Origin of the sequence: Pseudomonas citronellolis (genome assembly GCF_001586155.1) — a bacterium.
In the GTDB taxonomy this organism is placed as follows: domain Bacteria; phylum Pseudomonadota; class Gammaproteobacteria; order Pseudomonadales; family Pseudomonadaceae; genus Pseudomonas; species Pseudomonas citronellolis.
Window position 1 is genome coordinate 1297562 of sequence record NZ_CP014158.1, and the last position, 56359, is coordinate 1353920.

Sequence of the window (56359 nt, forward strand, 5' to 3'; positions counted from 1 at the left end):
AGGCCGCCGTTCTCCAGCGGCTGCGCCTGGCCATTGCGGAATTCCGCCCAGGGCAGCTGGCGCTGGATGCGCTGGTTGGGCGCCAGGCTCAGGTTGCCGGTGAAGCCGTCGAGCTGCATGCTCGGCAGCGCCTTGAGTTCCGGCAGGCGCGGCGCCAGGCGATAGGCGTCGGCGCCCATGGCGTAGAGCCGGCCGAGGCTGCTGGCGGCCTGCGGCCACTGGGCCACGACCTGCTGGCGCAGCGGGTTGCCGGTCTGCAGCAGCCAGGGCGTCTCGCAGAAGCGAATGCCGTTGAGGTCCTGGTCCTGCGCCGGGTTGTTCTGCCCGGTGTAGAGGTTGGAGGTGGCGTAGACCGGCAGGTCGCCGGCGTACTGGAAGGCCAGGGTCGGCTTGATCTGGCGCGCCTGCTGCGGGGTCGAGGCGAGGAAGATGAAGTCGATGTCCTGGCGCCGCGAGGGCTGGGTGTCGACGTTGCTGTCGAGCACGCCCTGCAGGCGCTTGGCGCGGCCTTCGCTCTGGCGCAGCTGGAGCAGGTCGGCGATCTGCTGGGCCAGCTCCACCGGCTGGTCGACGTGCTCGGCGGCGATCAGGGTGCCGCCGCGGGCCTGCCAGTCACGGCTGAAGGCGGCCAGCACGCGGTCGCCCCAGTCGCCGCGCGGCACCAGCGCCACGGCGCGGCGCATGCCGTCGTCCCAGGCCTTGCGGGCCACTTCGCGGGCCTCGTCCTCGGCCGACAGGCCGAACTGGAACAGCTGGGCCGGGCCGGCCTGGGCACTGTCGGTGTAGTTCAGCGCCAGGGTGGTGATGGGCAACTGCGGGCGGTCGCCGAGCTGCTTGACCAGCGGCTTCTCCAGCGGGCCGACCACCAGTTGCACGCCGTCGGCCTGGGCCTGGCGGTAGAAGTCGTCCAGCGAGCGCACCTGGCTGCTGTCGTAGAGCTGGATGGACGGTTGCTGGCTGCCGCTCTGCTGGGCCTGGTAATAGGCGGCCATGAAGCCGTCCTGCAGGGCTCGGGCGACGCCGGCCAACTGGCCCTGCTGGGGCAGCAGCAGGCCGATCTTGTTCAGCGGCTGGGCGGCCAGCGACTTGAGCTTCTCCAGGGCGTCCGGCAGTTGCTTGGCCGCCGGGTGCTGCGGGTTCTGCTGGCGCCAGGTGTCGATGTTGGCCTGCTGCTCCTGCAGGGTCGAGGCGCTCTTCACCACGCGGGCCAGCTCCATCCAGCCGTTCAGGTCGCCTTCGTTGGCCACGGGTTGCAGCTGCTCCACCGGCAGGCTGGAGACCAGGCCCCAGATGGCCTCGTGGTTGGCCTTGCTGGCCTCGGCGTTGAGCAGTGGGTCGACGAACACGCGTTCGCGGGCGGCGGCCAGGGTCTGGCCGTCGGCGGCCAGGGCCTGGGCCTTGACCAGGCTGCTGCGCGCCTGCTGTTCCACCGGCAGTTCGCCCAGGTGGGTGAAGCTGGGGTGGTCGAAGGCCTTGAGGGCGGCCTTGGGCTTGTTGCGGGCCAGGGCGATCTGCGCGTCCAGGGTGCTGGCGAAGATCTGCTGCGCCGGCTTCAGGCTGTCCATCGGGATCTGCTCGAGAATCTGCGCGGCGCGGCCGACGTCCTTCTGCTGGTAGGCCAGGTCGGCGGCCGACAGCTTGAGCAGCACGGCTTCCTCGGGCTTGGCGGTGGCGGCCTGCTGCAGCAGTTGCTCGATGCTGGCGTTCGGGGTGCGCGGCAACTCGCCGAGGTTGGAAGAGGGCGAACTGGCGCAGGCGGCCAGCAGGGTGGCCAGGCACAGGGCGGAAAGCGGACGCAGTCGAGCGATCATCATCGGGCTTCTCGTGGCGCATTCAAAAAGAGTCGGCAATTGTACCCAAGGCGGCTGGCCGAGGCGATGGCGGGTGCCGGAAACGGGATACAATGGGGAATTTTCCGGTTCGGGTTTAAGGAGTGCTGCGTGTCCCTCGGTACCTTGTATGTGGTGGCTACGCCCATCGGCAACCTCGACGACATCAGCGCCCGCGCCCAGCGCACCCTGCGCGAGGTGGCCCTCATCGCCGCCGAGGACACCCGCCATTCGATCCGCCTGCTGCAACACTTCGGCATCGAGACGCCGCTGGCCGCCTGCCACGAGCACAACGAGCGCGAACAGGGCGGGCGCTTCATCACCCGCCTGCTGGCGGGGGACGACGTGGCGCTGGTCTCCGACGCCGGCACGCCGCTGATTTCCGATCCCGGCTACCACCTGGTGCGCCAGGCGCGCGCGGCGGGCATCCGGGTGGTCCCGGTGCCGGGGGCCTGCGCGCTGATCGCCGGGCTGTCGGCGGCGGGCCTGCCGTCGGACCGCTTCGTCTTCGAAGGGTTCCTGCCGGCCAAGACGGCCGGCCGCAAGGCGCGCCTGGAGGCGCTGCGCGAGGAGCCGCGCACGCTGATCTTCTACGAGGCGCCGCACCGCATCCTGGAGTGCATCCAGGACATGGCCGAGGTGTTCGGCGAGGCGCGCCAGGCGGTGCTGGCCCGCGAGCTGACCAAGACCTTCGAGACCCTCAAGGGCCTGCCCCTGGGCGAGCTGCGCGAGTGGGTGGCGGCGGACGCCAACCAGCAGCGCGGCGAGTGCGTGCTGCTGCTGGCCGGCTGGGAAGCGCCGGAGGAAGAGGGCATCGACGCCGAATCGCTGCGGGTGCTCGACCTGCTGCTGGCGGAGTTGCCGGTCAAGCGTGCGGCGGCGCTGGCGGCGGAGATCACCGGGGTGCGCAAGAACCTGCTGTACCAGGCGGCGCTGGAGCGCAAGGCGGACTGAAGCATCGGTTGGCGATTTTAAGACCTTCGTACCAGGCTGGCGGATTGCCCTTGCGGCTGGCCGCCGCTGTCGCTAACCTTGGCGGCGGAGAGTCGATTGGACAGTCGCTGCTTCGTGGTTCGCCACGGGGGGGAGGAAAGTCCGGGCTCCATAGGGCAGAGTGCCAGGTAACGCCTGGGAGGCGCGAGCCTACGGAAAGTGCCACAGAAAATAACCGCCTAAGCGCTACAGCGCCGGTAAGGGTGAAAAGGTGCGGTAAGAGCGCACCGCACGGCTGGCAACAGTGCGTGGCTAGGTAAACCCCACTCGGAGCAAGACCAAATAGGAATCCGTTGCGTGGCCCGCGCTGGATTCGGGTAGGTCGCTTGAGGCGTTCAGTGATGGATGTCCCAGAGGAATGGCTGTCCTCGACAGAACCCGGCTTACAGATCGACTCTCTCCTCTTTTCCCACTTCTTCCCACAACGACCATTTGTCGCGCGATGGAAGAAACATAAATCTTAAGAAGTTGCTTTAAGTAGAAAAGCCCAGTGTTTTGAAAACACTGGGCTTTTTGCCTTTCAAGGTGGCGTCAAAAACGCTGCGAAACCTCTTAAAAGCACGCTAAATCTCCGTCCTATAAGGATTTTTCCCTCCAGCCTCGCCTTGACGGTGGGGAGCGCGCATTTCTATAGTGTGCGCAAGTGGTATGAAGTGGGTAAAAGTGGGATCAACTGGCAAGGAAAGCCAACCACCGGGGGAAACGCTGACGTGTTTCGCGGAGCTAACGCCATCAGTCTCGACGCCAAAGGGCGCCTCGCGATGCCGAGTCGGTATCGTGACGAGCTCGTTTCGCGTTGCAATGGCCAGCTCATCGTCACCATCGATGCCGTCGACCCCTGCCTGACCGTCTACCCCTTGCCCGAATGGGAAATCATCGAAGCCAAGCTCCGCGAGCTGCCCTCGCTGCGTGAAGAGACGCGGCGCCTGCAGCGTTTGCTGATCGGCAACGCGGTGGACCTGGAACTGGATGGCAACGGGCGTTTCCTGGTGCCGCCGCGGCTGCGCGAGTACGCCAGGCTGGACAAGCGGGCGATGCTCGTCGGCCAGTTGAACAAGTTCCAGTTGTGGGACGAAGACAAGTGGAATGCGGTGGCCGAGGCCGACCTCGCCGCCATCAAGGAACCCGGCGGACTGCCGGACGAACTACGCGACCTTATTCTGTGAGCCTGCCTGTGAACGCCACCTACCAACACATCACCGTACTGCTCGAGGAGGCCGTCGAAGCGCTGGCCCCAAGGGCGGGCGGCTGCTATGTGGACGGTACCTTCGGCAGGGGAGGGCACAGCCGGGCCTTGCTTGGCAGGCTGGACCCGGGCGGGCGGTTGCTCGGGTTCGACAAGGACCCCCAGGCGATAGCCACGGGTCAAGCACTGGCGGCCGAAGATGGCCGCTTCGTCGTTGTACAAAGGTCGTTCGCCGAGATGGGCGAAGAGCTGGCCGCGCGCGGCCTGACCGGCCATGTCGACGGCGTTCTGCTGGACCTGGGCGTGTCCTCGCCGCAGCTGGACGACCCCGAGCGCGGCTTCAGCTTCCTCAACGACGGCCCGCTGGACATGCGCATGGACCCCAGCCGCGGCGTCAGCGCCGCCCAGTGGATCGCCAGCGCCGCCGAGGACGAGATCGCCCGGGTGTTCAAGGAGTACGGCGAGGAGCGTTTCGCCAAGCGCATGGCCCGCGCCATCGTGCAGCGCCGGGCGGAGAAACCCTTCGAGCGCACCGCCGACCTGGCCGCCGTGATCACCGAGGCCAACCCGGCCTGGGAAAAGGGCAAGAACCCGGCCACCCGGGCCTTCCAGGGCCTGCGTATCCACGTCAACAACGAACTGGGCGACCTCGAGCGCGGCCTGGACGCCGCCCTGGAGGCCCTGGCCGTGGGCGGCCGCCTGGTGGTGATCAGCTTCCACTCCCTGGAAGACCGCATCGTCAAGCAGTTCATGCGCAAGCACGCCAAGGGCGAGGCGGACAACCTGCCGCGCGACCTGCCGATCCGCGCCAAGGTCTTCGAACCGCGCCTGAAGCTGCTGGGCAAGCCGCAGTACGCTTCCGAGGCCGAGCTCAAGGCCAACCCGCGCTCGCGCAGCGCGGTGATGCGCGTGGCGGAGAAGCTGCGATGAGCCGCCTGTTCGCCAAGCGCCTGCCCACCGGCAGCTTCATCATGCTGCTGCTGTTCATCGGCGTGCTGCTGTCGGCGATTTCCGTGGCCTACAGCGCCTACTGGAACCGCCAGCTGCTGAACACCCTGTACACCGAGCTGAGCGTGCGCGACAAGGCGCAGGCCGAATACGGCCGGCTGGTCCTGGAGCAGAGCACCTGGACCGCCTACAACCGCATCGAGACCCTGGCCACCGGCCAGTTGAAGATGCGCGTGCCGGACCCGGCGGAAATCATCATGGTGGCGCCATGAAGAACCTCAACGGCGCGCTCTACCCCTGGCGTTTCCGCGTCGCCGTCGGCCTGTTGCTGGCGATGGTGTCGGCCATCGTCTGGCGCATCGTCGACCTGCACGTGATCGACCATGACTTCCTCCAGGAGCAGGGTGACGCGCGCAGCGTGCGGCACATCTCCATTCCGGCCCACCGCGGGCAGATCACCGACCGCAACGGCGAGCCGCTGGCGGTGAGCACCCCGGTCGCCACCCTCTGGGCCAACCCCAAGGAGCTGGTCCTCGAACGCGACAAGTGGCCGATCCTGGCCCATGCCCTGGGGATCAACCGCGACGCGTTGAGCGCGCGGCTGGAGCAGATGGCCGACAAGGAATTCATCTACCTGGTCCGCGGGCTGACGCCCGAGCAGGGTGAGGCGGTGATGGCCGAGGTCAAGGCCAACAGGATTCCCGGCGTCTACTCCATCGAGGAGTTTCGTCGTTTCTACCCGGCCGGCGACGTCACCGCCCAGGTGGTCGGCTTCACCGACGTGGACGACCGCGGCCGCGAGGGCGTCGAGCTGTCCTACGACAGCTGGCTGGCCGGCGTGCCGGGCAAGCGCCAGGTGCTCAAGGACCGCCGCGGCCACCTGATCCGCGACCTGCAGGTCACGCGCAACGCCAAGGCCGGCAAGACCCTGGCGCTGTCCATCGACCTGCGCCTGCAGTACCTGGCCAACCGCGAGCTGCGCAACGCCATCGTCGAGAACGGCGCCAAGGCCGGCAGCCTGGTGATCCTCGACGTGAAGACCGGCGAGGTCCTGGCCATGGCCAACCAGCCGACCTACAACCCGAACAACCGCCGCGACATGCAGCCGGAGATGATGCGCAACCGCGCCATGATCGACGTCTTCGAGCCGGGCTCGACCATGAAGCCGTTCTCCATGAGCGCGGCGCTGGAAACCGGGCGCTGGAAGCCCAGCGACACCGTCGAGGTCTACCCCGGCACCCTGCAGATCGGCCGCTACACCATCCGCGACGTGTCGCGCACCGAAGGCCCGGTGCTGGACCTCACCGGCATCCTCATCCGCTCCAGTAACGTGGGCATGAGCAAGGTCGCCTTCGACATCGGCGGCGAAGCCATCTACCAACTGATGCAGAAGGTCGGCCTCGGCCAGGACACCGGCCTTGGCTTCCCCGGCGAGCGCGTCGGCAACCTGCCCAACTACCGCGAGTGGCGCAAGGCCGAGACCGCGACCCTGTCCTACGGCTACGGCCTGTCGGTCACCGCCATCCAACTGGCCCATGCCTACGCGGCCCTGGCCAACAACGGCCAGACGGTGCCGCTGACCATGGTCCGCGCCGACCGCCTGCCGACCGCCACCCAGGTGATCCCGGAGCCGGTCGCCAAGACCATGCAGGGCATGCTGCAGCAGGTGGTCGAGGCGCCGAACGGCGTCTACCGCGCCCAGGTCCCCGGCTATCACGTGGCCGGCAAGTCCGGTACCGCGCGCAAGACCCAGACCGGCGCCAAGGGCTACGCCGAGAATTCCTACCGCTCGCTGTTCGCCGGCTTCGGGCCGATGAGCAATCCGCGTTTCGTGGTCGTCGTGGTGATCGATGAACCCAGCAAGGCCGGCTACTTCGGTGGTCTGGTCTCGGCCCCGGTGTTCAGCAAGGTGATGTCCGGCACGCTGCGCTTGATGAACATTCCGCCAGACAACCTGCAGACGACCCCGCAGCAGCAAGCCGATGCTGCGCCCACGAAAGGAGGGCGTGGCTGATGCCGATGAGCCTCAACCAACTGCTGCCGCAGGCCGAAGCCGGCGTGCTGATCCGCGAGCTGACCCTGGACAGCCGCGCGGTCAAGCCGGGCGACCTGTTCCTGGCCATTCCCGGCGCCCAGCATGACGGTCGCGCGCACATCGCCGATGCCGTCGCCCGTGGCGCCGCCGCCATCGCCTACGAAGCCGAGGGCGCGTCCGTCGCGCCCATCGGCGATACGCCGCTGGTCGCCATCAAGGGCCTGGCCGCCCAGCTCTCGGCCATCGCCGGGCGCTTCTACGGCGAGCCCAGCCGCGGCATCGAGCTGATCGGCGTGACCGGCACCAACGGCAAGACCAGCGTCAGCCAGCTGCTGGCCCAGGCCCTGGACCTGCTCGGCCAGCGCTGCGGCATCGTCGGCACCCTCGGCAACGGTTTCCACGACGCCCTGGAAAGCGGCAAGCACACCACGCCCGACGCCCTGGCGCTGCAGGCCACCCTGGCGCGGCTGAAACAGGCCGGCGCGCGCGCCGTGGCCATGGAGGTTTCCTCCCATGGCCTGGAGCAGGGCCGCGTGGCCGCCCTCGAATTCGACGTCGCGGTGTTCACCAACCTGTCCCGCGACCACCTCGACTACCACGGCACCATGGAAGCCTATGGCGCCGCCAAGGCCCGGCTGTTCGCCTGGCCGGGCCTGAAGTGCCGGGTGATCAACCTGGACGACGCCTTCGGCCGCCAACTGGCCGGCGAAACCCATCCCTCGCGCCTGATGGGCTACAGCCTGGAAGACGCCAGCGCCTTCCTCTATTGCCGCGAGGCGCGCTTCAGCGACGCCGGCGTCGAAGCCCTGCTGGTCACGCCCAAGGGCGAAGGCGTGCTGCGCAGTTCGCTGCTCGGCCGCTTCAACCTGAGCAACCTGCTGGCGGTGGTCGGCGCGCTGCTCGGCCTGGACTACCCGCTGGGCGACATCCTCAAGCTGCTGCCGCAACTGCAGGGCCCGGTGGGCCGCGTGCAGCGCCTGGGCGGTGGCGACAAGCCGCTGGTGGTGGTGGACTACGCCCACACCCCCGACGCCCTGGAGAAAGTCCTGCTGGCGCTGCGTCCGCACGCCCACGGCAAGCTGCTGTGCCTGTTCGGCTGCGGCGGCGACCGCGACCGCGGCAAGCGCCCGATCATGGCCCAGGTGGCCGAACAGCATGCCGACGGCGTGCTGGTGACCGACGACAACCCGCGTAGCGAAGACAGCGCGCGGATCATCGACGACATCCGCGCCGGTTTCGCCAGGCCCGAGGCCGTGCGCTTCGTGCCGGGCCGCGGCCAGGCCATCGCCGAGCTGATCGCTAGCGCCAGCGCCGACGACGTGGTGCTGCTGGCCGGCAAGGGCCATGAGGATTACCAGGAGATCGCCGGCGTCCGCCATTCGTTCTCCGATCTGCAAGAAGCCGCCAAGGCGCTGGCTGCCTGGGAGGTGAAGAAAGATGCTTAAGCCGCTGCTGCTTAGTGAAGTCGCCGCCGCCCTCGAGGGCCGCGTGCTCGGCGCCGACGTCGCCTTCGACGCGGTGAGCACCGACAGCCGCGCCATCGAGGCCGGCCAGCTGTTCGTCGCCCTCGCCGGGCCGCGCTTCGATGGGCACGACTACCTCGCCGAGGTCGCCGCCAAGGGCGCCGTCGCCGCCCTGGTGCAGCGCGAAGTGGCGGATGCGCCGCTGCCGCAACTGCTGGTGGCCGATACCCGCGAGGCCCTTGGCCGCCTGGGCGCGCTGAACCGCGCCGGTTTCACCGGCAAGGTGGCGGCGGTCACCGGCTCCAGCGGCAAGACCACGGTCAAGGAGATGCTCGCCAGCATCCTGCGCACCCAGGGCGAAGTCCTGGCCACCCGCGGCAACCTGAACAACGACCTGGGCGCGCCCCTGACCCTGCTGCAGATCGGCCCGCAACACGCCAGCGCGGTGATCGAGCTGGGCGCCTCGCGCGTCGGCGAGATCGCCTACACCGTCGGCCTGACGCGCCCGCAGGTGGCCATCATCACCAACGCCGGCACCGCCCACGTCGGCGAGTTCGGCGGCCAGGACAAGATCGTCCAGGCCAAGGGCGAGATCCTCGAAGGGCTCGACGATACCGGCACCGCCGTGCTCAACCTCGACGACCGCGCCTTCGACACCTGGAAGAAGCGCAATGGCGAACGCCGCGTGCTGAGTTTCGCGCTGAACAAGACCAGCGCCGACTTCCACGCCCGCGACCTGCAGCGCGACGCCCGCGGCTGCGTCGGCTTCACCCTGCTGGGGCTGGCCGGCGAGGCGCGCATCCAGCTCAACCTGCTGGGCGAGCACAACGTCGCCAACGCCCTGGCCGCCGCCGCCGCCGCCCACGCCCTTGGCGTGCCGCTGGTCGGGATCGTCCAGGGCCTTGCGCAACTGCAGCCGGTCAAGGGCCGCGCGGTAGCCCAGCTGGCGACCAACGGCATGCGGGTGATCGACGACAGCTACAACGCCAACCCGGCGTCAATCTGCGCGGCCATTGATATACTCGCCGGCTTTTCCGGCCGGACCGTCCTGGTCCTCGGGGACATGGGCGAACTGGGCGCCTGGGCCGAGGCCGCGCACCGCGAGGTGGGCGCCTACGCCGCGGGCAAGGTCGGTGCGCTCTATGCCGTGGGGCCGCTGATGCGCAACGCCGTCGAGGCGTTCGGCGCGGCGGGCCGGCACTTCGCCGACCAGGCCAGCCTGATCCAGGCCCTGGCCGGCGAACCCTCCACCACCACCATTCTGATCAAGGGCTCGCGCAGCGCGGCGATGGACAAGGTCGTCGCGGCGCTGTGCGCGTCCCCCGAGGAGAAACATTAATGCTGCTGCTGCTCGCCGAGTACCTGCAACAGTTCTACAAGGGCTTCGGCGTCTTCCAGTACCTGACCCTGCGCGGCATCCTCAGCGTGCTGACCGCGCTCGCCCTGTCGCTGTGGCTGGGCCCGTGGATGATCCGCACCCTGCAGATCCGCCAGATCGGCCAGGCCGTGCGCAACGACGGGCCGCAGTCGCACCTGTCGAAGAAGGGCACCCCGACCATGGGCGGTGCCCTGATCCTCACCGCCATCGCCATCAGCACCCTGCTCTGGGCCGACTGGTCGAACCGCTACGTCTGGGTGGTGCTGGCCGTGACCCTGCTGTTCGGCGCCATCGGCTGGGTCGACGACTACCGCAAGGTGATCGAGAAGAACTCCCGCGGCCTGCCGAGCCGCTGGAAGTATTTCTGGCAGTCGGTGTTCGGCCTGGGCGCCGCGGTCTTCCTCTACCTGACCGCCGAGACGCCGGTGGAGACCACGCTGATCCTGCCGCTGCTGAAGAACATCGAGATTCCCCTGGGCATCTTCTTCGTGGTGCTGACCTACTTCGTCATCGTCGGCTCCAGCAACGCGGTGAACCTGACCGACGGCCTGGACGGCCTGGCGATCATGCCGACGGTGATGGTCGGCGGCGCCCTGGGCATCTTCTGCTACCTGTCGGGCAACGTGAAATTCGCCGAATACCTGCTGATCCCCAACGTGCCGGGGGCCGGCGAGCTGATCATCTTCTGCGCCGCCATCGTCGGCGCCGGGCTGGGCTTCCTGTGGTTCAACACCTACCCGGCGCAGGTCTTCATGGGCGACGTCGGCGCGCTGGCCCTGGGCGCCGCGCTGGGCACCATCGCGGTGATCGTCCGCCAGGAAATCGTGCTGTTCATCATGGGCGGGGTGTTCGTCATGGAAACCCTGTCGGTGGTCATCCAGGTCGCCAGCTTCAAGCTGACCGGGAAACGGGTGTTCCGCATGGCGCCCATCCACCACCACTTCGAACTCAAGGGCTGGCCGGAGCCGCGCGTGATCGTGCGCTTCTGGATCATCACGGTGATTCTCGTGCTGATCGGCCTGGCCACGTTGAAACTGCGTTGAGGGCAGAGCGAGCATGAGCCTGATCGCTTCGGACAATTTCCGCATCGTTGTCGGCCTCGGCAAGAGCGGCATGTCGCTGGTGCGCTTCCTGACGCGCCAGGGCGTGCCTTTCGCCGTGGCCGACACCCGCGAGAATCCGCCGGAGCTGGCCACCCTGCGCGCCCAGTACCCGCAGGTGGAAGTACGCTGCGGCGAGCTGGACGCCGGCTTCCTCTGCCGCGCCAGCGAGCTGTACGTCAGCCCCGGCCTGTCGCTGCGCACGCCGGCGCTGGTCGAGGCCGCCGCCCGTGGCGTGCGCATGTCCGGCGACATCGACCTGTTCGCCCGCCATGCCAAGGCGCCGATCGTCGCCATCACCGGCTCCAACGCCAAGAGCACCGTGACCACCCTGGTCGGCGAGATGGCCGCGGCGGCCGGCAAGCGCGTGGCCGTGGGCGGCAACCTGGGCACCCCGGCCCTGGACCTGCTGGCCGACGACGTCGAGCTGTACGTGCTGGAGCTGTCCAGCTTCCAGCTGGAGACCTGCGAGCGCCTGGGCGCCGAGGTCGCCACCTGCCTGAACGTCAGCGAAGACCACATGGACCGCTACGACGGCATGGCCGACTACCACCTGGCCAAGCACCGCATCTTCCGCGGCGCCCGCCAGGTCGTGGTGAACCGCGCCGACGCCCTGAGCCGGCCGCTGATTGCCGATAGCGTGCCGTGCTGGACCTTCGGCACCAACAAGCCCGACTTCAAGGCCTTCGGCCTGGTGGAAGAGGGTGGCGAGAAGTACCTGGCCTTCCAGTTCGAGGCGCTGATGCCGGTGCGCGAGCTGAAGATCCGCGGCGCTCACAACCAATCCAACGCCCTGGCCGCCCTGGCCCTGGGCCACGCCGTGGGCCTGCCGTTCGAGCCCATGCTGCGGACCCTGCGTGAATTCGCCGGCCTGGCCCACCGTTGCCAGTGGGTCGGCGAGCGCGCCGGGGTGAGCTTCTATGACGACTCCAAGGCCACCAACGTCGGCGCCGCGCTGGCCGCCATCGAAGGCCTGGGCGCCGACATCGACGGCAAGCTGGTGCTGCTCGCCGGCGGCGACGGCAAGGGTGCGGACTTCAGCGCCCTGCGCGAGCCGGTGGCGAAGTTCTGCCGCGCCGTGGTGCTGCTCGGCCGTGATGCCGAGCTGGTCGGCGCCGCGTTGAGCGACGAGACGCCGAAGGTGCGCGTGCAGACCCTGGACGAAGCCGTGCGCAAGGCCGCCGAGCTGGCCAGGCCGGGCGATGCCGTGCTGCTGTCGCCGGCCTGCGCCAGCCTGGACATGTTCAAGAACTTCGAAGAGCGCGGCCGCCTGTTCGCCAGGGCCGTGGAGGAGATCGCCTGATGTTCTCCTTCCTGCGCCCATACCCGTCCCCGCTGATCAGCCGCAACGGCATCGATCTGGACTTCCCGCTGCTCGCCGGTTGCCTGGCGCTGCTCGGCCTGGGTCTGGTGATGGTGACCTCGGCGTCCTCGGAAGTGGCGGCGGCGCAGTCGGGCAACCCGCTGTACTTCTCGGTGCGCCACCTGATCTACCTGGCCATCGGCTTCGTCGCCTGCGGCGTGACCATGCTGACGCCGATGGAGACCTGGCAGCGCCACAGCTGGAAGCTGCTGGGCGTGGCCTTCCTGCTGCTGGTGGCGGTGATCACCCCCGGCGTCGGCCGCGAGGTCAACGGCTCCATGCGCTGGATCGGCTTCGGCCTGTTCAACATCCAGCCCTCGGAGATCGCCAAGGTCTTCGTGGTGGTGTTCATGGCCGGCTACCTGGTGCGCCGCCAGCACGAGGTGCGCGAGAGCTGGATCGGCTTCTTCAAGCCCTTCGCCGTGCTGCTGCCGTTCGCCGGCCTGCTGCTGCGCGAGCCGGACTTCGGCGCCACCGTGGTGATGATGGGCGCCGCGGCGGCCATGCTGTTCCTCGGCGGCGTCGGCCTGTTCCGCTTCGGCCTGATGGTGGCCCTGGCGGTGGGCGCGGTGGCCCTGCTGATCTGGACCCAGCCCTACCGGATGGCGCGCCTGACCAACTTCAGCGACCCCTGGGCCGACCAGTTCGGCGCCGGCTACCAGCTCAGCCAGGCGCTGATCGCCTTCGGCCGCGGCGGCTGGACCGGCATGGGCCTGGGCAACAGCATCCAGAAGCAGTTCTACCTGCCCGAGGCGCACACCGACTTCGTGTTCGCCGTGCTGGCCGAGGAGCTGGGCATCGTCGGCGCCCTGGCCACCGTCGGCCTGTTCGTCTTCGTCGGCCTGCGCGCGCTCTACATCGGCATCTGGGCCGAGCAGGCCAAGCAGTACTTCTCCGCCTACGTGGCCTACGGCCTGGCGTTCCTGTGGATCGGCCAGTTCCTGATCAACGTCGGGGTGAACGTCGGCCTGCTGCCGACCAAGGGCCTGACCCTGCCGTTCCTCAGCTACGGCGGTTCCTCGCTGGTCATCTGCTGCGGCTGCCTGGGCATGCTGCTGCGCATCGAATGGGAGCGGCGCACCGCGGTGGGCAGCGAAGAGTACGAATTCACCGAGGAGGACTTCGCCGATGAAAGGTAACGTCCTCATCATGGCCGGCGGCACCGGCGGCCACGTGTTCCCGGCCCTGGCCTGCGCCCGCGAGTTCCAGGCCCGCGGCTACGCCGTGCACTGGCTCGGCACCCCGCGTGGCATCGAGAACGACCTGGTGCCCAAGGCCGGCCTGCCGCTGCACCTGATCAACGTCAGCGGCCTGCGCGGCAAGGGCCGCCTGGCCCTGCTGCGCGCGCCCTTCGACCTGCTCAAGTCGCTGTTCCAGGCCCTGGGCGTGGTGCGCAAGCTCAAGCCGGTCTGCGTGCTCGGCCTGGGCGGCTATGTCACCGGCCCCGGCGGCGTGGCGGCGAAGCTGAGCGGCGCGCCGCTGGTCATCCACGAACAGAATGCCGTCGCCGGCACCGCCAACCGTGGCCTGGCGCCGCTGGCCAAGCGCGTCTGCGAGGCCTTCCCGGACACCTTCCCGGCCAGCGCCAAGCGCCTGACCACCGGCAACCCGGTGCGCGCCGAGCTGTTCCTCGAGGCCGATGCCCGCGCCGATCTGGCCGGCCGCAAGGTCAACCTGCTGGTGCTGGGCGGCAGCCTGGGCGCCGAGCCGCTGAACAAGTTGCTGCCCGAGGCGCTGCGGCTGATCCCCGCCGAGCAGCGCCCGGCCATTCGCCACCAGGCCGGTCGTCAGCATGCCGAGGTCACCGCGGAGCGTTACGCCCAGGCCGGTGTCCAAGCCGACGTCGCTGCGTTCATCGGCGACATGGCCGCGGCCTACGCCTGGGCCGACCTGGTGATCTGCCGCGCCGGCGCCCTGACCGTCAGCGAGCTGACCGCCGCCGGCCTGCCGTCCTTCCTGGTGCCGCTGCCCCACGCGATCGACGACCACCAGACGCGCAATGCCGAATTCCTGGTACGGGAGGGCGCCGCCCGCCTGCTGCCGCAAAAGTCTACCGGCGCCGCCGACCTGGCCGCGCAGCTGTCCGAGGTATTGATGCATCCCGAATCCCTGAAGCAGATGGCCGCCAGCGCCCGGCGCCTGGCCATGCCCGAGGCTACCCGCACGGTAGTCGATGCCTGCCTGGAGGTGGCCCGTGGTTAAGGAACCCAACGGCATCACCCGCACCATGCGGCGCATCCGCCGCATCCACTTCGTCGGCATCGGCGGCGCGGGCATGTGCGGTATCGCCGAAGTGCTGCTGAACCTCGGCTACGAAGTGTCCGGTTCCGACCTCAAGGCCTCGGCTGTGACCGAGCGCCTGGAGAAGTTCGGCGCCCAGGTATTCATCGGCCACCGCGCGGAAAACGCCGACGGCGCCGACGTGCTGGTGGTTTCCAGCGCGGTGAACAAGGCCAACCCGGAAGTCGCCGCCGCCCTGGAGCGCCGCGTGCCGGTGGTGCCGCGTGCGGAAATGCTCGCCGAGCTGATGCGCTACCGCCACGGCATCGCCGTTGCCGGCACCCACGGCAAGACCACCACCACCAGCCTGATCGCCTCGGTGTTCGCCGCCGGTGGGCTGGACCCGACCTTCGTCATCGGCGGCCGGCTGAACGCCGCCGGCACCAACGCGCAGCTGGGCACCAGCCGCTACCTGGTGGCCGAGGCCGACGAGAGCGACGCCAGCTTCCTGCACCTGCAACCGATGGTCGCTGTGGTCACCAACATCGACGCCGACCACATGGCCACCTACGGCGGCGACTTCAACAAGCTGAAGAAGACCTTCGTCGACTTCCTGCACAACCTGCCGTTCTACGGCCTGGCGGTGATGTGCGTGGATGACCCGGTGGTCCGCGAAATCCTCCCGCAGGTGGCGCGCCCGACCGTCACCTACGGCCTGAGCGAGGATGCCGACGTCCGCGCCATCAACATCCGCCAGGAAGGCATGCGCACCTGGTTCACCGTGCTGCGCCCGGAGCGCGAGCCGCTGGACGTCTCGGTGAACATGCCCGGCCTGCACAACGTGCTGAACTCCCTGGCGACCATCGTCATCGCCACCGACGAGGGCATCTCCGACGAAGCCATCGTCCAGGGCCTGTCCGGCTTCCAGGGCGTGGGCCGGCGCTTCCAGGTCTATGGCGAGCTGCAGGTCGACGGCGGCAGCGTGATGCTGGTCGACGACTACGGCCACCACCCGCGCGAAGTCGCGGCGGTGATCAAGGCCGTGCGCGGCGGCTGGCCGGAGCGCCGCCTGGTGATGGTCTACCAGCCGCACCGCTATACCCGCACCCGAGACCTCTACGAAGACTTCGTGCAGGTGCTCGGCGAGGCCAACGTGCTGCTGCTGATGGAGGTCTACCCGGCCGGCGAGGAGCCGATCCCCGGCGCCGACAGCCGCCAGCTGTGCCACAGCATCCGCCAGCGCGGCCAGCTCGACCCGATCTACCTGGAGCGCGACGGCGACCTCGCCGCGCTGCTCAAGCCGCTGCTGCGCGCCGGCGACATCCTGCTCTGCCAGGGCGCTGGCGACATCGGCGGCCTGGCCCCGGCGCTGATCAAGAACCCGATGTTCGGCGGCGACGCCCCGAGGAAGGCGTGATGAACGACGCACTCAAATCCACCCTCGAGCCCCGCGCCTTCGGCCGCGTCGCCGTGCTCTACGGCGGCAGGAGCGCCGAGCGCGAGGTCTCGCTGAAGTCCGGCGGCATGGTCCTCAAGGCCCTGCAGGATGCCGGGGTGGACGCCTTCGGCATCGACGTGGGCGACGACCTGCTGCAGCGCCTGCTGAGCGAGAAGATCGACCGCGCCTTCATCATCCTCCACGGCCGTGGCGGCGAGGACGGCAGCATGCAGGGCCTGCTGGAAGTCGCCGGCATTCCCTACACCGGCAGCGGCGTGCTGGCTTCGGCCCTGGCCATGGACAAGCTGCGCACCAAGCGGGTGTGGCTGAGCCTGGGCCTGCCGACGCCGGCCTATGCCGTGCTGGCCAGCGGGGACGACTGCCGCCGCGCCGCGACGGAACTGGGCTTCCCGTTGATCGTCAAGCCGGCCCATGAAGGCTCCAGCATCGGCATGGCCAAGGTCGACGGCGTGGACGCGCTGATCGCCGCCTGGCGCAGCGCCGCCGAATACGACTCGCAAGTGCTGGTCGAGCAGTGGATCAGCGGCCCCGAGTTCACCGTGGCCACCCTGCGCGGCCAGGTGCTGCCGGCCATCGGCCTGGGCACTCCGCACAGCTTCTACGACTACGACGCCAAGTACCTGGCCAGCGACACCCAGTACCGCATCCCCTGCGGCCTGAGCCCCGAGAAGGAGCGCGAGCTGCAGGACCTGTGCGCCCGCGCCTGCGAGGCCCTGGGCATCCAGGGCTGGGGGCGGACCGACGTGATGCAGGACGCCGAGGGGCGTTTCTGGCTGCTCGAAGTCAACACCGCACCGGGCATGACCGACCACAGCCTGGTGCCCATGGCCGCGCGCGCGGCCGGCCTGGATTTCCAGCAACTGGTGCTGGCGATCCTCGCCGACAGCGTCGAGGCAAGGGGGTAAGACCATGAACGGCGCGATGCTCCGCCACTCGCAACCCGGTATCGGCCGCGTGCCCGCACGCAAGCCGGTGCCGCGCGGCGCCAGCCGCCTGGTGGCGAAGGAGCCGATCAGCGCTCGCCTGCCCAGGCCCAGCTTCGGCTTCCTGCGCATGCTGATGTGGCCGGTGCTGCTGGCCGTGCTGGGCTTCGGCGCCTACCAGGGCGCGCAGTACGTGCTGCCCTACGCCGACCGCCCGATCGCCAAGATCAGCGTCGAAGGCGACCTCAGCTACATCAGCCAGCAGGCGGTGCAGCAGCGCATCGCACCGTTCGTCTCGGCCAGCTTCTTCAGCATCGACCTGGCCGGCATGCGCCAGGAGCTGGAGCAGATGCCCTGGATCGCCCACGCCGAAGTCCGCCGCGTCTGGCCGGACCAGGTGGTGATCCACCTGGAGGAACAACTGCCGGTGGCCCGCTGGGGCGACGAAGCGCTGCTGAACAACCAGGGCCAGGCCTTCGCGCCCCACGAGGTGTCGCACTACGAACACCTGCCGCGCCTGTCCGGCCCGCAGTTCGCCCAGCAGAAGGTGATGCAGCAGTACCAGATCCTCAGCCAACTGCTGCGGCCCCTGGGCTTCACCATCGCCAGCCTGGAGATGAGCTCGCGCGGCGCCTGGACGCTGGACACCGCCCAGGGCGTGCAGATCGTCCTGGGCCGCGACCACACGGTCGAACAGATCCGCCGTTTCGTGACCATCTACGAAAAGGCCCTGAAAGAACAGATATCGAAGATTGCGCGCATCGACATGCGCTACCCCAACGGCCTGGCCGTGGCGTGGCGCGACCCGCTGCCGCAGACGGACGTGGCCCAGGCCGCGCCCGCGCAGTGATTTGAGGAGACAGCAATAAACATGGCAAGCGTGCAGAGCGGCAAGATGGTCGTCGGCCTGGACATCGGCACCTCCAAGGTGGTGGCGCTGGTGGGCGAGGTAGCGGCCGACGGCAAGCTGGAGATCGTCGGGATCGGCACCCATCCGTCGCGCGGCCTGAAGAAGGGCGTGGTGGTGAACATCGAGTCCACCGTGCAGTCCATCCAGCGCGCCATCGACGAGGCGCAGCAGATGGCCGGCTGCCGGATCCACTCGGCCTTCGTCGGCATCGCCGGCAACCACATCCGCAGCCTGAATTCCCACGGCATCGTGGCGATCCGCGACCGCGAGGTGAGCCCGGCCGACATCGACCGCGTGCTCGACGCCGCCCAGGCCGTGGCGATCCCGGCCGACCAGCGGGTGCTGCACACCCTGGCGCAGGACTACGTGATCGACAACCAGGAAGGCGTGCGCGAGCCGCTGGGCATGTCCGGCGTGCGCCTGGAAGCCAAGGTGCACGTGGTGACCTGCGCGGTGAACGCTGCGCAGAACATCGAGAAATGCGTGCGCCGCTGCGGCCTGGAAGTCGACGACATCATCCTCGAGCAACTGGCTTCGGCCTACTCGGTGATCACCGAGGACGAGAAGGAACTGGGCGTGTGCCTGGTGGACATCGGCGGCGGCACCACCGACATCGCCATCTTCACCGAGGGCGCCATCCGCCATACGGCGGTGATCCCGATCGCCGGCGACCAGGTCACCAACGACATCGCCATGGCCCTGCGCACGCCCACGCAGTACGCCGAGGAAATCAAGATCCGCTACGCCTGCGCACTGGCCAAGCTGGCCGGCGCGGGCGAAACCATCAAGGTGCCCAGCGTCGGCGACCGGCCGCCGCGGGAGCTGTCGCGCCAGGCCCTGGCCGAGGTGGTGGAGCCGCGTTACGACGAGCTCTTCACCCTGGTCCAGGCCGAGCTGCGCCGCAGCGGCTACGAAGACCTGATCCCGGCCGGGATCGTCCTGACCGGCGGCACCTCCAAGATGGAAGGCGCCGTGGAGCTGGCCGAAGAGATCTTCCACATGCCGGTGCGCCTGGGCGTGCCGCATGGCGTCAAGGGGCTGACCGACGTCGTGCGCAATCCTATCTATTCCACTGGCGTGGGCCTGCTCATGTATGGCCTGCAGAAGCAATCCGACGGCATCTCCATGTCCGGCGGCAGCTTCAGCGATGAACCCAAGACACCTGTTCTGGAACGGCTCAAACGCTGGGTCCAGGGCAATTTCTGATTTACCGGCGCGGTAAAACGTAGGCGACACAACTAGAAAGGAAGGAGAGGGGAAAATGTTTGAACTCGTCGATAACGTCCCACAAACGGCAGTAATCAAAGTCATCGGTGTCGGTGGCGGCGGCGGCAACGCCGTGAACCACATGGCCAAGAACAACGTCGACGGCGTGGAGTTCATCTGCGCCAACACCGACGCCCAGGCGCTGAAGAACATCGCGGCGCGCACCGTGCTGCAGCTCGGCCCGGGCGTGACCAAGGGCCTGGGCGCCGGCGCCAACCCTGAAGTCGGCCGCCAGGCCGCGATCGAGGATCGCGAGCGCATCGCCGAGGTGCTGGAAGGCGCCGACATGGTCTTCATCACCACCGGCATGGGTGGCGGCACCGGTACCGGTGCGGCGCCGATCATCGCCGAAGTGGCCAAGGAAATGGGCATCCTGACCGTTGCAGTGGTCACCCGTCCGTTCCCGTTCGAAGGCCGCAAGCGCATGCAGATCGCCGACGAGGGCATCCGCTCCCTGGCGGAAAGCGTCGACTCGCTGATCACCATCCCCAACGAGAAGCTGCTGACCATCCTCGGCAAGGACGCAAGCCTCTTGGCAGCCTTCGCCAAGGCGGACGACGTGCTGGCCGGCGCCGTGCGCGGCATCTCCGACATCATCAAGCGTCCGGGCATGATCAACGTCGACTTCGCCGACGTGAAGACCGTGATGAGCGAGATGGGCATGGCCATGATGGGCACCGGCGCCGCCAGCGGCCCGAACCGCGCCCGCGAGGCCACCGAGGCGGCGATCCGCAACCCGCTGCTGGAGGACGTCAACCTGCAGGGCGCGCGCGGCATCCTGGTGAACATCACTGCCGGTCCCGACCTGTCCCTGGGCGAGTACTCCGACGTGGGCAACATCATCGAGCAGTTCGCCTCCGAGCACGCCACCGTCAAGGTGGGCACCGTGATCGATCCGGACATGCGCGACGAACTGCACGTCACCGTGGTCGCCACCGGCCTGGGCGCACGCCTGGAAAAACCGGTCAAGGTGGTCGACAACACCGTGCAGACCCAGGCGGTCAGCAGCCAGGCTCCGGTACAGCGCGAGCAGCAATCGGTGAACTACCGCGACCTGGACCGCCCGACCGTGATGCGCAATCAGGCGCACGGCAGCGCGGCCACCGCGGCCAAGCTCAACCCGCAGGACGACCTGGACTACCTGGACATCCCGGCATTCCTGCGTCGCCAGGCCGATTGAGGCAATTTATCAGGAGTATGAATGTGATTGGTGTTCAGCAAAGGGCGGTTCTGCTATCATCGCCGCCCATTGTTGACAACAGTTCGCAACTTGCGCGAAAGCGGCCAAAGCCATGATCAGACAACGCACCTTGAAGAACATCATCCGGGCCACCGGCGTCGGTCTGCACTCGGGGGAGAAGGTCTACCTCACCCTGAAGCCGGCTCCGGTGGACAGCGGTATCGTGTTCGTCCGTACCGACCTCGACCCGGTGGTGGAAATCCCGGCTCGGGCCTCGAACGTCGGCGAGACCACCATGTCGACCACCCTGGTCAAGGGTGACGTCAAAGTGGATACGGTGGAGCATCTGCTCTCGGCCATGGCTGGCCTGGGCATCGACAACGCCTATGTCGAGCTGTCCGCCTCGGAAGTGCCGATCATGGACGGCAGCGCGGGGCCCTTCGTATTCCTGATCCAATCCGCCGGCCTGCAGGAGCAGGAGGCGGCCAAGAAGTTCATCCGCATCAAGCGTGAAGTGACCGTGGAAGAGGGCGACAAGCGCGCCACTTTCGTTCCCTTCGACGGCTTCAAGGTGAGCTTCGAGATCGATTTCGATCACCCGGTCTTCCGTGGTCGCACCCAGAAGGCGACGGTGGACTTCTCCAGCACTTCCTTCGTCAAGGAAGTCAGCCGCGCGCGGACCTTCGGGTTCATGCGCGACATCGAGTACCTGCGTTCGCAGAACCTGGCGCTCGGTGGCAGCGTGGAGAACGCCATCGTGGTCGACGAGTATCGCGTGCTCAACGAAGACGGCCTTCGTTACGAGGACGAGTTCGTCAAGCACAAGATCCTGGACGCCATCGGTGACCTGTACCTGCTTGGTAACAGCCTTATCGGCGAGTTCCGCGGCTTCAAGTCCGGCCATGCCCTGAACAACCGCCTGCTCCGCGCACTCATCGCGGACAAGGAGGCCTGGGAAGTGGTCACCTTCGAAGACGCGAGCACCGCGCCGATTTCCTACATGCGGCCCGCTGCGGCCGTTTGAGGAAACCTCCTCCTTTCAAGCTGTACATATTGAAGGCCACCCTCGGGTGGCCTTTTTTTATGCGCGCGAAATGGCGCGGGCAGGAGGCTTGGAGTTTGGAGGGGGAAAGTTCTCACGAGTTCATCGGCAAGCGCCGACGAGGGGCGTTATGAGACCGGCGGTAGGCGAGGGGGTCAGTCTTCGCGCGGGCGGCTGCGGCTGGCCAGGCGTTCCAGGGCCGCGCGCAGGCGCGGGTTGGCGATGCCCTCGGCGGCCTCCTGCAGGGCCTCGGCGGCGGCGGGGGAGAGCTGGTGGGTGCGCACCGGCGCCTGGCGCTCGACCTGGGGCTGGACCTTGAACAGGATGTGCTGCAGCCCGGCGAACTCGTCGAACATCTGCAACTGGCGCAGCAGGCGCTTCTGCTGGTAGCGCAGGCGCGTGGCCCAGTGCGCGTCGGTGAGCACCAGCAGCAGGTTGCCGCCGCGCCAGGAGGCGACCCGGCAGTGCGGGCGCGCGGCCGGCTGCAGCTGGCTGTCGAGCAGCTGTTGCAGCTGGGCGAGGCGCTGGGCCTCGTTGAACAGCGACTGCAGCGGCTTGGCTTCGCGCAGCAGCTTGGTGGTGGCCTGTGCGGGCAGCGGGCGGAACGCCATGGTGAAAATTCCGGGGTTGTTGAGCGCCGATGGTATCAGAATGCGGTCATCGCCGGCCGTCGCGCCGACGCCCGCCGGCGCCGAGCCTTGAACTTTGCCTGCGCGACACAATATAAAGCAGGCGGACTGCCAGTCCTCCCCCGAGTTCCTGCCGGGCAATGTGCGCGCATGGAAAGTCCCCGGCATGACCTGGGCACTTCTTTCGTTCACGTTTCCGAGTAGAATGCCCCCTTTGCCGTCGATGCAAGCCGCGGCCAGCCAGTCGGGCAGCCCTCCATTCCCCAAGTTCGGATGACCCAGTCGATATGTTTGCGCCTTTGTTGAAAAAACTCTTTGGAAGCAAGAACGAGCGTGAAGTGAAGCGCATGGCCAAGCAGGTCCAGGCCATCAATGCGCTCGAACCACAGATGGTGGCGCTTTCCGATGAGCAACTGAAGGCCAAGACCGAGGAATTCAAGCAGCGCCTGGCCAAGGGCGAGACCCTCGACCAGATCCTCCCGGAAGCCTTCGCCGTGTGCCGCGAGGCGGGCAAGCGGGTGATGGGCATGCGCCACTTCGACGTCCAGTTGATCGGCGGCATGACCTTGCACGAGGGCAAGATCGCCGAGATGCGCACCGGCGAGGGCAAGACCCTGGTGGGCACCCTGGCGGTGTACCTGAACGCGCTGTCCGGCAAGGGCGTGCACGTGGTCACCGTGAACGACTACCTGGCCCGCCGCGACGCCAACTGGATGCGTCCGCTGTACGAGTTCCTCGGCCTCTCGGTGGGCATCGTCACGCCCTTCCAGCCGCCGGAAGAGAAGCGCGCGGCCTACGCCTCGGACATCACCTACGGCACCAACAACGAATTCGGCTTCGACTACCTGCGCGACAACATGGCCTTCAGCCTGCAGGACAAGTTCCAGCGCGAGCTGAACTTCGCCGTGGTCGACGAAGTGGACTCCATCCTCATCGACGAGGCGCGGACCCCGCTGATCATCTCCGGCCAGGCCGAAGACAGCTCCGAGCTGTACATCAAGATCAACAAGCTGATCCCGCGCCTGAAGCGCCACATCGAGGAAGTCGAGGGCCAGGTGACCCAGCAGGGCCACTACAGCATCGACGAGAAGACCCGCCAGGTCGAACTCAACGAGCAGGGCCACGCCTACGTCGAGGAACTGCTGAGCCAGGCCGGCCTGCTCGGCGAGGGCGAGAGCCTCTACTCGGCGCACAACCTCAGCCTGCTGACCCACGTCTACGCCGCGCTGCGCGCCCACACCCTGTTCCACCGCAACGTCGAGTACATCGTCCAGGGCGACCAGGTCCTGCTGATCGACGAGCACACCGGCCGCACCATGCCCGGCCGCCGCCTCTCCGAGGGCCTGCACCAGGCCATCGAGGCCAAGGAAAACCTGCCGATCCAGGCCGAGAGCCAGACCCTGGCCTCCACCACCTTCCAGAACTACTTCCGCCTCTACACCAAGCTGTCCGGCATGACCGGCACCGCCGACACCGAGGCCTTCGAGTTCCGCCAGATCTACGGCCTGGACGTGGTGGTGATCCCGACCCACCGGCCGGTCGCCCGTAAGGACTTCAACGACCTGGTCTACCTGACCCAGGAAGAGAAGTACGCGGCGATCATCACCGACATCCAGCAGAGCCAGGCCCTGGGCCGGCCGATCCTGGTCGGTACCGCCTCCATCGAAACCTCCGAGTACGTGTCCAAGCTGCTGGAGCAGGCCGGCATCGAGCACAAGGTGCTCAACGCCAAGTACCACGAGAAGGAAGCCGAGATCATCGCGCAGGCCGGCGCGCCGGGCTCGGTGACCATCGCCACCAACATGGCCGGCCGTGGTACCGACATCCTCCTGGGCGGCAACTGGGAAGCCGAGATCGCCAGCCTGGAGAACCCCAGCGACGAGCAGATCGCCCAGATCAAGGCCGAGTGGCAGAAGCGCCACCAGCAGGTGATCGAGGCCGGCGGCCTGCATGTGATCGCCTCCGAGCGCCACGAATCCCGCCGTATCGACAACCAGCTGCGGGGCCGTTCCGGCCGCCAGGGCGACCCGGGCTCCAGCCGCTTCTACCTGTCGCTGGAAGACAACCTGATGCGCATCTTCGCCTCCGACCGGGTGAAGAACTTCATGAAGGCCCTGGGCATGCAGCCGGGCGAGGCCATCGAGCACCGCATGGTCAGCAACGCCATCGAGAAGGCGCAGCGCAAGGTCGAAGGCCGCAACTTCGACATCCGCAAGCAACTGCTCGAATTCGACGACGTGGCCAACGAGCAGCGCAAGGTGATCTACCACATGCGCAACAGCCTGCTGGCCGCGGAGAACATCGGCGACACCATCGCCGAGTTCCGCGAGGAAGTGCTGAACAACACCATCAGCCAGCACATCCCGCCGCAGTCGCTGCCCGAGCAGTGGGACATCGCCGGCCTGGAAGCCGCGCTGTACAGCGACTTCGGCCTGAAGCTGCCGGTCCAGCAGTGGCTGGACGACGACGAGAAGCTCTACGAGGAGACCCTGCGCGAGAAGATCCTCGCCGAGCTGGTCGCCGCCTACAACGAGAAGGAAGACCTGGCCGGCGCCGAGGCCCTGCGCACCTTCGAGAAGCAGATGCTGCTGCGCGTGCTGGACGACCTGTGGAAGGACCACCTGTCCACCATGGACCACCTGCGCCACGGCATCCACCTGCGCGGCTACGCGCAGAAGAACCCGAAGCAGGAGTACAAGCGCGAGTCCTTCAACCTGTTCCAGGAACTGCTGGACTCGATCAAGCGCGACACCATCCGCGTGCTGTCCTTCGTCCAGGTCCGCCGCGAGGACCCGGCCGAGGAAGAGGCGCGCCTGCGCCGCGAAGCCGAGGAAATGGCCAAGCGCATGCAGTTCCAGCATGCCGAGGCGCCGTCCATCGACCAGGCCCCCGATGCCGAGGAAGGCGAAGAAGGCGAGCAGGGCCCGGGCCAGGTCGTGCCGCTGGAGCCGGTGCGCGCCGAGCCGAAGATCGGCCGCAACGAGCTGTGCCCCTGCGGTTCCGGCAAGAAGTACAAGCATTGCCACGGCCAGGTGAACTGATCCGCCTGCCGTCGTAACCCCCGACGCCGCGACCGGCCCTGCCGCTCGCGGCGTTTTTCACATTCGATCCACCCTTTTTCGTAAGGAGCACATCCATGGCTGTCGGTCTCGGCCCCATCTCCACCCTGCACCCGGTCCCCGGCTTCGAACTCGGCATCGCTTCCGCCGGCATCAAGCGCCCCGGTCGCAAGGACGTCGTGGTGATGCGATGCGCCGAAGGCTCCAGCGTGGCGGGTGTGTTCACCACCAACGCCTTCTGCGCCGCCCCCGTGCTGCTGTGCAAGCAGCGCTTCCTCGGGCCGGTGCGCTACCTGGTGACCAACACCGGCAACGCCAACGCCGGCACCGGCGAGCCGGGCCTGGCCAACGCCTCGGCGGTGTGCGCCAAGCTGGCCGAGCTGGCCGGCGTGGACGAAAGCCAGGTGCTGCCGTTCTCCACCGGGGTGATCGGCGAGCCGCTGCCGGTGGCCAAGATCGAAGCCGCGCTGCCGGCCGCCCTGGCCGCCCTGGGCCCGGACAACTGGGCCGAGGCCGCCGCCGGCATCATGACCACCGACACCCTGCCCAAGGGCGCCAGCCGCCAGTTCGTGCACGACGGCGTCACCGTCACCGTCACCGGCATCAGCAAGGGCGCCGGCATGATCAAGCCGAACATGGCCACCATGCTCGGCTACATCGCCACCGACGCCAAGGTCGCCCAGGGCGTGCTGCAGGACCTGCTCCGCGACGCGGCGAACAAGTCGTTCAACCGCATCACCATCGACGGCGATACCTCCACCAACGACAGCTGCATCCTGGTCGCCACCGGCCAGGCCACGCTGCCGGAGATCACCCAGGCCAGCGGCGCGCTGTTCAGCGCCCTGAAGCAGGCGGTGATCGAGGTGTCCATGGAGCTGGCCCAGGCCATCGTCCGCGACGGCGAGGGCGCCACCAAGTTCGTCACCGTGCAGGTCAACGGCGGCGGCACCCACCAGGAGTGCCTGGACGTCGGCTACGCCGTGGCCCACTCGCCGCTGATCAAGACCGCGCTGTTCGCCTCCGACCCGAACTGGGGCCGCATCCTGGCCGCGGTCGGCTACGCCGGCGTGCCGAACCTGGACGTCAGCAGGATCGACGTCTTCCTCGACGAAGTCTGCATCGCCAGCCGCGGCTGCCGCGCCGCCAGCTACACCGAGGACCAGGGCGCGCGGGTGATGGCCCAGGAAGAGATCACCATCCGCATCGAACTGGGCCGCGGCGACTGCAGCGAGACCATCTGGACCACCGACCTGTCCCATGAGTACGTGAAGATCAACGCGGAATACAGGACTTGATGGGAGCTGGAAGCGGGAAGCTGGAAGCTTGAAGCCGGAAGTGAAAGGCGCCACGCTCTCTAGCTTCTAGCTTCTAGCTTCTAGCTTCTAGCTTCTAGCTTCTAGCTTCTAGCTTCTAGCTTCTAGCTTCTAGCTTCTAGCTTCTAGCTTCTAGCTTCTAGCTTCTAGCTTCTAGCTTCTAGCTTCTAGCTTCTAGCTTCTAGCTTCTAGCTTCTAGCTTCTAGCTTCTAGCTTCTAGCTTCTAGCTTCTAGCTTCTAGCTTCGTAGCGGAGAAACGAGCGATGAAACTGGTCATTGGCAGCAAGAACCTGTCGTCCTGGTCGTTGCGTGGCTGGCTGGCCATGCAACTGACCGGTGCGGAATTCGAAGAAGTGCTGATCCCGCTGGGCGGCGTCGACACCGCGCGGCGCATCCGCGAGCACTCGCCCACCGGCAAGGTGCCGGTGCTCAAGTGCGAGGACGGGGTGATCTGGGATTCCCTGGCGATCGCCGAATACCTGGCCGAACGCTTCCCCGAGGCGCACCTGTGGCCGCGCGGCGAGGCGGCCCGGGCGCTGGCGCGGTCGATCTGCGCGGAGATGCACAGCGGCTTCCTCGCCCTGCGCTCGCACATGCCCATGGACCTGCAGCGGCACAAGCCGCTGGCCAAGGTGCCGCCCGAAGTGGAAACCGACATCGCCCGCGTCATCGAGCTATGGACCCTGTGCCGCCAGGGCTTCGGCCAGGACGGGCCGTTCCTGTTCGGCCACGCCAGCATCGCCGACGCCTTCTACGCGCCGGTGGCCACGCGCCTGCGCAGCTACGCCGTGGAGCTGCCGCCGCTGGCCAAGGCCTACGTGGACACCATCTACCAGTGGGCGGCCTTCCAGCCCTGGCTGCAGGCCGCGCTGGCCGAGCGCCCCTGAGCGCCGGCAACCGACGAGGAGTAATGCTGTGAAACGAGTACATGTCGCCGCCGCCGTGATCCGTGGCGTCGATGGCCGCGTGCTGATCGCCCGGCGCCCGGACGACAAGCACCAGGGCGGCCTGTGGGAGTTCCCCGGCGGCAAGGTGGAGGAGGGCGAACCGGTGCAGGCCGCGCTGGCCCGCGAGCTGGAAGAGGAACTGGGCATCCGCGTCGAGCGCGCCCGGCCGCTGATCCGCGTGGCCCACGACTACCCGGACAAGCAGGTGCTGCTGGACGTCTGGGAGGTCTCGGCGTTCTCCGGCGAACCCCATGGCGCCGAAGGCCAGCCGCTGGCCTGGGTGGCCCCGCGGGAGTTGCCCGACTACGAATTCCCCGCCGCCAACCGGCCCATCGTGCAGGCCGCGCGGCTGCCCGAGCGCTACCTGATCACCCCCGACGGCCTGGAGCCGCAGGAAGTCCTGCAGGGCATCCGCGCCGCCGTGGCGGGCGGTATCCGCCTGATCCAACTGCGCGCGCCGAACATGTACAGCCCGGAGTACCGCGACATGGCGGTGGATGCCGTCGGGCTGTGCGCCGGCAAGGCGCAACTGATGCTCAAGGGCCCGCTGGAATGGCTGGGCGACTTCCCCGCCGCCGGCTGGCACCTGACCGCCGAGCAACTGCGCAAGTACGCCCCCAACGGTCGCCCGTTCCCCCAGGAGCGCCTGCTGGCGGCGTCCTGCCACGGCGCCGAAGAACTGGCGCTGGCCAGCGCGATGGGCGTGGACTTCGTCACCCTGTCGCCGGTGCAGCCGACCGAGAGCCATCCGGGCGAACCGGCAATGGGTTGGGATGTGGCGCAGCAACTGGTGGAAGGCTTCAACCAGCCGGTATTCCTGCTCGGCGGCCTGGGCCCGCAGGACCTGGAACGCGCCTGGCAGATAGGCGCCCAGGGCGTGGCGGGCATCCGCGCGCTCTGGCCGAAGGCCGGGGCATAGGCCTTCGTAGGTGCCGCTTTCTTTCCGGCTGCACCGGGGCTCTTCGTAGGATGGGTATCGCTTCGCTCAACCCATCCTACGGGGCTTCAGGGAGACACGTTCGTAGGAGCGGACCTTGTCCGCGATAGCCGGACGTATCGGCGCGATTCGCGGATGAGATCCGCTCCTACGCTGCTCCACCCACGCCATTCCCATTGTAGGAGCGCGCCCTGCGCGCGATTCGCGGGCAGGGCCCGCTCCTACAGTTTCGCCGTGAGGCATGGCGTTTCCCCGTAGGAGCGGACCTTGTCCGCGATAGCCGGACGTATCGGCGCGGATCGCGGATGAGATCCTACGCTACCCCACTCATGCCATTCCCATTGTAGGCGCGCGCCCTGCGCGCGAATCGCGGACCTTGTCCGCTCCTACAGTTTCGCCGTGAGGCATGGCGTTTCCCCGTAGGAGCGGACCTTGTCCGCGATAGCCGGGCGTATCGGCGCGGATCGCGGATGAGATCCGCTCCTACGCTGCCCCACTCATGCCATTCCCATTGTAGGAGCGCGCCCTGCGCGCGATTTCGCGGGCAGGGCCCGCTCCTACAGTTTCGACGTGAGGCATGGCGTTTCCCCGTAGGAGCGGACCTTGTCCGCGATAGCCGGGCGTATCGGCGCGATTCGCGGATGAGATTCGCTACGCTGCTCCACCCATGCCATTCCCATTGTAGGAGCGCGCCCTGCGCGCGAATCGCGGGCAGGGCCCGCTCCTACAGTTTCGACGTGAGGCATGGCGTTTCCCCGTAGGAGCGGACCTTGTCCGCGATAGCCGGACGTATCGGCGCGGATCGCGGATAAGATCCGCTCCTACGCTGCTCCACCCACGCCATTCCCATTGTAGGAGCGCGCCCTGCGCGCGAATCGCGGGCAGGGCCCGCTCCTACCCATCTACGCGGGCTTTTCCGCCGCCTTCCACAGCACCTCGGCGACGCCCTGGCGCTTGGCGGCTATGCGGGCTGCCACGAACAGCAGGTCCGACAGCCGGTTCAGGTAGCGCAACCCGGCGCCTTCCAGGGGCTCCTCGGCGTTGAGCTGCTGGCAGCGGCGCTCGGCCTTGCGCGCCAGGGCGCGGCATACGTGGATCTGCGCCACCAGCCGGGAGCCGCCGGGGAGGATGAAGTCCTTCAGCGGTTCCAGCTCCTCGTTCCAGGCGTCGATGGCCTGTTCCAGGCGCGCCACCTCGTAGTCGCCCAGGGCGCGGTATTCCGGCATTGCCAGTTCGCCGCCGAGGTCGAACAGGCGGTGCTGCACCGGCGCCAGCACCGTCAGCAACTGGTCCAGCGCGGCGCTGCGGGCTTCCTGCAGGTCGGCCAGCAGCAGCCCCAACTGGCTGTTCAGCTCGTCCACGCAGCCGATGGCTTCGATCCGCGGGTGGTGTTTCGGCACCCGGCTGCCGTCGGCCAGGCCGGTCTCGCCGGCGTCGCCCGTGCGGGTGTAGATCTTCGACAGGCGATAGCCCATGCCTCAGAGCTCCTTGTTCTGCGGGGGCGGCAGCGCCACCGGCGCCACGGGCTCGTCGCCCAGCGGCAGGCGCAGGGTGAAGCAGGTGCCCTGGCCGAGTTCCGATTGCACTTCCATCTGCCCCTTGTGGTTGTTGGTGATGATGAAATACGACACCGACAGGCCCAGGCCGGTGCCCTGGCCCACTTCCTTGGTGGTGAAGAAGGGCTCGAAGATGCGCTTGCGCACCGTTTCCGGCATGCCGCAGCCGTTGTCTTCCACCTGCACTTCCGCCCACGGCGGGTTGAGCCGCGTGCGCAGGACGATGCGGCCATGTTCGCCTTCCTCCTCGTCGTCGCGCAGGTGGATGGCCTGGGCGGCGTTCTTCAGCAGGTTGAGCAGCACCTGCTCGAACTCGTTGGCGATCACCGGCACCGGGCCCAGGCGCGGGTCGAACTCGTGGACGATCTCCAGCGACTTGAAGTCGAAGCCGCCGGCCAGGTCGAAGTCGTTGCCGGCGATCTCCACCGCCTGCTCGATCAGCGAGGGCAGTTCGCAGGGCGCCATCTGCCGGTGGCTGCGGCGGCTGAAGGCGAGCATGTGGGTGACGATCTTGGCGGCGCGCGAGCCGGCGTACTGGATGCCGTCCATCAGCTTGGGAATCTCCCGCGCCTCCAGGTAGTGGTTGAGGTCGTCCAGGGCGACGCCCACCTCGGCCGCCACTTCCAGGTTCTTCGGCAGTTCCGGCGACAGCCGCCGGCGAATGTTCTGCACGTTGTGCAGGATGGCCCCCAGCGGGTTGTTGATCTCATGGGCCATGCCGGCGGCCAGGCCGCCCACCGAGAGCATCTTCTCCGACTGCACCATCAGTTCTTCCATGCCCAGGCGCTCGGTGATGTCGTCGATGCGGATCACCGCGCCGCGGCCGGTGCCGCCCATCAGCGGGTAGAAGGTCAGGGCGTAGTGCCGTGGCGAGTCGATCAATGCCCAGGTGACGCGCTCCACGCGTTCCACCTTGTGCTGCTCGGCGGCGCGGGTCAGTTGCAGCAGGAAGGGCTTGAGCGAGGGGAAGGCGAGGAACACTGGCTGGTTCACCGCGTCGTCCAGGCTGGTGCCGGAAAGCCGGCTGGCCTCCTGGTTCCACTGGGTGACGTAGAGCTGCTCGTCCACCGCGATCAGCGCCGAGGGCATGGAGTCGATGATGCTGTTGAGGTAGTGCTGGAAGCCGGTGAGCTTCTTCTCGATCTTGCTGCGCACCTGCACTTCCAGCTCCAGCTTGCGGTTGGAGCGGCGGGTTTCCTCGGCCAGGTCCTGGGCCTGGGCCATGGCGTCCTGGGCGTCGTCGCGGGCGCGCTTGAGCTGCTGCTCGCGGGCCTCGATACGGGTGAGCATGGTGTTGAAGGCGTCGGACAGGCGGCCGATCTCGTCGGCATTGCCGCGTTCGGCGCGCAGCGAGTAGTTCTCCTCGCGGGTGACCTGGCGCGACAGCTCTTCCAGGCTGCGGATCGGCCGGGTGATCAGGCGGCGGATCTGCCGGGCGATGAGCATCCACAGCAGCACGCTCACGGCCAGGATCGCCAGGCTGGCGGTCAGCGTGCCGGTGTAGAAGGCGCCGGGCAGCTCGCTGCTGGCCACCAGCAGCAGGTAGCCGTTGCGCCCGCCGGGCTGCGGCAGTTCGAACAGGGCGTTGAGGCGGTATTCGTGGGCGCGCCAGCGTTCCAGGTCCTCCAGGTGCCTGGGCAGCGAGCCTTCCCGCGGCGACTGGGCGATGCGCGTGCCGTTGGCGTCGTAGAGCGCGGCGGCGCGCAGCGGCTGGTAGTCGTCGAGCTGGTGCAGCAGGGTGTCGGCCTGCTCCGGGGAACTCAGCGCCGGGTAGCTGAGCGCCGGGTTGGCGATCAGCCGGCCGATGGTCTGCAGGGCCTGGGGCGCCACGCTGTCCTGGGAGATCCAGTAGGCCGCGCTGATGAACGCCAGGTTGGCCGCCAGCAAAACAGTGGCCAGCAGCACCAGCAGGGCGGCGAGAATCTTCTGGCCGACCGGCAGGTTTTCCAGGCGCTGGCGCAGGTTGATGAAGGACAGCATAGGGGCTCGGCGATCGAAAGCGTGGCGGGCAGGTTAGCCCGCCGCTCAGGCCTCGGGCAATCCGCGTTGGCGCAGCGCGTCGCGCAGGCGCCGGTGCAGGGCGTTCAGCCCGGGCAGCGCCAGGTGGCGGCGCTGGCCCTCGGCGCAGGCATGGCCGAGCAGGTAGGCGATTTCGGTGCGCCGCCCGTTGGCCACGTCCTGGTACATGGAGGAATAGTTGGCCGCGGTGGCGGCGATCACCCGTTCCACTTCGCCCTGCAGCTCCCGCGCCGCCGTGTCGTAGCCGCAGGCGTGGAGCAGTTGGCCGAGTTCGTCGCACAGGCCGGCGACTTCCTCGGCATGGCCGGCCAGTTCGCCGTTGCGGCAGTGGTGCAGCACGCTCAGCGGGTTGATCGCGCAGTTCAGCGCCAGCTTGCGCCACAGCCGTTCGAGGATGTCGCCGCTCCACTGCACGGGGATTTCGGCGCGGGCCAGCTCGTCCAGCCAAGCCGGCGCAGGGCCGCCGCGCTCGTCGCCGAGCCAGGTCTGCCCGCGGCCGGCGAAGACCACGCGGAAATCGCCGTCGCGGAACGCCCCTTCGGTGCTGGAGGCGTACAGGCAGCGCGCCCGCGGCAGGTGCGCGGCCACCGCCTGCTGGCTGCCCAGGCCGTTCTGCAGGAGGATGATCTCGGCGCCGGGCGCCAGGTGCGCGGCCACGCTGGCGGCGGCTTCCTCGGCGTCGTAGGCCTTGCTGGCCAGGAGCAGGCGCTGGATGGGCGCGTTCAGGTGCCCGGCGGTCTCAGCGGGGATCGGGTAGAGGCTCTCGCGGCCGTCCTCGCAGAGGGTGAGGCCGCCGCGGGCGCGGTACGCCGCCAGGCGCTGGCGGTCACGCAGCAGCAGCTGCACGGGCAGGCCGGCGCGGGCCAGGCGGGCGGCCCAGAGGCTGCCGAGGCTGCCGGCGCCGAGAATGGTCCAGTTCATGGTGGGCTTCGCGTGTCGATGGGCGTACAGCGAAGTCTAGCGCACCCCGGGCAGCCGGCTGGCGTTGATTCGCCCGCTGGCATAGGCGTCGGGCAGCAGCTGGCGGGCCTGTTCCATCACCTCTTCGGCCTGCAGCGGCAGGGACTTGGCGTCCAGCCCCACCAGGCCGATGCCGGCCTTCAGGCTGACGAAGCCGCGGCTGGTCTTGAAGGCCTTGAGGTTGAGCCCTTCGTGCAGGCGGCGGAAGCTGCTCGGCGAGCATTCCTGGAGGTCGTCGATCAGGGTGATGAGGCCGAAGTGCTGCTCGTCGATGCGCGTCAGCACGTCCAGCGGCCGCACCAGTTGCTGCAGGCGCCGGCCGATGCCGTGCAGCAGCTCCTGATGGAAGCCGGGGAAGTGCTGGCCGTCCTGCTCCAGCAGGACGGGAATGCCGATCAGCAGGTAGCACACCGCGCCGCCGCGGGATTCCACCTGGCGGATGCTGTCGGCGAGCTTCTGCCGCAGGTAGCGCAGGTTGCCCAGGCCGGTGGCAGCGTCCACCAGGTTGCGCTCTTCCAGGCGGTTGATGTTCTCGGTGAGCAGGCGGTTCTCCACCAGCAGGCGCTGCAGGGTGTTGCACAGGCGGTCGGCGGCCAGCACCCGCGGCACCAGTTGCTCGCTCATCGCCGTCTTGCTGACGAAGTCGTCCACGCCGCGGTCGAAGGCCTCGGCCAGGGCGTTGTCGCCCTCCTTGCCGGTGAGCAGCATGATGTAGGTGTAGTGGTCGCCGCTTTCGTCCAGCTGGCGTACCCGCGCGGTGAGCTCCAGGCCGTCCATCTCCGGCATCAGCCAGTCGGCCAGGAGCACGCTCACCGGTTCCCGTTCCAGCAGTTGCAGGGCCTCGCTGGCGCTGCTGGCGAAGCGCACGTTCTGGTAGCCGGCCTGGCTCAGCGCCCGGCCGATCATGGCGCTGGAGAATTTCGCGTCGTCGACCACCAGGATGCTCAGATGGTTGGTTGGCATGGGGCAGGGGACTCGGAGGAGGCGGGGATTCGCCGGTTCTGGGCCGGGCGCGTGCTTGTGGCTCAGTTATAATGAGCGCGCATTTTTACCGTCAAGCCAGGCGCGTGCCCGAGTGTGAACCGGATCGCGCCGTCCATCTGGAGAGATGACATGCCTTCGTTCGACGTGGTGTCCGAACTGGACAAGCACGAACTGACCAACGCCCTGGACAACGCCGGCAAGGAGCTCGAGCGCCGCTTCGACCTCAAGGGCAAGTGCAGCTTCGAGCCCAAGGACAAGTCGGTTACCTTGACCGCCGAGGCCGATTTCATGCTGGAGCAGATGCTCGACATCCTGCGCAGCAACCTGATCAAGCGCAAGATCGACATCCAGTGCATGGAGCTCAAGGACGCCTACCCCTCGGGCAAGGTGGTCAAGCAGGAAGTGAACTTCCGCGAGGGCATCGACAAGGACCTGGCGAAGAAGATCGTCGGCCTGATCAAGGACCGCAAGATGAAGGTCCAGGCCGCCATCCAGGGCGAGCAGGTGCGCGTCACCGGCAAGAAGCGCGACGACCTGCAGGAAGTGATCGCCATGCTGCGCGGCGAGTCCCTGGGCATGCCGGTGCAGTTCAACAACTTCCGCGATTGAGCGGAACCTCGTTGTCCGGGCGGCGTCGCAAATAGAGCGCCGCTCGGCGAATACCGATCGCCATGGTTCGCCATGGCGTTCGTATTTCTAATAATCGAAAACCAAGGGGGCCCCATTCCATGGACATGAATTACGACCAGCTAGTACGGAGCGCAGAGGCCTGGATGCCGGTGGTGCTGACTTACCTGGGCAACGCCGTGCTGGCGCTGATCACCCTGCTGATCGGCTGGTGGCTGATCAACCTGCTGACCCGCCGGGTGGGCGGGCTGATGGCCAGCCAGCGGGTGGACAAGACTCTCCAGGGCTTCATCGGCAGCCTGGTGAACGTGGCGCTGAAGATCCTCCTGGTGGTCAGCGTGGCCTCGATGATCGGCATCCAGACCACCAGCTTCGTCGCCGCCATCGGCGCCGCCGGCCTGGCCATCGGCCTGGCCCTGCAGGGCAGCCTGTCGAACTTCGCCGGCGGCGTGCTGATCCTGCTGTTCCGTCCGTTCAAGGTCGGCGATGCCATCGAGGCGCAGGGCGTCTCCGGCACCGTGGACAGCATCCAGATCTTCCACACCGTGCTGCGCACCGGCGACAACCGCACGGTCATCATGCCCAACGGCGCGCTGTCCAACGGCATCATCACCAACGTCTCGAGCCAGGCCACGCGCCAGGTGATCTTCGACATCAAGCTGGCCTTCGACGCCGACCTGGACGCGGCCCGCGGCATCCTCCTGGAACTGGCCCAGGACCCGCGCGTGCTCAAGAACCCGGCGCCGGTGGTGGTGGTCTCGGCCCTGGGCGAGAACTCGGTGACCCTGTCGCTGCGCCTGTGGACCGCCAACGCCGATTTCGGCGCGGTGACCTTCATGCTCAACGAACAGGTGCGCCTGTGCCTGCGCGACCGCGGCATCGACCTGGCCCTGCCGAGCCGGGTGGTGCGGGTGGTCAGGGGCTCGGAGGAAGAAGCATTCGCCGAATAAAGGCGAATCCATCCATGGAAAAGGCCGGCGATATCAGGCTGTGTGAAAACCTCCGGATCGGTCCAGCTGGTTAAAAAACAACCTGGATTTCGCGTTTCTACGCGGATTCTGGGTTGGCTGAATAGCCAAGCCTTTTCAGATTTCACGTAGGAACGCACTCTTCGAAGAGCCGCTCGGGTTTTCACACAGCCTGGATATGTCGGCCTTTTTCGTTTCTGGGCCGGCCTTGCCGGCGCAATCGCGGGCAGGGCCCGCTCCTACAGGTCGAGGGGGAATTCTGGCGTAGGATGGGTTGAGCGAAGCGATACCCATCGCCACGACCGCATGGGTTTCGCAGGCTCAACCCATCCTACGAAGGCGCCTCGGTGCAGATTCCCCTGTAGGAGCGCGCCCTGCGCGCGAATCGCGGGCAGGGCCCGCCCAAGGCCGCTCAGTGGCGCTGATGGGTATCGCTTCGCTCAACACCATCCTACGAAAAGCCATGCTCGCTCATGCGCCCTACGAACCTGCGCTGCGCGGGGGGGCTACCGGCTCTTCCGGCTCGCTCGGCACGCCGTCGGGCATGCCCTTGTCGCGGCGCAGCCACAGCCAGCCGATCAGCAGCAGGGTGGGGATACCGAGCACGGCGGTGACGAAGAAGAAGTGCTCGTAGCCCATGTGCTCGACCATCTTGCCCGAGTAGCCGCCGATGAAGCGCGGCAGCAGCAGCATGGTGGAGCTGAGCATGGCGTACTGGGTGGCGGAGAACTTCAGGTTGGTCAGGCTCGACAGGTAGGCGACGAAGGCCGAGGCCGCCAGGCCGCCGCTGAAGTTGTCGAGCATGATGGTCAGCACGAACATGCTGACGTGGGGCTCGAATTCGCGCAGCAGGGTGAAGACGTCTTCGCTGATCACGCTCGGGTCGGTGATCGGCCCCATGTGCGCCAGCATGGCGAACAGCAGGTTGGTGCCGGCCGAGGCGGCGCCGGCGAGGAGCAGGATCGGCAGGATGCTGAAGCGGGCGATGAGCAGGCCGCCGGCCGCCGCGCCGACCAGGGTCATGATCACCCCGAACAGCTTGCTGACGGTGGCGATCACTTCCTTGGAGAAGCCCATGTCGATGTAGAACACCCCGGCCATCACCCCCATCACGGTGTCGGAGAGCCGGTAGGTGGAGATCAGCCCGAGCAGCAGCAGCGCCTGCCAGCGATAGCGGCGGATGAACTCGGTGATGGGCGTGAGCACCGGCGCCATCAGCAGGCGGCCGGGGGCCGACAGGCAGCTCAGGGCGATCAGCAGGTAGAGGCTGGCCAGCCACCATTTGCCGGCGCCCGCGGAGTTGGTCATGGCGGTGCCGGTCACCAGCAGGATGATCAGCACTATCACCGACACCGCCTGGTGGACGAAGTCGAACTGCGGCACGCCCTTGCCGTGGGCGGCGATCAGCAGCGGCCGGCGCACCCGCGAGAGCAGTTCGCGCACCGGGCGGATCTGCTTGCGCCCGCGCGGGCTCAGGCAGAGGACGATGAACAGGGCGTAGAGCGCCGCCCGCGGCCAGGCCTGGTTGGTCAGCGCGGTGAGCATGGCCGGCACCGAGATCAGCAGCACCAGCAGCTGCAGCACCGAGAGCAGCTGGTGGTTGAAGGCGTAGGCGGAGTTGCCCACCGCCTGCGGCTGGACGTTCACCTCGGGCTCGCGGATCAGCAGGCTGGTGACCAGCCCGGGGAGGATCAGCAGGGCGAACAGCGCATAGGTCAGGCCCCAGGCCGCCTGGCTGTAGTGCAGGCTGCTGGAACCCAGCCATTCGGCGAGGAACAGCGCGCCGGCGCTGGCCAGCAGCACGGCGCCGCGGTAGCCGGTCATGTAGCAGGCGGCCAGGGCGGCCTGGCGGGTGTTCTCGGCGATCTCCAGGCGGTAGGCGTCGATGGCGATGTCCTGGGTGGCCGAGGCGAAGGCCACCACCAGGGCCAGGCCGATCAGCCACGGCAGGTGGCTCTGCGGGTTGCACAGGGCCATGCCGAGCAGGCCGATGGCGATCAGCGCCTGGGAGAACACCAGCCACGAGCGGCGCCGGCCGAGCCGGCCGACGACGGGCAGGCGCCACTGGTCGAGCATCGGCGACCACACCCACTTGAACGCGTAGACCAGCCCCAGCCAACTGGCGAAGCCGATGGTTTCCCGCGCCACGCCGGCTTCCCGCAGCCACACCGAGAGGGTGGTGAAGACCAGCATCGTCGGCAGCCCGGCGGCGAAGCCGAGCAGCAACAGCGCGAGACTGGCGGGAGACTTGTAGGCAACCAGTGCCTCTCGCCAGGAGTGCTTCTTCATGAAAGGTTTCCAGCACGCAAAAAATTATCGCGAACTCTACTAGCAGAGCCCGGCGTGAAGCCAGCCATGCCGACGTATGTCCACCCGATCGTTGTGGATTCGGACTCCCTCGGCGCGCAATCGTGCCCGTTGTTCGTCGCCGCCCGGGCTGCCCAGCGGCAGGCTGATGCGCCCGCCGGCGGCGATCACCCGGTGCCAGGGCAGGCGCGAGCCCTCCGGCAACTGGCTGAGCACGCGGCCCACCAGGCGCGCGGCGCGGCCCAGGCCGGCCATGCGGGCCAGCTCGCCGTAGCTCACCACGTAGCCTTCGGGCACCTGGGACAGCGCCAGGTAGATGGCTTCGCGGCGCACCTGCAGGCTTTCCAGGCCGAGGTCGGCGACATTTTCAGGGGCGGGGGCGGGCGGTTTTCTCGAAGGCATGGGGCGGCTTTCCGATGGCTGCGGGCCAGGTCGACAGCATATCGCCGGGCACCGTCGGGGCAATGATGCAGGAGGTACCCTTCATCCATCCAGTTGAACTCCCTGCATGGGGCCCGGTCAGTCGTTGCTCTGGTGTCGGGTATGCGGATAATGCCCGGCTTTTTTTCCAGCCATCCGAATTGAATGCCGCTCATGCTGTCGAGAACCCTGCTGTGCCTTGCCGTCGCCGCCGCTCCCCTGACTTCCCTGGCCGATACCGTCTGGTTGAAGAACGGTGACCGGCTGACCGGCAAGATCAAGCTCTACGATGGGGGTCGCCTGGTGCTGGCCACCGACTATGCCGGCGAGGTCACCCTGACCGGCGACAAGATCGCCACCCTGCAGACCGAGCAGAACCTGCTGGTCAAGCACGACGAGGACGCCACCGGCGAGCACTCCAAGGGCCTGAAGGCCGCCGAGCCGGGCAAGGTCACCCTGGTCAACGGCGCCGAGGAGACGATACCGCTGGCCAGCATCGAGCAGATAGTGCCGCCGCGCCCGCTGCTGCAGGACTGGGTATGGAAGGGCCAGGTGGACTTCTCCGTCGACCACACCATGGCCGAGAACGACGTCGAGGACTACGACGTCGACTTCAAGACCAACGCCCGCCACGGCATGTGGCGGCACAACCTGCAGGGCGAGTACAACCGCGAGAAGAAGGACGACTCGGTCAGCGTCAACAACTATTCCGCCGAATACGCCCTGGACCGCTTCCTGGACGAGCACTGGTTCTGGCAGGGCAAGGTGGAATACAAGCGCGACTGGGTCGAGGACCTGGAGAAGAAGCGCACCGTCGGTACCGGCCCCGGCTACCAGTTCTGGGACAACGAGCTGGGCGCCTTCTCCTTGGCCACCCTGGTCAACCGCAACGACTACGACTTTGTCGATGGCGAGAAGGACCATTTCTACTCGGCGAGCGTGAAGTGGGACTACAACCGCTACCTGTTCGCCAAGCAGTTCGAGATCTTCACCAACGGCGAAGTGGGCAAGCCGCTGTCGTCGAAGGTGGACTACGAGGTGGAGAGCGAGGCGGGCGTCCGCTACAAGTTGACCTCCTGGGCGGCGCTGAGCCTGAAGGGCGAATGGGACCGCCTGAGCGCCGAGGACGGCGGGGTGAACCAGCGGCGCTACACGCTGGGGATCGGGGTGGGGTGGTAAGTAAATTAGCTGGAGGCTAGAAGCTAGAAGCTGGAGGCGGGAGGGCGCTTCCAGCTTCCAGCTTCGGGCTTCGGGCTTCGGGCTTTACAATCTCAACCCGCCATCCAGCTCCAGCACGCGGCCGGTGTAGTAGTCGTTCTCGAGGATGTAGGCCACCGAGTGGGCGATTTCGTCCGGGCGGCCCAGGCGCTTGAGCGGGATGCCGCTGGTCATCTTCTCCAGGGCCTCGGGCTTCATGCTGGCGACCATGTCGGTCTCGATGAAGCCCGGCGCCACGCCGGCCACGCGGATGCCGTAGCGCGCCAGTTCCTTGGCCCAGACCACGGTGTCGGCGGCGACGCCGGCCTTGGCCGCGGAGTAGTTGGCCTGGCCCATGTTGCCGGCGCGGGAGATGCTGGAGATGTTGACGATCGCGCCCTGGTTGTCCAGCTCGATCATCTTCGCCGCCACTTCGCGGGTGCAGAGGAACACGCCGGTCAGGTTGACGTCGATCACCGCCTGCCACTGGGCCAGGCTCATCTTGCTCAGCTGGCCGTCCTTGACCTTGATGGTCAGGCCGTCGCGCAGGATGCCGGCGTTGTTCACCAGGCCGTTGATGGCGCCGAAGTCGCTGGCCACCTGGGCCACCATGTGGCTAACCTGTTCCTCGTTGGCCACGTTGCACAGGTAGGCGCGGGCGTCGCCGCCGGCGGCCTTGCAGGCGGCGACGGCCTCGTCCAGTTTCTCCTGGTTCAGGTCGACCAGCGCCAGTTTCGCTCCCTTGGCGGCGAGGAACTCGCCCATGGCGCGGCCCAGGCCCTGGCCGCCGCCGGTGATGATGATGACCTTGTCTTGCAATTGCATGGTTGGAATCCCCACGGCAATGTCGAGTGATTGGCCTCGCCGGCAACGGTGAACGAATTTTCTGTGCCCGTCCGTTTGCGACGGATTCTTAGCGAGGAGTCATAAGGTGAGCGTGAAAGCTGCCAAGAATGCCCGAGAATTGCTGCTCAAGGAATACCGGGCAGTGCTTTCCACCCAGTCGAAGAAGTGGCCGGGCTACCCCTTCGGCTCGGTGGTTCCATACTGCCTGGACGGCGCCGGCCGGCCGCTGATCCTGATCAGCCGGATCGCCCAGCACACCCACAACCTGCAGGCCGATGCCAAGTGCTCGCTGCTGGTCGGCGAGCGTGGCGCCGACGACATCCAGGCCGCCGGCCGCCTGACCCTGCTGGCCGAGGCCCGGCAACTGGAGGACGTCGAGGAGATCGAGGCCGCGGCGGAGCGCTACTACCGTTTCTTCCCCGGCTCGCGCGACTACCACACGGCCCACGACTTCGACTTCTGGGTGCTGCAGCCGGTGCAGTGGCGCTTCATCGGCGGCTTCGGCGACATCCACTGGCTGGGCGCCGACAGCGTGCCGCTGGCCAACCCCTTCGTCGGCGAGGTGGAGCGGGGCATGGTTGGGCACATGAACCAGGACCACGCCAACGCCATCGTGCATTACCTGGAGCTGGCCGGCCTGCCGGTGGGCGAGGCCCCGGAGCTGGCGGGAATCGATACGGAAGGTTTCCATCTGCGCGTCGGCTCCATCCTCCACTGGCTGCCGTTCCCGGCGCCCTGCGCCAACCCCGGCGAGGTTCGCCAGGCGCTGGTGCAACTGGCGCGGGCGCAGGCCTGGCCGGGTACCGAGGTGATCCAGGCTTGAAATAGGCGGGTGTCGGCGCCAACTACTGAATATCCGGGCCGACGCCCCGCCAAGGACCCCTGAAATGCGAGTTACCCTGTTCTTCCTGCTGCTCTTCCCGCTGATCGAACTGGCCGTGCTGATCAAGGTCGGCAGCGTCATCGGCGTGGGCTGGACCCTCCTGCTGCTCATCGCCGGCGCCTTCCTCGGCGCGGCGCTGCTGCGCGTGGCCGGCCTGGCCACCCTGTGGCGCGCCCGCGAGCGCCTGTCCCGCGGCGAGATGCCCGAGCAGGAAATGCTCGAGGGCCTGCTGATCGCCGTCGGTGGCGCCCTGCTGATGCTGCCGGGCTTCATCAGCGACGTCATCGGCCTGCTCTGCCTGCTGCCGTTCACCCGCAGCCTGCTGCTGGGCGGCCTGCGCCGACGCATGCGCGAGCAGGAAGAGCGGCGCCGCGCCTTCGCCGGCGACCCGTCGGCGCAATCCCGCGGCCCGCATGGGCCGAACGTGATCGAGGGCGAGTTCGAACGCCGCGACAACGATCGTCTGCGCTGAAAATTTTTTCTTCACGGCCTTGAAATGCCCCACGACGACCTCATGTAGCAGGCACCGCAAGGTCCCTGTCATTCGGACAGGCTGTCTTACGCGGCTCGCCCGTCGGGCCGCAAACCGGCGAAGCCGGCTTCAACAAAACCTGCCGGACATCGATCCGGCCGTTGTAAACCACTGTTTGGGAGAGTTACGACTATGAAGCTTCGTCCTCTGCATGATCGCGTCGTCATCCGTCGCAGCGAGGAAGAAACCAAGACCGCAGGCGGCATCGTGCTGCCGGGTTCCGCCGCCGAGAAGCCGAACCGTGGCGAAGTCGTCGCCGTCGGTGCCGGCCGCGTGCTGGACAACGGCGAAGTTCGCGCTCTGGCAGTGAAAGTGGGTGACAAGGTGGTGTTCGGCCCCTACTCGGGCAGCAACGCCATCAAGGTCGACGGCGAAGAACTGCTGGTGATGGGCGAGTCCGAGATCCTCGCCGTCCTGGAAGACTGATCAGTCCGCCCCAACCCCACTGAATTCGATTTAGAGGAAACAGAACATGGCTGCTAAAGAAGTCAAATTCGGCGATTCCGCTCGCAAGAAAATGCTGGTCGGCGTGAACGTCCTGGCCGATGCCGTCAAGGCCACCCTCGGCCCGAAAGGCCGTAACGTGGTGCTGGACAAGTCCTTCGGCGCACCGACCATCACCAAGGATGGCGTGTCCGTCGCCAAGGAAATCGAACTGAAGGACAAGTTCGAGAACATGGGCGCCCAACTGGTGAAAGACGTTGCCTCCAAGGCCAACGACGCCGCCGGTGACGGCACCACCACCGCCACCGTCCTGGCCCAGGCCATCGTCAACGAAGGCCTGAAGGCCGTTGCCGCCGGCATGAACCCGATGGACCTGAAGCGCGGCATCGACAAGGCCACCATCGCCATCGTCGCCCAGCTGAAGGACCTGGCCAAGCCGTGCGCCGACTCCAAGGCCATCGCCCAGGTCGGCACCATCTCCGCCAACTCCGACGAATCCATCGGCCAGATCATCGCCGAAGCCATGGACAAGGTCGGTAAAGAAGGCGTCATCACCGTAGAAGAAGGCTCGGGCCTGGAAAACGAACTGTCCGTCGTCGAAGGCATGCAGTTCGACCGCGGCTACCTGTCGCCCTACTTCATCAACAAGCCGGACACCATGGTGGCCGAGCTGGAAAACCCGCTGCTGCTGCTGGTCGACAAGAAAATCTCCAACATCCGCGAAATGCTGCCGGTGCTGGAAGCCGTCGCCAAGGCCGGCCGTCCGCTGCTGATCGTCGCCGAGGATGTCGAGGGCGAAGCCCTGGCCACCCTGGTGGTCAACAACATGCGCGGCATCGTCAAGGTCGCCGCCGTCAAGGCCCCGGGCTTCGGCGATCGCCGCAAGGCCATGCTGCAGGACATCGCCGTCCTGACCGGCGGTACCGTCATCTCCGAAGAAGTCGGTCTGAGCCTGGAAGGCGCCACCCTGGAGCACCTGGGTAACGCCAAGCGCGTGACCATCAACAAGGAAAACACCACCATCATCGACGGCGCCGGCGCCCAGGCCGACATCGAGGCCCGCGTCGCCCAGATCCGCAAGCAGGTCGAAGAGACCTCCTCGGACTACGACCGCGAGAAACTGCAAGAGCGCCTGGCCAAGCTGGCCGGCGGTGTTGCCGTGATCAAGGTCGGCGCTGCCACCGAAGTCGAGATGAAAGAGAAGAAAGCCCGCGTCGAAGATGCCCTGCACGCTACCCGCGCTGCGGTGGAAGAGGGCGTGGTCCCCGGCGGTGGCGTGGCCCTGGTGCGCGCACTGCAGGCCATCGAAGGCCTGAAGGGCGACAACGAAGACCAGAACGTCGGCATCGCCCTGCTGCGCCGCGCTGTCGAATCCCCGCTGCGCCAGATCGTCGCCAACGCCGGCGACGAGCCGAGCGTGGTGGTCGACAAGGTCAAGCAAGGCTCCGGCAACTTCGGCTTCAACGCCGCTACCGGTGTCTACGGCGACATGATCGAGATGGGCATCCTGGACCCGGCCAAGGTCACCCGTTCGGCCCTGCAGGCCGCTGCCTCCATCGGCGGCCTGATGATCACCACCGAGGCCATGGTTGCCGAAGTGGTGGACGACAAGGCCGCTCCGGCCATGCCGGACATGGGCGGCATGGGTGGCATGGGCGGCATGATGTAAGCCTCCCGGCCCCAGGCTGAGAAATAGCCCCGCTTCGGCGGGGCTTTTTCGTTTCCGGCCCTTTGTGCCAAGATGTGCCGCGCAGGAGATGGCATTCCTCCTTCAACCGCCCCCGTGGCTGATGATGCCTACGCATTTACCTGGACCAGGCGCGTAGGCGTTCGCCTGCGGCCTGTCCGAAAGCCCCTCAAGGACAGGATCATGTGGAAACCCGTTCTCGCCATCGCCCTCGGCGCCGCCATCGGCGCGTTGCTGCGCTGGTACCTCGGCCTCAAGCTGAACAGCCTGATGCCCAACGTCCCTCCCGGCACCCTGGCCGCCAACCTGATCGGCGGCTACATCATCGGCGTCGCCGTCGCCTACTTCGCCAGCGCCCAGGGCATCGCCCCGGAGTGGCGGCTGCTGATCATCACCGGCTTCTGCGGCGGCCTGACCACCTTCTCGACCTTCTCCGCCGAGGTCGTCACCCTGCTGCAGGAAGGCCGCCTGGCCTGGGCCATGGGCGCGGTCGCCGTGCATGTCTGCGGCTCCCTGGCGATGACCCTGCTCGGCCTGTTCACCGGCAACTGGCTGATGGGCAGATGAACCGCCGCGGGGGCGCTGCGAGTTCGCCCCCGCGACTCTTCGCGACACCTCTCCCGCGATCCCCTTCACGCCCCGGCTGGCGCGGCCTGGCGCTTTGTGAAAAAAACGTCAAAGACGCTTAAGTTCCAATTAAGCGAGCTAGTCTAGGGTGCCCTGCAAAGCGGAGAGGAACATGCGGATTCTGTTGGTGGAAGACAACCGGGATATCCTGGCCAACATGGCGGATTACCTGGGGCTCAAGGGTTACACGGTGGATTGCGCGCAGGACGGCCTGTCCGGCCTGCACCTGGCGGCCACCGCGCACTACGACCTGATCGTCCTGGACGTGATGCTGCCCGGCCTGGACGGTTTCACCCTGTGCCGGCGCCTGCGCGAAGACGCGCGGCGCGACACCCCGGTGATCATGCTGACCGCCCGCGACCAACTGGATGACCGCCTGCAAGGCTTCCGCTCCGGCGCCGACGACTACCTGCTCAAGCCCTTCGCCCTGTCGGAGCTGGCCGCGCGCATCGAGGCGGTGCTGCGCCGGACCCAGGGCGGCGGCCGCCGCGAACTGCAGGTGGCGGACCTGAGCTACAACCTCGACACCCTGGAAGTGAACCGCGCCGGCAAGGCGCTCAAGCTCAACCCCATCGGCCTCAAGCTGCTGGCCGTGCTGATGCAGAAGAGCCCCCACGTGGTGCGCCGCGACGTACTCGAGGAAGCCGTCTGGGGCGACGACTGCCCGGACAGCGACAGCCTGCGCAGCCACGTGCACCAACTGCGCCAGGTGATCGACAAGCCTTTCGCCCTGCCGTTGCTGCACACCGTCCACGGTGTCGGCTACCGCCTGGCGGAGGAAACGAATGGAGTATAGGCAGAGCCTTTCCCGCCGGATCGTCTTTGCCTTCGTGTTCATGACCGCGCTGGTCGGCGGCCTGTTTTCCCTGAGCATCGTCGGCGTGGTGCACGTGGTCGAGGAACGCCTGATCTCCCGTGACCTGGGCGGCGAACTGGACCGCATCATCAACGAGGACCTGCACAGCGGCAGGGGCCCGCGGCTGGACCCCGGCATGCGCTTCTTCGTCAGCGACGGCGTCGGCATCTACGCCATGCCGCCGGCGCTGCGGCGCCTGGAGTCGGGCTTCCACGAAGTGTTCGACGGCGAGCTGTCGTTCCACGCGCTGGTGCGCGACACCGACGGCCGCCGCTACGTGCTGCTGCAGGACCAGAGCGATTTCGAGGCGCGCGAGCAGGTGCTGTACGCCGCCGTGGTGACCGGCTACGTGCTCAGCCTGGCGCTGGCCGGCCTGCTCGGCTGGCTGCTCTCGCGCAAGGTGATGGAGCCGGTGGTGCGCCTGGCGCGCCAGGTGCGCCACCGCGACCAGTTGCTGGACCTGGCGCCGCCGCTGGCGCCGGACTACGCCCACGACGAGGTCGGCGAACTGGCCGAGGCCTTCGACTATGCGATCGGCCAACTGCACCAGGTGCTGACCCGCGAGAAGCTGTTCACCAGCGACGTCAGCCACGAACTGCGCACGCCGCTGATGGTGATCGCCACCAGCAGCGAACTGCTTGCCGAGGAACCGGGCCTGAGCCCGAAGGCACGCACCCAGCTGGCGCGGATCGCCAGCGCCAGCGAGGAAATGCGCGACCTGGTACAGACCTTCCTGATGCTGGCGCGCTCGCGCACCAAGGAACTGGACATCGCCCCGCGGGCCGGCCTGCAGCGCATCGCCGACGACCTGGCCGGGCAATGGCGCGGGCCCATCGAGGCCAAGGGGCTGCAGCTGATCTACGAGGTGCAGGGCGTGCCGCCGGAGGAATACAACGCGGCTTTCCTGCGCTCGGTGATGAGCAATCTGTTGCGCAACGCCATGCACTACACGGACGCCGGACATATCCGCTTGCAATTGACCGACAGCGGTTTCGTCGTCGAGGACAGCGGCCAGGGCATCCCCGAGGAGCAGCGCGAACGCATGTTCCAGCCCTTCGTCCGTGGCCCGCAACAGCGCGGCGAGGGCCTTGGCCTGGGCCTTTCGCTGGTGAAGCGAATCTGCGCGGCGGAAGGCTGGGAAGTCGGCCTGACGCCGGCGCAGCCCCACGGATGCCGTTTCGAGGTTCGCCTGGTGGGCGAGCCTTGACGAATTTTTCACATGCGCATGACCGCATGGATACAGAATCACCCTTAGTTTCGTATAAAAAATGAGCAGGAACCCCATCATGAGCGACAAGCCCGTCGAGCTTGAGTTTTCCCAGAAGTACGACCGTCAGCATGCCGAGCGCTACCTGCGCAAGCATCGCAGTGGGCTGTCCCGGAAACTTTCCCATTGGCGCGATGTCCAGATCGCCCGCCAGGCACTCAAGCTGGCCGGCCAGCCGAACCTGGTGCTGGACCTGCCGTGCGGCGCCGGGCGCTTCTGGCCGATGCTGGCCGAGAAGGACAACCGGGTGATCATCGGCGCGGACAATTCCGCCGACATGATCGCCGTGGCCTGCGCCGGCCAGCCGGAGGAGGTTGTCAAACGCGTGCGACCTTTGCAGACTTCGGCGTTCGCCATCGATCTGCCGGACAACGCCGTCGACAGCATCTTCAGCATGCGCCTGATGCACCACATCGGTGAGCCGAGCGACCGCATGACCATGCTGCGCGAGTTCCACCGCGTGACCCGCGACAGCGTGATCCTCTCGCTGTGGGTCGACGGCAACTTCAAGGCCTGGAAACGCCGTCGCGCCGAGGAAGGGCGCAAGAAGCACGCGTACCAGAACCGCTTCGTGATTCCTGCCCGCAGCATCGAGGAGGAGTTCCGCCAGGCCGGTTTCTCGGTGCAGGACCATATCGATTTCGTCCCGCTGGTGCACATGTGGCGGGTCTACATTCTGCGTAAGGAGTAATGATGGGCGCTGATTTGGCAGCTCTGCAGCGAATTTCCGGTGAAGATGCCATCGATCGCTGGTTGCAGATTCCCGGCAAATGGGTAGAGGAGCCGAATCGGCGGCGGGGCGGCGAAAGCGGGGTCCAGCGCGTGCTGACCGACGATGGCCGCCTGCTCTACCGCAAGCAGCAGGTCGGGCATATCTACCGCGACCTGCTGCACCCCTTCGGCTACCCGACCGCCATCCGCGAGCGCGATGCGCTGCAGGCCGCCGCGAGCCTGGGCGTCAAGGTGCCGACCCTGGTCTACGCCGGCTGCCGCAAAGTGGACGGCGAATGGCAGGCGCTGCTGGTCACCGAGTCGCTGGACGGCTACTCGAGCCTGGAAGACTGCTACGCCCGCGGTGACCACGAGCGCTGGGGCGAGGCCGTGCACCAGCGCATCCTGCAGCAGTACGGCAAGACCCTCGCCAGGCTTAACCTGGGCCGCTGGCAGCATGGTTGCCTGTACCTCAAGCATGTCTTCGTCAAGGTCGAGGGCGAGCAGATCGACGTCGCCCTGATCGACCTGGAAAAAGCCCGCCAGCGCTTCAGCGCCCGCCGCGCGGCCCGCCACGACCTGCGCCAGGTGAAGCGCCGTTCGTCGTGGACGGAAGCGCAATGGCAAGCCTTTGTCTATGGTTACGAGGCGGCGTTTGGCAGCGCCATCAAAGGGTTGCAGGCATGAAACTAGAAATCACACGAAGTTTGCTCCTCGTTGGCGCCCTGGGCGTGGCAACGCTGGCGGCGGCTGCCTGGCATGAGCCGGGTCCCGAGGTGATCGGCTCCCATGGCGAGCAGGCCAGCTGCCGTGTGCCGGCGAACGTGCAGGCCAAACAGGCGGCGCGGCCGGACCACGATCTGCTGCTGTTCCTCTTCGGCATGTCGCAGGGTGGTGTCAGCGCGCCACGTTGAGCAGGGTCCGCCTCGGCGGTGAAGAAAAGAATGCCGTTTCTCCCTATGGGGGAAACGGCATTTTTCATGATGCGCCGGGGCCCGGCGTGGCCGGTGAATCCAATCGCGGACAAAGTCCGCCCGTGCCTCCCTGAACTCGTAGGAGCAACTGTCTTGCCGGCTGCGCCAAGGCGCGCCTCAACGGATGGGTATCGCTCCGCTCAACGCCATCCTACGGGTCTTGTGTTTGCCGGAGGGCTACGGATTTTCTGCGTCTGCCGAACACATCCCGTTAGACTGCAAGCTGACGACAAGCGAGAGGCGAGCATGGCTGAGTCCGCATTCACCCCCTTCGGCGTGCAGAACCTGCTGGATACCGACTTCTACAAGCTGAGCATGATGCAGGCGGTGCTGCACAACTACCCCAACGTCGAGGTGGAGTGGGAGTTCCGTTGCCGCAACCGCGAGGACCTGCGCCCCTACCTGGCGCGCATCCGCGAGCGCATCGAGGCGCTGGCCGGGTTGAGCTTCAGCAGCGAGCAACTGGCCTTCCTCGAACGCATTCCCTTCTTCAAGCCGGACTTCATCCGCTTCCTTGGCCTGTTCCGCTTCAACATGCGCTACGTGCAGACCGGCATCGAGAACGACGAGTTCTTCCTGCGCCTGAAAGGCCCCTGGCTGCACGTGATCCTCTTCGAGGTGCCGGTGCTGGCCAGCATCAGCGAGGCGCGCAACCTGCAGCGTTATCCACAGGTGACCCTGGAGCTGGTGCGCGAGCGCCTGAGCGACAAGCTCGACTGGCTGCGCCGCGAGGCCAGCGCCGAGGAACTGGCCGGCTTCAAGATGGCCGACTTCGGCACCCGCCGGCGCTTCTCCTATGCCGTGCAGGAATGCGTGGTGCGCGAGCTGAAGGCGAGCTTCCCCGGGCGCTTCGTCGGCACCAGCAACGTGCACCTGGCGCGCAAGCTCGACCTCAAGCCGCTGGGCACCATGGCCCACGAATGGCTGATGGCCCACCAGCAGCTCGGCCCGCGGCTGATCGACAGCCAGGCCGCCGCGCTGGACGCCTGGGTCCGCGAATACCGCGGCCAGCTGGGCATCGCCCTGACCGACGTGATCACCATGGACGCCTTCCTACGCGACTTCGACCTGTACTTCGCCAAGCTCTTCGACGGCCTGCGCCACGACTCCGGCGACCCGCTGGTCTGGGCGGAGAAGGCCATCGCCCACTACGAGAGCCTCGGCATCGACCCGCGCAGCAAGACCCTGGTGTTCTCCGACGGCCTCGACCTGCCGCGGGCGCTGCACATCTACCGCTCGCTGCGCGGGCGCATCGACGTCAGCTTCGGCATCGGCACCCACTTCACCTGCGACATCCCCGGCGTCGAGCCGATGAACATCGTGCTGAAGATGACCGCCTGCAACGGCCAGCCGGTGGCGAAAATCTCCGATACCCCGGGCAAGATGCAATGCAACGACGAGAATTTCGGCCGCTACCTCAAGCACGTCTTCCGCGTCGACGAGGCCCGCGGCTGAAAAGCGCTGCGGCGCCGTTGCGCTCGGGCGCGCGAAGCGCCAGTCTTGCCGGGTGACCTTCCGTTCACCAGGGGAGCAAGGATGTCAGCAAGCAACCAACTCATCATCGGCGCCGGTCCCGATGGCCAGCCCGTCAGCCAGCCGTGGAAGCTGGCCAACCGCCACGGCCTGATCGCCGGCGCCACCGGCACCGGCAAGACGGTGACCCTGCAGCACCTGGCCGAGAGCTTCAGCGATGCCGGCATCGCGGTGTTCGCCGCCGATATCAAGGGCGACCTCTGCGGCCTGGGCGCGGCGGGCAACCCCCAGGGCAAGGTGGCCGAGCGCATCGCCTCGATGCCCTGGCTGGGCTACCAGGCCAAGGCCTACCCGGTGAGCCTGTGGGACGTCGCCGGCCACAGCGGCCACCCGCTGCGCACCACCCTCAGCGAGATGGGCCCGCTGCTGCTGGGCAACCTGCTGGAGCTGACCGACAGCCAGCAGGCCGCGCTCTTCGCCGCCTTCAAGGTGGCCGACCAGCAGGGCCTGCTGCTGCTCGACCTGAAGGACCTCAAGGCGCTGCTCAATTACCTCAAGGACCACCCGGAAGTGCTCGGCGACGACCGCGCGCTGTTCACCGGCGCCTCGTCCCAGGCGCTGCTGCGGCGCCTGGCGACCCTCGAGCAGCAGGGCGCCGAGGCCTTCTTCGGCGAGCCGGCGCTGCAGCTGGAAGACATCCTGCGCCCGGATTCCGACGGCCGCGGGCGCGTCCACCTGCTCGACGCCAGCAAGCTGGTGCACGAGGCGCCCAAGGTCTACGCCACCTTCCTGCTCTGGCTGCTGTCGGAACTGTTCGAGCAACTGCCCGAGCGCGGCGATGCCGACAAGCCGGTGCTGGCGCTGTTCTTCGACGAGGCGCACCTGCTGTTCAACGGCACGCCCAAGGCCCTGCACGACCGCCTGGAGCAGGTGGTGCGGCTGATCCGCTCCAAGGGCGTGGGCGTGTACTTCGTCACTCAGTCGCCCGGCGACCTGCCGGACGACGTCCTGGCCCAGCTCGGCCTGCGCATCCAGCACGGCCTGCGCGCCTTCACCGCGAAGGAGCAGAAATCCCTGCGCGCGGTGGCCGACGGCTTCCGCCCGAACCCGGCGTTCGACACCCTGAAGGTGCTCACCGAACTGGGCATCGGCGAAGCGCTGGTGGGCACCCTGGAAGAGAAGGGCACCCCGGCCATGGTCCAGCGCGTGGCCATCGCCCCGCCGCAGTCGCGCATCGGCCCGCTGACCGACGCCGAGCGCGCGCAGATCATCCGCACTTCGCCCCTGGCCGGTCGCTACGACAAGCCGATCGACCGCGAATCGGCCTACGAGCGCCTGACCGGCCGCACCGACGACAAGATGGCGCCCAGCGAAACCAAGGCCGACGCCGGCAGCAGCCTGGGCAGCATGGCCGGGGAAATCCTCGGCAACCTGGCCAGCCAGACCATGAAGACGGTAGTGCGCCAGGCCGCCAACCAGATCGGCCGCGAACTGGTGCGCGGGCTGATGGGCTCGCTGCTGGGGGGCAAGCGGCGGTAGGTGGGCATATCGCTTACAGCCGGCGCCGTGCTCGTCTGCAACGTAGGAGCAACTGTCTTGCGCCGAGGTGCTCTTCGTAGGATGGGTTGAGCTTGCGAAACCCATGCGGTTGCGCTGATGGGTATCGCTTCGCTCAACGCCATCCTACGAAAAGCCGTGCTTCCTGGAACCGTAGGAGCGGACTCCGTCCGCGATGGGCTGGGCATGGGATCGATGTATCGGCGTATAACCGCGAACGGTTATTCGCCCTACGGGTGCCCATGCCCCGCACCCCTGTAGGAGCGCGCTCTGCGCGCGATTCGCGGGCAAGGCCCGCTCCTGCAGGTGGCCTCTTGCGAACATGAAAAAGGCGCCCGCAGGCGCCTTGTTCATGGATGGCGGTTCAGATACGGAAGCTGTCCACCAACTGCCGCAGCCGCCCGGCCTGGGTCTCCAGGTCGGCGCAGGCGCGCAGGGTGGCCTTGAGGTTCTCCACGCCCTCCTGGTTGAGGGTGTTGATCTCGGTGATGTCCATGTTCAGCGAGTCGACCACCGCGGTCTGTTCCTCGGTGGCGGTGGCTACCGACTGGTTCATCGCATCGATCTCGCTGATGCGCCCGGTCACGCTGGCCAGGCGCTGGCCGGCGCGGTTGGCGATCTCCACGCTCTCCAGGCTGTAGCGCTGGCTTTCGCCCATGGTGGTGACCGCCTCGCGGGCGCCCACCTGCAGTTCCTCGATCATGCCCTGGATCTGCTGCGCGGCCTCCTGGGCGCGGTGCGCCAGGTTGCGCACCTCGTCGGCCACCACGGCGAAGCCGCGGCCCGCCTCGCCGGCGCGGGCGGCTTCGATGGCGGCGTTGAGCGCCAGCAGGTTGGTCTGCTCGGAGATGCCCTTGATCACTTCGAGAATCTGCCCGATGTTCACCGTGCGGCTATTCAGCGACTCGATGTGGGTGCTGGCGTAGCTGATCTTCTCCGACAGCTGGTTCATCGCGGCGATGGTCTGCTCCACCACCTGGCGGCCGTCGCCGGCCTGGTGGCTGGCGTCGCTGGCGTGGTGCGAGGCATCGGCGGCGTTGCGGGCGATTTCCTGGGCGGCGGCGCCCAGCTCGTTGATCGCCGCGGCCACGCTGTTGGTGCGGTTGGCCTGCTCGTCGGAGTTGGCCATGGACGAGTTGGAGGCGTTGACCACCAGTTGCGAGACGTCATGCAGCTGGCGCGCGGTGCCGGCCACTTCGCGGATGGACTCGTGGATACGCTCGACGAAGCGGTTGAAGGCTTCGGCCAGGGCGCCGAACTCGTCGCGGCTGTGCACCGCCAGGCGCTTGGTCAGGTCGCCTTCGCCCTGGGCGATGTCCTGCATGGCGCGGCCCATGGCGGTGAGCGGCTGCATCAGCACGCGGATCAGCATGCCCAGCAGCAGAAGGATCGCGACTATGGCGACCAGCGCGGCTATCACCGCCGAGGTGCGGAAGGTGCTGAGCATGGCGTAGGCCTTGTCCTTGTCGATGGACAGGCCGATGTACCAGTTCACCGAAGGCAGGCCCTTGACCGGGGCGAAGGCGAGGATGCGGGTAGAGCCGTTGAGCTCGCTCTCGCTGAAGCCGCTGCCGATCCGCGGGGTGTTCTGCGGGTAGATTTCGCTGAGGTTCTTCATCACCTGCTGCTTGTCCGGGGCGACCAGCACCTTGCCGTCGCCGCTGACCAGGAAGGCGTAGCCCATGCCGCTGAAGTCCAGCGAGTTGATGATCTGCACGATGGCCTGCAGGTTGAGGTCGCCGCCGACCACGCCCACGGTCTTGCCGGCGGCCTGGGCCGGCGTGGCGATGGTGATGATCAGCTGGCCGGTGGCGGCATCGACGTAGGGTTCGGTCAGGGTGGTGCCGCCGGCGGCCAGGGCGTCCTTGTACCAGGGACGGGTGCGCGGGTCGTAGCCGTCGGGCATCTTGTCGTCCGGGCGCATGGTGAAGCTACCGTCGGCCTGGCCGAGGTAGGTGAAGCTGAAGGTCGAGGTCAGCGCCTTCTGCTCCAGCAGGCCGCCGAGGCTGGCCGGCGCGCTGTCGCGGCCGATGCTCTGGGCGGTGTGTTCCACCAGCAGGATGCGCCCGCTGAGCCAGTTCTGGATGTTGCTGGCGGTGACTTCACCCATTTCCTGCAGGTAGGACTCCAGGTCCGCGCGGATGGCGTTGCGCTGCAGGGAGTCGTTGTACAGGGTGAAGAGCGCGAATGCGGCGAAAACCACCAGAGAAGCGGCCAGCAGTATTTTGTGGCTGAACTTCAGGTTCTTCATCATCTTGTTTTTGCATCCAGGGATGGGGCCAGTGATTTGGGGGCCTCGGCGATGGTTCCGAGCCCCCGGACTACAGACCGCGCGCCGGGTGGGGCGGCGGTGGGGCCGCCCGCGGGTGACGTGCGGCCGGTGGCACTCCTGTGCCGGGAAGCCCTTGCCCGGGGCTGAAGCGCCGGCTGATGCGGCTTTCAGACAAGAAGTCGGCATTTTCTGTAGGAAGCTTTAGCGAGGCGGACGAACGGTAGCGGTCGGAGGGTGAAAGGCAGAGAAGTGTGTAGGGCGTATAACGCTCCGCGTTATACGCCGCTTGGCCTTGGTTCCAGGCCCTTGCATGGTGGAGCCCGAACCTCTGTTTCCGCGCATTCCGGGCTCGGCCAGGAGATGGCCTGTGGATGAGGTGTATCGGCGTATAACCGCGAACGGTTATACGCCCTACGGGTGCCCATGCCTCGCACCCTTGTAGGAGCGCGCCCTGCGCGCGATTCGCGGGCAGGGCCCGCTCCTGCAGATGGCATCTTGCGAACATGAAAAAGGCGCCCGCAGGCGCCTTGTTCATGGATGGCGGATCAGATGCGGAAACTGTCCACCAGGTGCCGCAGGCGCCCGGCCTGGGCCTCCAGGTCGGCGCAGGCGCGCAGGGTGGCCTGGAGGTTTTCCACGCCTTCCTGGTTGAGGGTGTTGATCTCGGTGATGTCCATGTTCAGCGAATCGACCACCGCGGTCTGCTCTTCGGTGGCGGTGGCCACCGACTGGTTCATCGCGTCGATCTCGCTGATCCGTCCGGTCACGCTGGCCAGGCGCTGGCCGGCGCGGTTGGCGATCTCCACGCTTTCCAGGCTGTAGCGCTGGCTTTCGCCCATGGTGTTGACCGCCTCGCGGGCGCCCACCTGCAGTTCCTCGATCATGCCCTGAATCTGCTGCGCAGATTCCTGGGCGCGGTGCGCCAGGTTGCGCACCTCGTCGGCCACCACGGCGAAGCCGCGGCCCGCCTCGCCGGCGCGGGCGGCTTCGATGGCGGCGTTGAGCGCCAGCAGGTTGGTCTGCTCGGAGATGCCCTTGATCACTTCGAGGATCTGCCCGATGTTCACCGTGCGGCTGTTCAGTGCCTCGATGTGGGTGCTGGCGTAGCTGATCTTCTCCGACAGCTGGTTCATCGCGCTGATGGTCTGCTCCACCACCTGGCGACCATCGCCGGCCTGATGGCTGGCGTCGCTGGCGTGGTGCGAGGCGTCGGCGGCGTTGCGGGCGATTTCCTGGGCGGCGGCGCCCAGCTCGTTGATCGCCGCGGCCACGCTGTTGGTGCGGGTGGCCTGCTCGTCGGAGTTGGCCATGGACGAGTTGGAGGCGTTGACCACCAGCTGCGACACGTCATGCAGCTGGCGCGCGGTGCCGGCCACTTCGCGGATGGATTCGTGGATGCGCGCGACGAAGCGGTTGAAGGCCTCGGCCAGCAGGCCGAACTCGTCGCGGCTGTCGACCTTCAGGCGCTTGGTCAGGTCGCCCTCGCCCTGGGCGATGTCCTGCATGGCGCGGCCCATGTCGGTGAGCGGCTGCATCAGCACGCGGATCAGCATGCCCAGCAGGAAGATGATCGCGACGATGGCGACCAGGGTGGCGATCACCGCCGAGGTGCGGAAGTCGCTGAGCATGGCGTAGGCGGCGCTCTTGTCCAGCACCAGGGCGACGTACCAGGACACCCCCGGCAGGCCCTCGACGCGGGTCATGGAGACCAGTTGCGTATGGCCGTCAACTTCCACTTCCTGCACGCCGGGGCGGACCTGCGGCGCGCCGTGCGGGTAGACCTCGGCGAGGTTCTTGAACACCTTCGCGTCGTCCGGGTGCAGGAGGATCTTGCCGGCGTCGCTGACCAGGAAGGCATAGCCGTCGCCGTCGAACTTCAGCGAGTTGAGGATGGCGGTGATGGTCTGCAGCTTCATGTCGCCGGCGGCCACGCCGACCAGTTGGCCGTTGCGCATGACCGGCATGGACATGGCGAGGATCTGCTCCTTGGTGCCGGCGTCGAGGAAGGGCTCGGTGACGATCAGCCGGCCGGCGGCCGCGGCGTCCTTGTACCAGCCGCGCTGGCGCGGGTCGTAGCCGTCGGGCATGGGCGAGTAGGGGCGCATGGTGAAGACGCCGCTGGCGGCCTCGCCCAGGTACACCGATTCGAAGTTCCGTTGCAGCACCTGCTGCTCCAGCACGTGCTGGATGCGCTCGGCGGTGGGCTCGCCATCGGCCAGTTGCGCGGCTTCCATCTCCACCAGGTGGATGCGGCCTTCCAGCCAGCTCTGGATGTTGCTGGCGGTGAGGCTGCCGATCTCGCGCAGGTAGGAGTCGGTGTCCTCCTGGATGGCGCGGCTCTGGCGGAAGTCGTTGAAGAAGATGAAGCAGGCGAAGGCGAAGATCACCACGAGGGAGGCCGCCAGAAGGATTTTCTTGGCGAAGGACAGCGAGCGAAGCATGGGTAGAGCATCCTGCAGGAACGACGGTGTGGGCAGGTTGTATCGGCCGTCTTCTGTGGGACTTTAGCTTTGTGATGGGAAAATGACGTCAGAAAAGAATGACGGATCTCGCGGGCATCGTTCAGGTGAATGCCAGTTGCAGCAGATAGCCGGCAAAGATCGAGAAAACGAAGGGAAATGACTTGGAACGGCTGGCATCGAAGGATTTCAGCCGCGCCACGACGGGCTGCGGAAGTCTGTTCGAGTCGATCGAAAGCCTGCAGCCCAGCATCAGCAGCAGCGTCGCCAGGCAGGCCAGGCCCAGGCTGTAGAGCAGGGTGTCGGGGTCGCTGGCCAGACCCAGCGCGGCCAGCAGCTTGACGTCCGCCGCGCCCAGCTTGCCGAGCCAGTAGCCGGGCAGGCTCAGCGCGAGGCCCAGGGCCGCCGCGGCGAGGGCGGCCGCCACGGAATGCTGGGTCAGGCTGTGGCCATGCAGGTACAGGTAGGCGGCGGCCGCGGCCAGGCCGCCGAGGGTCAGCAGGTTATCCACCTTGCGGCGGCGCAGGTCCTGGTAGGCACAGGCGGCCAGCCA

Annotated in this window: 48 protein-coding genes, 1 other RNA gene, 1 pseudogene and 1 riboswitch (2 of these 51 cut by a window edge); of the genes and pseudogenes, 37 read left to right on the forward strand and 13 right to left on the reverse strand. The window is 67.3% G+C overall.

The features are described 5' to 3' along the window. Positions 1-1811: the 5' portion of a penicillin-binding protein activator gene (locus tag PcP3B5_RS05940; protein ID WP_061563203.1), read on the reverse strand. Its footprint begins 4 nt before the window's first position; 1811 of the gene's 1815 nt are visible here — the first part of the coding sequence; the start codon lies at positions 1809-1811; the stop codon falls past the left edge of the window. A 129-nt stretch (positions 1812-1940) separates the two neighbouring features. Between PcP3B5_RS05940 and rsmI the strand changes: the two genes are divergently transcribed. The 18 genes from rsmI (at position 1941) to lpxC (ending at position 21277) form a co-directional block, all read left to right on the forward strand. Next, positions 1941-2783 carry a 16S rRNA (cytidine(1402)-2'-O)-methyltransferase gene (gene rsmI / locus PcP3B5_RS05945; protein ID WP_061560784.1) on the forward strand — a complete coding sequence of 281 codons (843 nt, stop codon included), beginning with the start codon at positions 1941-1943 and terminating at the stop codon, positions 2781-2783. Positions 2784-2871: 88 nt separating this feature from the next. Then, positions 2872-3224: RNase P RNA component class A (gene rnpB, locus PcP3B5_RS05950), an RNA gene on the forward strand. A gap of 308 nt (positions 3225-3532) precedes the next feature. Further along, positions 3533-3988 (forward strand): division/cell wall cluster transcriptional repressor MraZ, encoded by a 456-nt coding sequence (mraZ, locus tag PcP3B5_RS05955; protein ID WP_061560785.1) that lies wholly within the window; start codon positions 3533-3535, stop codon positions 3986-3988. An 8-nt stretch (positions 3989-3996) separates the two neighbouring features. Next, positions 3997-4938 carry a 16S rRNA (cytosine(1402)-N(4))-methyltransferase RsmH gene (gene rsmH / locus PcP3B5_RS05960; RefSeq protein WP_061563204.1) on the forward strand — a complete coding sequence of 314 codons (942 nt, stop codon included), beginning with the start codon at positions 3997-3999 and terminating at the stop codon, positions 4936-4938. Beyond that, positions 4935-5228: a cell division protein FtsL gene (ftsL, locus tag PcP3B5_RS05965; protein WP_009617905.1), complete on the forward strand. Its 294-nt coding sequence runs from the start codon at positions 4935-4937 to the stop codon at positions 5226-5228. The genes rsmH and ftsL overlap by 4 nt, the downstream gene beginning before the upstream one ends. After that, positions 5225-6970 (forward strand): peptidoglycan D,D-transpeptidase FtsI family protein, encoded by a 1746-nt coding sequence (locus PcP3B5_RS05970; protein ID WP_043272370.1) that lies wholly within the window; start codon positions 5225-5227, stop codon positions 6968-6970. Before ftsL ends, PcP3B5_RS05970 begins: the two co-directional genes overlap by 4 nt. Next, complete coding sequence (locus PcP3B5_RS05975; protein ID WP_043272371.1) at positions 6970-8436, forward strand: UDP-N-acetylmuramoyl-L-alanyl-D-glutamate--2,6-diaminopimelate ligase; 1467 nt, start codon at positions 6970-6972, stop codon at positions 8434-8436. Before PcP3B5_RS05970 ends, PcP3B5_RS05975 begins: the two co-directional genes overlap by 1 nt. Continuing rightward, complete coding sequence (locus PcP3B5_RS05980; protein WP_043272372.1) at positions 8429-9793, forward strand: UDP-N-acetylmuramoyl-tripeptide--D-alanyl-D-alanine ligase; 1365 nt, start codon at positions 8429-8431, stop codon at positions 9791-9793. Before PcP3B5_RS05975 ends, PcP3B5_RS05980 begins: the two co-directional genes overlap by 8 nt. Beyond that, a complete protein-coding gene (gene mraY, locus PcP3B5_RS05985; protein ID WP_009617910.1) occupies positions 9793-10875 on the forward strand; it encodes a phospho-N-acetylmuramoyl-pentapeptide-transferase in 1083 nt (360 codons plus the stop codon). The genes PcP3B5_RS05980 and mraY overlap by 1 nt, the downstream gene beginning before the upstream one ends. 13 nt (positions 10876-10888) lie before the next feature. Then, the gene (gene murD, locus PcP3B5_RS05990; RefSeq protein ID WP_061560786.1) at positions 10889-12235 is read left to right on the forward strand and encodes a UDP-N-acetylmuramoyl-L-alanine--D-glutamate ligase; all 1347 of its coding nucleotides are present in this window, start codon (positions 10889-10891) and stop codon (positions 12233-12235) included. Further along, positions 12235-13434 carry a putative lipid II flippase FtsW gene (gene ftsW, locus PcP3B5_RS05995; protein WP_009617913.1) on the forward strand — a complete coding sequence of 400 codons (1200 nt, stop codon included), beginning with the start codon at positions 12235-12237 and terminating at the stop codon, positions 13432-13434. The genes murD and ftsW overlap by 1 nt, the downstream gene beginning before the upstream one ends. Then, positions 13424-14497, forward strand: coding sequence for an undecaprenyldiphospho-muramoylpentapeptide beta-N-acetylglucosaminyltransferase (gene murG / locus PcP3B5_RS06000; protein WP_061560787.1), 1074 nt, complete (start codon positions 13424-13426; stop codon positions 14495-14497). The genes ftsW and murG overlap by 11 nt, the downstream gene beginning before the upstream one ends. Further along, on the forward strand, positions 14490-15932 hold the full coding sequence (murC, locus tag PcP3B5_RS06005; RefSeq protein WP_009617917.1) for a UDP-N-acetylmuramate--L-alanine ligase: 1443 nt from the start codon (positions 14490-14492) through the stop codon (positions 15930-15932). The genes murG and murC overlap by 8 nt, the downstream gene beginning before the upstream one ends. Next, positions 15932-16879 carry a D-alanine--D-alanine ligase gene (locus tag PcP3B5_RS06010; protein ID WP_061560788.1) on the forward strand — a complete coding sequence of 316 codons (948 nt, stop codon included), beginning with the start codon at positions 15932-15934 and terminating at the stop codon, positions 16877-16879. The genes murC and PcP3B5_RS06010 overlap by 1 nt, the downstream gene beginning before the upstream one ends. Before the next feature lie 4 nt (positions 16880-16883). Beyond that, positions 16884-17747, forward strand: a complete 864-nt coding sequence (locus PcP3B5_RS06015) for a cell division protein FtsQ/DivIB (protein WP_043272377.1) — start codon at positions 16884-16886, stop codon at positions 17745-17747. A gap of 21 nt (positions 17748-17768) precedes the next feature. Continuing rightward, positions 17769-19013, forward strand: a complete 1245-nt coding sequence (gene ftsA, locus PcP3B5_RS06020) for a cell division protein FtsA (RefSeq protein WP_009617923.1) — start codon at positions 17769-17771, stop codon at positions 19011-19013. Between the two features lie 55 nt (positions 19014-19068). Next, complete coding sequence (ftsZ, locus tag PcP3B5_RS06025) at positions 19069-20253, forward strand: cell division protein FtsZ (protein ID WP_009617925.1); 1185 nt, start codon at positions 19069-19071, stop codon at positions 20251-20253. 112 nt (positions 20254-20365) lie between these two features. Beyond that, positions 20366-21277, forward strand: coding sequence for a UDP-3-O-acyl-N-acetylglucosamine deacetylase (gene lpxC, locus PcP3B5_RS06030; RefSeq protein ID WP_009617927.1), 912 nt, complete (start codon positions 20366-20368; stop codon positions 21275-21277). A gap of 173 nt (positions 21278-21450) precedes the next feature. Here lpxC and PcP3B5_RS06035 read toward each other — a convergent pair whose 3' ends face one another. Beyond that, on the reverse strand, positions 21451-21906 hold the full coding sequence (locus tag PcP3B5_RS06035) for a DciA family protein (protein ID WP_009617929.1): 456 nt from the start codon (positions 21904-21906) through the stop codon (positions 21451-21453). Between the two features lie 305 nt (positions 21907-22211). On the opposite strand from PcP3B5_RS06035, the gene secA reads away from it, so the two are divergent. The 4 genes from secA (at position 22212) to PcP3B5_RS06055 (ending at position 28162) form a co-directional block, all read left to right on the forward strand. Then, a complete protein-coding gene (gene secA / locus PcP3B5_RS06040) occupies positions 22212-24965 on the forward strand; it encodes a preprotein translocase subunit SecA (RefSeq protein ID WP_009617931.1) in 2754 nt (917 codons plus the stop codon). 95 nt (positions 24966-25060) lie between these two features. Beyond that, positions 25061-26278, forward strand: coding sequence for a bifunctional glutamate N-acetyltransferase/amino-acid acetyltransferase ArgJ (gene argJ / locus PcP3B5_RS06045; RefSeq protein ID WP_058071398.1), 1218 nt, complete (start codon positions 25061-25063; stop codon positions 26276-26278). Between the two features lie 281 nt (positions 26279-26559). After that, positions 26560-27183, forward strand: coding sequence for a glutathione S-transferase family protein (locus tag PcP3B5_RS06050; protein WP_009617934.1), 624 nt, complete (start codon positions 26560-26562; stop codon positions 27181-27183). Between the two features lie 28 nt (positions 27184-27211). Beyond that, complete coding sequence (locus tag PcP3B5_RS06055; protein WP_009617936.1) at positions 27212-28162, forward strand: Nudix family hydrolase; 951 nt, start codon at positions 27212-27214, stop codon at positions 28160-28162. Positions 28163-29082: 920 nt separating this feature from the next. Here the strand turns inward: PcP3B5_RS06055 and PcP3B5_RS06060 are convergent. From PcP3B5_RS06060 to PcP3B5_RS06075, 4 genes are read right to left on the reverse strand one after another with little or no spacing between them, the layout of a single operon-like run. After that, positions 29083-29655: a cob(I)yrinic acid a,c-diamide adenosyltransferase gene (locus tag PcP3B5_RS06060; RefSeq protein WP_043315195.1), complete on the reverse strand. Its 573-nt coding sequence runs from the start codon at positions 29653-29655 to the stop codon at positions 29083-29085. Positions 29656-29658: 3 nt separating this feature from the next. Beyond that, positions 29659-31704: a sensor histidine kinase gene (locus PcP3B5_RS06065; RefSeq protein ID WP_024128173.1), complete on the reverse strand. Its 2046-nt coding sequence runs from the start codon at positions 31702-31704 to the stop codon at positions 29659-29661. A 57-nt stretch (positions 31705-31761) separates the two neighbouring features. Further along, complete coding sequence (locus PcP3B5_RS06070) at positions 31762-32676, reverse strand: putative 2-dehydropantoate 2-reductase (protein ID WP_043315194.1); 915 nt, start codon at positions 32674-32676, stop codon at positions 31762-31764. 36 nt (positions 32677-32712) lie between these two features. Then, positions 32713-33678: a response regulator gene (locus PcP3B5_RS06075; protein WP_043272385.1), complete on the reverse strand. Its 966-nt coding sequence runs from the start codon at positions 33676-33678 to the stop codon at positions 32713-32715. A gap of 150 nt (positions 33679-33828) precedes the next feature. Between PcP3B5_RS06075 and PcP3B5_RS06080 the strand changes: the two genes are divergently transcribed. Then, complete coding sequence (locus PcP3B5_RS06080; RefSeq protein WP_009617950.1) at positions 33829-34308, forward strand: YajQ family cyclic di-GMP-binding protein; 480 nt, start codon at positions 33829-33831, stop codon at positions 34306-34308. A gap of 119 nt (positions 34309-34427) precedes the next feature. Continuing rightward, the gene (locus tag PcP3B5_RS06085; protein WP_009617952.1) at positions 34428-35276 is read left to right on the forward strand and encodes a mechanosensitive ion channel family protein; all 849 of its coding nucleotides are present in this window, start codon (positions 34428-34430) and stop codon (positions 35274-35276) included. 498 nt (positions 35277-35774) lie between these two features. On the opposite strand, the gene ampG is transcribed toward PcP3B5_RS06085, so the two are convergent. Next, positions 35775-37583, reverse strand: a complete 1809-nt coding sequence (gene ampG / locus PcP3B5_RS06090) for an MFS transporter AmpG (protein WP_061560789.1) — start codon at positions 37581-37583, stop codon at positions 35775-35777. Between the two features lie 39 nt (positions 37584-37622). After that, a complete protein-coding gene (locus PcP3B5_RS06095) occupies positions 37623-38003 on the reverse strand; it encodes an MGMT family protein (RefSeq protein ID WP_009617955.1) in 381 nt (126 codons plus the stop codon). A 192-nt stretch (positions 38004-38195) separates the two neighbouring features. Between PcP3B5_RS06095 and PcP3B5_RS06100 the strand changes: the two genes are divergently transcribed. Next, positions 38196-39200, forward strand: coding sequence for a DUF481 domain-containing protein (locus tag PcP3B5_RS06100; RefSeq protein WP_009617960.1), 1005 nt, complete (start codon positions 38196-38198; stop codon positions 39198-39200). A gap of 84 nt (positions 39201-39284) precedes the next feature. Here PcP3B5_RS06100 and PcP3B5_RS06105 read toward each other — a convergent pair whose 3' ends face one another. After that, complete coding sequence (locus PcP3B5_RS06105) at positions 39285-40043, reverse strand: SDR family oxidoreductase (RefSeq protein ID WP_009617962.1); 759 nt, start codon at positions 40041-40043, stop codon at positions 39285-39287. 106 nt (positions 40044-40149) lie between these two features. Here PcP3B5_RS06105 and PcP3B5_RS06110 point away from each other — a divergent pair, with 106 nt between their 5' ends. The 12 genes from PcP3B5_RS06110 to PcP3B5_RS06165 all read left to right on the forward strand — a co-directional run bounded on the left by PcP3B5_RS06110 (position 40150) and on the right by PcP3B5_RS06165 (position 51057). Continuing rightward, positions 40150-40887: a HugZ family pyridoxamine 5'-phosphate oxidase gene (locus PcP3B5_RS06110; RefSeq protein WP_061560790.1), complete on the forward strand. Its 738-nt coding sequence runs from the start codon at positions 40150-40152 to the stop codon at positions 40885-40887. A 64-nt stretch (positions 40888-40951) separates the two neighbouring features. After that, the gene (locus tag PcP3B5_RS06115; RefSeq protein WP_061560791.1) at positions 40952-41419 is read left to right on the forward strand and encodes an FxsA family protein; all 468 of its coding nucleotides are present in this window, start codon (positions 40952-40954) and stop codon (positions 41417-41419) included. A gap of 192 nt (positions 41420-41611) precedes the next feature. Next, the gene (locus PcP3B5_RS06120; RefSeq protein WP_009617968.1) at positions 41612-41905 is read left to right on the forward strand and encodes a co-chaperone GroES; all 294 of its coding nucleotides are present in this window, start codon (positions 41612-41614) and stop codon (positions 41903-41905) included. A gap of 46 nt (positions 41906-41951) precedes the next feature. Next, on the forward strand, positions 41952-43592 hold the full coding sequence (gene groL / locus PcP3B5_RS06125) for a chaperonin GroEL (protein ID WP_009617969.1): 1641 nt from the start codon (positions 41952-41954) through the stop codon (positions 43590-43592). Positions 43593-43667: 75 nt separating this feature from the next. Continuing rightward, positions 43668-43730, forward strand: a riboswitch (Fluoride riboswitch). A 63-nt stretch (positions 43731-43793) separates the two neighbouring features. After that, entirely contained in the window at positions 43794-44177 is a 384-nt protein-coding gene (gene crcB, locus PcP3B5_RS06130) for a fluoride efflux transporter CrcB (protein ID WP_061560792.1), read from the forward strand. A 172-nt stretch (positions 44178-44349) separates the two neighbouring features. Further along, on the forward strand, positions 44350-45033 hold the full coding sequence (locus PcP3B5_RS06135; protein ID WP_009617976.1) for a response regulator transcription factor: 684 nt from the start codon (positions 44350-44352) through the stop codon (positions 45031-45033). After that, positions 45023-46300, forward strand: coding sequence for a sensor histidine kinase (locus PcP3B5_RS06140; protein ID WP_009617978.1), 1278 nt, complete (start codon positions 45023-45025; stop codon positions 46298-46300). Before PcP3B5_RS06135 ends, PcP3B5_RS06140 begins: the two co-directional genes overlap by 11 nt. A gap of 79 nt (positions 46301-46379) precedes the next feature. After that, entirely contained in the window at positions 46380-47051 is a 672-nt protein-coding gene (locus PcP3B5_RS06145) for a class I SAM-dependent methyltransferase (protein ID WP_009617980.1), read from the forward strand. Positions 47052-47053: 2 nt separating this feature from the next. Then, entirely contained in the window at positions 47054-47758 is a 705-nt protein-coding gene (locus PcP3B5_RS06150) for a lipopolysaccharide kinase InaA family protein (protein ID WP_009617981.1), read from the forward strand. After that, positions 47755-47985, forward strand: coding sequence for a hypothetical protein (locus tag PcP3B5_RS06155; protein WP_009617982.1), 231 nt, complete (start codon positions 47755-47757; stop codon positions 47983-47985). Before PcP3B5_RS06150 ends, PcP3B5_RS06155 begins: the two co-directional genes overlap by 4 nt. A gap of 306 nt (positions 47986-48291) precedes the next feature. Continuing rightward, on the forward strand, positions 48292-49500 hold the full coding sequence (gene pncB / locus PcP3B5_RS06160) for a nicotinate phosphoribosyltransferase (protein WP_061560793.1): 1209 nt from the start codon (positions 48292-48294) through the stop codon (positions 49498-49500). An 81-nt stretch (positions 49501-49581) separates the two neighbouring features. Beyond that, a complete protein-coding gene (locus tag PcP3B5_RS06165; RefSeq protein ID WP_061560794.1) occupies positions 49582-51057 on the forward strand; it encodes a helicase HerA-like domain-containing protein in 1476 nt (491 codons plus the stop codon). A 382-nt stretch (positions 51058-51439) separates the two neighbouring features. On the opposite strand, the gene PcP3B5_RS06170 is transcribed toward PcP3B5_RS06165, so the two are convergent. From PcP3B5_RS06170 to PcP3B5_RS06180, 4 genes and pseudogenes are all read right to left on the reverse strand, one after another. After that, positions 51440-53329, reverse strand: a complete 1890-nt coding sequence (locus PcP3B5_RS06170) for a methyl-accepting chemotaxis protein (RefSeq protein WP_061560795.1) — start codon at positions 53327-53329, stop codon at positions 51440-51442. A gap of 563 nt (positions 53330-53892) precedes the next feature. After that, positions 53893-54657: a methyl-accepting chemotaxis protein gene (locus tag PcP3B5_RS32515; protein WP_420820164.1), complete on the reverse strand. Its 765-nt coding sequence runs from the start codon at positions 54655-54657 to the stop codon at positions 53893-53895. Positions 54658-54795: 138 nt separating this feature from the next. Beyond that, a pseudogene (locus tag PcP3B5_RS32520) lies at positions 54796-55788 on the reverse strand (cache domain-containing protein); the annotation flags it as partial. A gap of 121 nt (positions 55789-55909) precedes the next feature. Then, positions 55910-56359: the 3' portion of a prepilin peptidase gene (locus PcP3B5_RS06180; protein ID WP_061560797.1), read on the reverse strand. Its footprint extends 27 nt past the window's final position; the window shows 450 of its 477 coding nt (coding positions 28-477); the start codon falls outside the window, past its right edge; its stop codon occupies positions 55910-55912.

Excerpts from the sequence above, each read along its gene's own strand:
- PcP3B5_RS06105 (WP_009617962.1), bottom strand. The coding sequence starts at position 40,043 with ATGCAATTGCAAGACAAGGTCATCATCATCACCGGCGGCGGCCAGGGC.
- PcP3B5_RS32515 (WP_420820164.1), bottom strand. The coding sequence starts at position 54,657 with ATGGCCAACTCCGACGAGCAGGCCACCCGCACCAACAGCGTGGCCGCG.
- PcP3B5_RS06060 (WP_043315195.1), bottom strand. The coding sequence starts at position 29,655 with ATGGGCTATCGCCTGTCGAAGATCTACACCCGCACGGGCGACGCCGGC.
- PcP3B5_RS06145 (WP_009617980.1), top strand. The coding sequence starts at position 46,380 with ATGAGCGACAAGCCCGTCGAGCTTGAGTTTTCCCAGAAGTACGACCGT.
- PcP3B5_RS06100 (WP_009617960.1), top strand. The coding sequence starts at position 38,196 with ATGCTGTCGAGAACCCTGCTGTGCCTTGCCGTCGCCGCCGCTCCCCTG.
- lpxC (WP_009617927.1), top strand. The coding sequence starts at position 20,366 with ATGATCAGACAACGCACCTTGAAGAACATCATCCGGGCCACCGGCGTC.
- argJ (WP_058071398.1), top strand. The coding sequence starts at position 25,061 with ATGGCTGTCGGTCTCGGCCCCATCTCCACCCTGCACCCGGTCCCCGGC.
- ampG (WP_061560789.1), bottom strand. The coding sequence starts at position 37,583 with ATGAAGAAGCACTCCTGGCGAGAGGCACTGGTTGCCTACAAGTCTCCC.
- PcP3B5_RS06010 (WP_061560788.1), top strand. The coding sequence starts at position 15,932 with ATGAACGACGCACTCAAATCCACCCTCGAGCCCCGCGCCTTCGGCCGC.
- PcP3B5_RS06120 (WP_009617968.1), top strand. The coding sequence starts at position 41,612 with ATGAAGCTTCGTCCTCTGCATGATCGCGTCGTCATCCGTCGCAGCGAG.
- ftsL (WP_009617905.1), top strand. The coding sequence starts at position 4,935 with ATGAGCCGCCTGTTCGCCAAGCGCCTGCCCACCGGCAGCTTCATCATG.
- PcP3B5_RS06075 (WP_043272385.1), bottom strand. The coding sequence starts at position 33,678 with ATGCCAACCAACCATCTGAGCATCCTGGTGGTCGACGACGCGAAATTC.
- PcP3B5_RS06050 (WP_009617934.1), top strand. The coding sequence starts at position 26,560 with ATGAAACTGGTCATTGGCAGCAAGAACCTGTCGTCCTGGTCGTTGCGT.
- PcP3B5_RS06085 (WP_009617952.1), top strand. The coding sequence starts at position 34,428 with ATGGACATGAATTACGACCAGCTAGTACGGAGCGCAGAGGCCTGGATG.
- PcP3B5_RS06015 (WP_043272377.1), top strand. The coding sequence starts at position 16,884 with ATGAACGGCGCGATGCTCCGCCACTCGCAACCCGGTATCGGCCGCGTG.
- PcP3B5_RS06140 (WP_009617978.1), top strand. The coding sequence starts at position 45,023 with ATGGAGTATAGGCAGAGCCTTTCCCGCCGGATCGTCTTTGCCTTCGTG.
- PcP3B5_RS06115 (WP_061560791.1), top strand. The coding sequence starts at position 40,952 with ATGCGAGTTACCCTGTTCTTCCTGCTGCTCTTCCCGCTGATCGAACTG.
- PcP3B5_RS06035 (WP_009617929.1), bottom strand. The coding sequence starts at position 21,906 with ATGGCGTTCCGCCCGCTGCCCGCACAGGCCACCACCAAGCTGCTGCGC.
- PcP3B5_RS06155 (WP_009617982.1), top strand. The coding sequence starts at position 47,755 with ATGAAACTAGAAATCACACGAAGTTTGCTCCTCGTTGGCGCCCTGGGC.
- murD (WP_061560786.1), top strand. The coding sequence starts at position 10,889 with ATGAGCCTGATCGCTTCGGACAATTTCCGCATCGTTGTCGGCCTCGGC.
- PcP3B5_RS06170 (WP_061560795.1), bottom strand. The coding sequence starts at position 53,329 with ATGATGAAGAACCTGAAGTTCAGCCACAAAATACTGCTGGCCGCTTCT.
- PcP3B5_RS06165 (WP_061560794.1), top strand. The coding sequence starts at position 49,582 with ATGTCAGCAAGCAACCAACTCATCATCGGCGCCGGTCCCGATGGCCAG.
- PcP3B5_RS05980 (WP_043272372.1), top strand. The coding sequence starts at position 8,429 with ATGCTTAAGCCGCTGCTGCTTAGTGAAGTCGCCGCCGCCCTCGAGGGC.
- murG (WP_061560787.1), top strand. The coding sequence starts at position 13,424 with ATGAAAGGTAACGTCCTCATCATGGCCGGCGGCACCGGCGGCCACGTG.
- pncB (WP_061560793.1), top strand. The coding sequence starts at position 48,292 with ATGGCTGAGTCCGCATTCACCCCCTTCGGCGTGCAGAACCTGCTGGAT.
- mraY (WP_009617910.1), top strand. The coding sequence starts at position 9,793 with ATGCTGCTGCTGCTCGCCGAGTACCTGCAACAGTTCTACAAGGGCTTC.
- ftsW (WP_009617913.1), top strand. The coding sequence starts at position 12,235 with ATGTTCTCCTTCCTGCGCCCATACCCGTCCCCGCTGATCAGCCGCAAC.
- crcB (WP_061560792.1), top strand. The coding sequence starts at position 43,794 with ATGTGGAAACCCGTTCTCGCCATCGCCCTCGGCGCCGCCATCGGCGCG.
- PcP3B5_RS06080 (WP_009617950.1), top strand. The coding sequence starts at position 33,829 with ATGCCTTCGTTCGACGTGGTGTCCGAACTGGACAAGCACGAACTGACC.
- secA (WP_009617931.1), top strand. The coding sequence starts at position 22,212 with ATGTTTGCGCCTTTGTTGAAAAAACTCTTTGGAAGCAAGAACGAGCGT.
- ftsZ (WP_009617925.1), top strand. The coding sequence starts at position 19,069 with ATGTTTGAACTCGTCGATAACGTCCCACAAACGGCAGTAATCAAAGTC.
- PcP3B5_RS06150 (WP_009617981.1), top strand. The coding sequence starts at position 47,054 with ATGGGCGCTGATTTGGCAGCTCTGCAGCGAATTTCCGGTGAAGATGCC.
- PcP3B5_RS06095 (WP_009617955.1), bottom strand. The coding sequence starts at position 38,003 with ATGCCTTCGAGAAAACCGCCCGCCCCCGCCCCTGAAAATGTCGCCGAC.
- groL (WP_009617969.1), top strand. The coding sequence starts at position 41,952 with ATGGCTGCTAAAGAAGTCAAATTCGGCGATTCCGCTCGCAAGAAAATG.
- PcP3B5_RS06070 (WP_043315194.1), bottom strand. The coding sequence starts at position 32,676 with ATGAACTGGACCATTCTCGGCGCCGGCAGCCTCGGCAGCCTCTGGGCC.
- PcP3B5_RS05970 (WP_043272370.1), top strand. The coding sequence starts at position 5,225 with ATGAAGAACCTCAACGGCGCGCTCTACCCCTGGCGTTTCCGCGTCGCC.
- ftsA (WP_009617923.1), top strand. The coding sequence starts at position 17,769 with ATGGCAAGCGTGCAGAGCGGCAAGATGGTCGTCGGCCTGGACATCGGC.
- PcP3B5_RS05975 (WP_043272371.1), top strand. The coding sequence starts at position 6,970 with ATGCCGATGAGCCTCAACCAACTGCTGCCGCAGGCCGAAGCCGGCGTG.
- PcP3B5_RS06135 (WP_009617976.1), top strand. The coding sequence starts at position 44,350 with ATGCGGATTCTGTTGGTGGAAGACAACCGGGATATCCTGGCCAACATG.